The 56,845-nt window shown below is 59.7% G+C and carries 49 protein-coding genes (1 of these 49 cut by a window edge); 19 read left to right on the top strand and 30 right to left on the bottom strand.

The genetic code is table 11. From position 1 onward, the window contains the following. Positions 1 to 216: the 3' end of a sensor histidine kinase gene (locus ACYVAC_RS16510; protein WP_461098856.1), read on the top strand. It extends 1,869 nt beyond the left edge of the window; the window shows 216 of its 2,085 coding nt (coding positions 1,870–2,085); the start codon falls outside the window, past its left edge; it ends in the stop codon at positions 214 to 216. A gap of 42 nt (positions 217 to 258) precedes the next feature. Beyond that, on the top strand, positions 259 to 1,353 hold the full coding sequence (locus ACYVAC_RS16505) for a hybrid sensor histidine kinase/response regulator (RefSeq protein ID WP_461098855.1): 1,095 nt from the start codon (positions 259 to 261) through the stop codon (positions 1,351 to 1,353). Positions 1,354 to 1,409: 56 nt separating this feature from the next. On the opposite strand, the gene hslU is transcribed toward ACYVAC_RS16505, so the two are convergent. Further along, positions 1,410 to 2,789 (bottom strand): ATP-dependent protease ATPase subunit HslU, encoded by a 1,380-nt coding sequence (hslU, locus tag ACYVAC_RS16500; RefSeq protein ID WP_461098854.1) that lies wholly within the window; start codon positions 2,787 to 2,789, stop codon positions 1,410 to 1,412. 155 nt (positions 2,790 to 2,944) lie between these two features. Here hslU and ACYVAC_RS16495 point away from each other — a divergent pair, with 155 nt between their 5' ends. Continuing rightward, positions 2,945 to 4,834 carry a beta-N-acetylhexosaminidase gene (locus ACYVAC_RS16495; RefSeq protein ID WP_461098853.1) on the top strand — a complete coding sequence of 630 codons (1,890 nt, stop codon included), beginning with the start codon at positions 2,945 to 2,947 and terminating at the stop codon, positions 4,832 to 4,834. A gap of 61 nt (positions 4,835 to 4,895) precedes the next feature. Here the strand turns inward: ACYVAC_RS16495 and porQ are convergent, their stop codons facing one another. The 4 genes from porQ to ACYVAC_RS16475 form a co-directional block, all read right to left on the bottom strand. Next, positions 4,896 to 5,927, bottom strand: a complete 1,032-nt coding sequence (porQ, locus tag ACYVAC_RS16490) for a type IX secretion system protein PorQ (RefSeq protein WP_461098852.1) — start codon at positions 5,925 to 5,927, stop codon at positions 4,896 to 4,898. Positions 5,928 to 6,008: 81 nt separating this feature from the next. Continuing rightward, positions 6,009 to 6,713, bottom strand: a complete 705-nt coding sequence (locus tag ACYVAC_RS16485; protein WP_461098851.1) for a hypothetical protein — start codon at positions 6,711 to 6,713, stop codon at positions 6,009 to 6,011. Continuing rightward, the gene (locus ACYVAC_RS16480; RefSeq protein WP_461098850.1) at positions 6,710 to 7,441 is read right to left on the bottom strand and encodes an LVIVD repeat-containing protein; all 732 of its coding nucleotides are present in this window, start codon (positions 7,439 to 7,441) and stop codon (positions 6,710 to 6,712) included. The genes ACYVAC_RS16485 and ACYVAC_RS16480 overlap by 4 nt, the downstream gene beginning before the upstream one ends. Before the next feature lie 42 nt (positions 7,442 to 7,483). Next, positions 7,484 to 8,017, bottom strand: coding sequence for a hypothetical protein (locus ACYVAC_RS16475; protein WP_461098849.1), 534 nt, complete (start codon positions 8,015 to 8,017; stop codon positions 7,484 to 7,486). 104 nt (positions 8,018 to 8,121) lie between these two features. On the opposite strand from ACYVAC_RS16475, the gene ACYVAC_RS16470 reads away from it, so the two are divergent. The 3 genes from ACYVAC_RS16470 to ACYVAC_RS16460 all read left to right on the top strand — a co-directional run bounded on the left by ACYVAC_RS16470 (position 8,122) and on the right by ACYVAC_RS16460 (position 12,979). Continuing rightward, positions 8,122 to 9,708, top strand: coding sequence for an acyl-CoA carboxylase subunit beta (locus tag ACYVAC_RS16470; RefSeq protein WP_461098848.1), 1,587 nt, complete (start codon positions 8,122 to 8,124; stop codon positions 9,706 to 9,708). Between the two features lie 115 nt (positions 9,709 to 9,823). Further along, positions 9,824 to 11,269: a phytoene desaturase family protein gene (locus tag ACYVAC_RS16465; RefSeq protein WP_461098847.1), complete on the top strand. Its 1,446-nt coding sequence runs from the start codon at positions 9,824 to 9,826 to the stop codon at positions 11,267 to 11,269. Positions 11,270 to 11,578: 309 nt separating this feature from the next. Further along, on the top strand, positions 11,579 to 12,979 hold the full coding sequence (locus ACYVAC_RS16460; RefSeq protein ID WP_461098846.1) for a sigma-54-dependent transcriptional regulator: 1,401 nt from the start codon (positions 11,579 to 11,581) through the stop codon (positions 12,977 to 12,979). A 102-nt stretch (positions 12,980 to 13,081) separates the two neighbouring features. On the opposite strand, the gene ACYVAC_RS16455 is transcribed toward ACYVAC_RS16460, so the two are convergent. Further along, positions 13,082 to 15,646 (bottom strand): PAS domain-containing protein, encoded by a 2,565-nt coding sequence (locus ACYVAC_RS16455; RefSeq protein ID WP_461098845.1) that lies wholly within the window; start codon positions 15,644 to 15,646, stop codon positions 13,082 to 13,084. A gap of 676 nt (positions 15,647 to 16,322) precedes the next feature. On the opposite strand from ACYVAC_RS16455, the gene ACYVAC_RS16450 reads away from it, so the two are divergent. The 3 genes from ACYVAC_RS16450 to ACYVAC_RS16440 all read left to right on the top strand — a co-directional run bounded on the left by ACYVAC_RS16450 (position 16,323) and on the right by ACYVAC_RS16440 (position 18,498). Beyond that, the gene (locus tag ACYVAC_RS16450; RefSeq protein ID WP_461098844.1) at positions 16,323 to 16,649 is read left to right on the top strand and encodes an STAS domain-containing protein; all 327 of its coding nucleotides are present in this window, start codon (positions 16,323 to 16,325) and stop codon (positions 16,647 to 16,649) included. Between the two features lie 261 nt (positions 16,650 to 16,910). After that, on the top strand, positions 16,911 to 17,270 hold the full coding sequence (locus ACYVAC_RS16445; RefSeq protein ID WP_461098843.1) for an STAS domain-containing protein: 360 nt from the start codon (positions 16,911 to 16,913) through the stop codon (positions 17,268 to 17,270). Further along, complete coding sequence (locus ACYVAC_RS16440) at positions 17,239 to 18,498, top strand: oligosaccharide flippase family protein (protein ID WP_461098842.1); 1,260 nt, start codon at positions 17,239 to 17,241, stop codon at positions 18,496 to 18,498. Before ACYVAC_RS16445 ends, ACYVAC_RS16440 begins: the two co-directional genes overlap by 32 nt. Here ACYVAC_RS16440 and ACYVAC_RS16435 read toward each other — a convergent pair. From ACYVAC_RS16435 to ACYVAC_RS16420, 4 genes are read right to left on the bottom strand one after another with little or no spacing between them, the layout of a single operon-like run. Next, positions 18,380 to 19,618 carry a glycosyltransferase gene (locus ACYVAC_RS16435; protein ID WP_461098841.1) on the bottom strand — a complete coding sequence of 413 codons (1,239 nt, stop codon included), beginning with the start codon at positions 19,616 to 19,618 and terminating at the stop codon, positions 18,380 to 18,382. The two genes, ACYVAC_RS16440 and ACYVAC_RS16435, sit on opposite strands and share 119 nt — an antisense overlap. An 18-nt stretch (positions 19,619 to 19,636) precedes the next feature. Further along, complete coding sequence (locus ACYVAC_RS16430; RefSeq protein ID WP_461098840.1) at positions 19,637 to 21,208, bottom strand: cellulase family glycosylhydrolase; 1,572 nt, start codon at positions 21,206 to 21,208, stop codon at positions 19,637 to 19,639. 9 nt (positions 21,209 to 21,217) lie between these two features. After that, positions 21,218 to 22,426 carry a hypothetical protein gene (locus ACYVAC_RS16425; RefSeq protein WP_461098839.1) on the bottom strand — a complete coding sequence of 403 codons (1,209 nt, stop codon included), beginning with the start codon at positions 22,424 to 22,426 and terminating at the stop codon, positions 21,218 to 21,220. Next, the gene (locus ACYVAC_RS16420) at positions 22,423 to 25,521 is read right to left on the bottom strand and encodes a hypothetical protein (protein ID WP_461098838.1); all 3,099 of its coding nucleotides are present in this window, start codon (positions 25,519 to 25,521) and stop codon (positions 22,423 to 22,425) included. Before ACYVAC_RS16420 ends, ACYVAC_RS16425 begins: the two co-directional genes overlap by 4 nt. A 291-nt stretch (positions 25,522 to 25,812) precedes the next feature. On the opposite strand from ACYVAC_RS16420, the gene ACYVAC_RS16415 reads away from it, so the two are divergent. The 3 genes from ACYVAC_RS16415 (at position 25,813) to ACYVAC_RS16405 (ending at position 28,879) form a co-directional block, all read left to right on the top strand. Continuing rightward, positions 25,813 to 26,946: a sugar transferase gene (locus tag ACYVAC_RS16415; RefSeq protein WP_461098837.1), complete on the top strand. Its 1,134-nt coding sequence runs from the start codon at positions 25,813 to 25,815 to the stop codon at positions 26,944 to 26,946. A 34-nt stretch (positions 26,947 to 26,980) separates the two neighbouring features. Beyond that, on the top strand, positions 26,981 to 28,156 hold the full coding sequence (locus ACYVAC_RS16410) for a glycosyltransferase family 4 protein (RefSeq protein WP_461098836.1): 1,176 nt from the start codon (positions 26,981 to 26,983) through the stop codon (positions 28,154 to 28,156). A 72-nt stretch (positions 28,157 to 28,228) separates the two neighbouring features. Then, the gene (locus ACYVAC_RS16405) at positions 28,229 to 28,879 is read left to right on the top strand and encodes an acyltransferase (protein ID WP_461098835.1); all 651 of its coding nucleotides are present in this window, start codon (positions 28,229 to 28,231) and stop codon (positions 28,877 to 28,879) included. Here ACYVAC_RS16405 and ACYVAC_RS16400 read toward each other — a convergent pair. After that, the gene (locus tag ACYVAC_RS16400; protein ID WP_461098834.1) at positions 28,839 to 29,984 is read right to left on the bottom strand and encodes a glycosyltransferase; all 1,146 of its coding nucleotides are present in this window, start codon (positions 29,982 to 29,984) and stop codon (positions 28,839 to 28,841) included. The genes ACYVAC_RS16405 and ACYVAC_RS16400 overlap by 41 nt on opposite strands. Positions 29,985 to 30,139: 155 nt before the next feature. Further along, positions 30,140 to 30,568: a response regulator transcription factor gene (locus tag ACYVAC_RS16395; RefSeq protein ID WP_461098833.1), complete on the bottom strand. Its 429-nt coding sequence runs from the start codon at positions 30,566 to 30,568 to the stop codon at positions 30,140 to 30,142. Positions 30,569 to 31,286: 718 nt separating this feature from the next. On the opposite strand from ACYVAC_RS16395, the gene ACYVAC_RS16390 reads away from it, so the two are divergent. Further along, on the top strand, positions 31,287 to 31,592 hold the full coding sequence (locus ACYVAC_RS16390; RefSeq protein ID WP_461098832.1) for a hypothetical protein: 306 nt from the start codon (positions 31,287 to 31,289) through the stop codon (positions 31,590 to 31,592). Positions 31,593 to 31,674: 82 nt separating this feature from the next. On the opposite strand, the gene ACYVAC_RS16385 is transcribed toward ACYVAC_RS16390, so the two are convergent. Together ACYVAC_RS16385 and ACYVAC_RS16380 are read right to left on the bottom strand one after the other, a co-directional pair. After that, entirely contained in the window at positions 31,675 to 31,986 is a 312-nt protein-coding gene (locus ACYVAC_RS16385; RefSeq protein WP_461098831.1) for a hypothetical protein, read from the bottom strand. A gap of 28 nt (positions 31,987 to 32,014) precedes the next feature. Next, positions 32,015 to 32,386 (bottom strand): hypothetical protein, encoded by a 372-nt coding sequence (locus ACYVAC_RS16380; protein ID WP_461098830.1) that lies wholly within the window; start codon positions 32,384 to 32,386, stop codon positions 32,015 to 32,017. 349 nt (positions 32,387 to 32,735) lie between these two features. On the opposite strand from ACYVAC_RS16380, the gene ACYVAC_RS16375 reads away from it, so the two are divergent. After that, entirely contained in the window at positions 32,736 to 33,803 is a 1,068-nt protein-coding gene (locus ACYVAC_RS16375) for a LacI family DNA-binding transcriptional regulator (RefSeq protein ID WP_461098829.1), read from the top strand. A gap of 70 nt (positions 33,804 to 33,873) precedes the next feature. Here ACYVAC_RS16375 and ACYVAC_RS16370 read toward each other — a convergent pair whose 3' ends face one another. Beyond that, positions 33,874 to 34,986, bottom strand: a complete 1,113-nt coding sequence (locus ACYVAC_RS16370) for an alpha/beta hydrolase (RefSeq protein WP_461098828.1) — start codon at positions 34,984 to 34,986, stop codon at positions 33,874 to 33,876. Between the two features lie 186 nt (positions 34,987 to 35,172). On the opposite strand from ACYVAC_RS16370, the gene ACYVAC_RS16365 reads away from it, so the two are divergent. Then, the gene (locus ACYVAC_RS16365; RefSeq protein WP_461098866.1) at positions 35,173 to 36,804 is read left to right on the top strand and encodes a cryptochrome/deoxyribodipyrimidine photo-lyase family protein; all 1,632 of its coding nucleotides are present in this window, start codon (positions 35,173 to 35,175) and stop codon (positions 36,802 to 36,804) included. On the opposite strand, the gene ACYVAC_RS16360 is transcribed toward ACYVAC_RS16365, so the two are convergent. Genes ACYVAC_RS16360 through ACYVAC_RS16330 form a run of 7 tightly spaced genes read right to left on the bottom strand, consistent with a single transcriptional unit; the run spans position 36,798 to position 44,807 of the window. Continuing rightward, complete coding sequence (locus ACYVAC_RS16360; protein ID WP_461098827.1) at positions 36,798 to 37,889, bottom strand: acyl-CoA synthetase family protein; 1,092 nt, start codon at positions 37,887 to 37,889, stop codon at positions 36,798 to 36,800. The two genes, ACYVAC_RS16365 and ACYVAC_RS16360, sit on opposite strands and share 7 nt — an antisense overlap. 5 nt (positions 37,890 to 37,894) lie before the next feature. Continuing rightward, complete coding sequence (locus ACYVAC_RS16355; RefSeq protein WP_461098826.1) at positions 37,895 to 38,296, bottom strand: hypothetical protein; 402 nt, start codon at positions 38,294 to 38,296, stop codon at positions 37,895 to 37,897. After that, a complete protein-coding gene (locus ACYVAC_RS16350; RefSeq protein WP_461098825.1) occupies positions 38,293 to 38,691 on the bottom strand; it encodes a photoactive yellow protein in 399 nt (132 codons plus the stop codon). Before ACYVAC_RS16350 ends, ACYVAC_RS16355 begins: the two co-directional genes overlap by 4 nt. A gap of 28 nt (positions 38,692 to 38,719) precedes the next feature. Next, entirely contained in the window at positions 38,720 to 41,434 is a 2,715-nt protein-coding gene (locus ACYVAC_RS16345) for a PAS domain-containing protein (protein ID WP_461098824.1), read from the bottom strand. Between the two features lie 46 nt (positions 41,435 to 41,480). Beyond that, the gene (locus tag ACYVAC_RS16340) at positions 41,481 to 42,083 is read right to left on the bottom strand and encodes a biliverdin-producing heme oxygenase (protein ID WP_461098823.1); all 603 of its coding nucleotides are present in this window, start codon (positions 42,081 to 42,083) and stop codon (positions 41,481 to 41,483) included. Positions 42,084 to 42,112: 29 nt separating this feature from the next. Then, a complete protein-coding gene (locus ACYVAC_RS16335; RefSeq protein WP_461098822.1) occupies positions 42,113 to 42,541 on the bottom strand; it encodes a response regulator in 429 nt (142 codons plus the stop codon). Positions 42,542 to 42,548: 7 nt separating this feature from the next. Next, entirely contained in the window at positions 42,549 to 44,807 is a 2,259-nt protein-coding gene (locus ACYVAC_RS16330) for an ATP-binding protein (RefSeq protein ID WP_461098821.1), read from the bottom strand. A gap of 621 nt (positions 44,808 to 45,428) precedes the next feature. Between ACYVAC_RS16330 and ACYVAC_RS16325 the strand changes: the two genes are divergently transcribed. Next, positions 45,429 to 46,424, top strand: coding sequence for a YihY/virulence factor BrkB family protein (locus ACYVAC_RS16325; RefSeq protein WP_461098820.1), 996 nt, complete (start codon positions 45,429 to 45,431; stop codon positions 46,422 to 46,424). Positions 46,425 to 46,504: 80 nt separating this feature from the next. On the opposite strand, the gene ACYVAC_RS16320 is transcribed toward ACYVAC_RS16325, so the two are convergent. The 8 genes from ACYVAC_RS16320 to ACYVAC_RS16285 form a co-directional block, all read right to left on the bottom strand. Then, positions 46,505 to 47,293, bottom strand: coding sequence for an L-fucose dehydrogenase (locus tag ACYVAC_RS16320; protein WP_461098819.1), 789 nt, complete (start codon positions 47,291 to 47,293; stop codon positions 46,505 to 46,507). 158 nt (positions 47,294 to 47,451) lie between these two features. After that, positions 47,452 to 47,916: a hypothetical protein gene (locus ACYVAC_RS16315; protein ID WP_461098818.1), complete on the bottom strand. Its 465-nt coding sequence runs from the start codon at positions 47,914 to 47,916 to the stop codon at positions 47,452 to 47,454. A 35-nt stretch (positions 47,917 to 47,951) separates the two neighbouring features. Further along, complete coding sequence (locus ACYVAC_RS16310; protein ID WP_461098817.1) at positions 47,952 to 48,137, bottom strand: hypothetical protein; 186 nt, start codon at positions 48,135 to 48,137, stop codon at positions 47,952 to 47,954. 26 nt (positions 48,138 to 48,163) lie between these two features. Next, positions 48,164 to 48,355 carry a hypothetical protein gene (locus ACYVAC_RS16305; RefSeq protein WP_461098816.1) on the bottom strand — a complete coding sequence of 64 codons (192 nt, stop codon included), beginning with the start codon at positions 48,353 to 48,355 and terminating at the stop codon, positions 48,164 to 48,166. A 193-nt stretch (positions 48,356 to 48,548) separates the two neighbouring features. Next, entirely contained in the window at positions 48,549 to 49,427 is an 879-nt protein-coding gene (locus ACYVAC_RS16300) for a transglutaminase family protein (protein ID WP_461098815.1), read from the bottom strand. Positions 49,428 to 49,454: 27 nt separating this feature from the next. After that, positions 49,455 to 50,354, bottom strand: a complete 900-nt coding sequence (locus ACYVAC_RS16295) for an SAM-dependent methyltransferase (protein WP_461098814.1) — start codon at positions 50,352 to 50,354, stop codon at positions 49,455 to 49,457. A gap of 38 nt (positions 50,355 to 50,392) precedes the next feature. Further along, entirely contained in the window at positions 50,393 to 51,508 is a 1,116-nt protein-coding gene (locus tag ACYVAC_RS16290) for a fatty acid desaturase family protein (RefSeq protein WP_461098813.1), read from the bottom strand. Positions 51,509 to 51,517: 9 nt separating this feature from the next. After that, the gene (locus tag ACYVAC_RS16285; protein WP_461098812.1) at positions 51,518 to 51,955 is read right to left on the bottom strand and encodes a hypothetical protein; all 438 of its coding nucleotides are present in this window, start codon (positions 51,953 to 51,955) and stop codon (positions 51,518 to 51,520) included. A 247-nt stretch (positions 51,956 to 52,202) separates the two neighbouring features. Here ACYVAC_RS16285 and ACYVAC_RS16280 point away from each other — a divergent pair, with 247 nt between their 5' ends. From ACYVAC_RS16280 to ACYVAC_RS16270, 3 genes are all read left to right on the top strand, one after another. Then, a complete protein-coding gene (locus ACYVAC_RS16280) occupies positions 52,203 to 52,787 on the top strand; it encodes an O-methyltransferase (RefSeq protein WP_461098811.1) in 585 nt (194 codons plus the stop codon). 84 nt (positions 52,788 to 52,871) lie between these two features. Next, on the top strand, positions 52,872 to 55,553 hold the full coding sequence (locus ACYVAC_RS16275) for a bifunctional YncE family protein/alkaline phosphatase family protein (RefSeq protein ID WP_461098810.1): 2,682 nt from the start codon (positions 52,872 to 52,874) through the stop codon (positions 55,551 to 55,553). 287 nt (positions 55,554 to 55,840) lie between these two features. Continuing rightward, the gene (locus ACYVAC_RS16270; RefSeq protein ID WP_461098809.1) at positions 55,841 to 56,656 is read left to right on the top strand and encodes an SDR family oxidoreductase; all 816 of its coding nucleotides are present in this window, start codon (positions 55,841 to 55,843) and stop codon (positions 56,654 to 56,656) included. Positions 56,657 to 56,845: the final 189 nt, after the last annotated feature.

Here is a 56,845-nt window from a genome sequence, read left to right as displayed (position 1 = left end):
ACCGCCGACGTTATTGACCAGGGCATCGGAATTCCGGCCGATGATATGGCCCAGTTGTTCGAGTCCTTTTTCCGGGCACGCAACACCATTAACATACAGGGGTCGGGTTTAGGTCTGGTTATTGCCCGCGAATTTGTAATGTTACACGGGGGAGACTTACAGATCAGGAGTCAGGAGGGCGTTGGCACTACCTCCACCATTACGTTGCCCCTGTAGACGCAGGCTGTCCACCCAAACAGACGTTAACCTATTAAGACTATGGCTACACAATTATTAGTAATCGAAGATGATCTCCAGATCCAGGAGAATGTGGCAGAATTGCTGACCCTGAAGGGATACACGGTTGCCACGGCATCCAATGGTCACGAAGGGGTAATGCAGGCCCTGCTACACCGGCCCGACCTGATCCTGTGTGATGTGATGATGCCTAAAATGGATGGCTACCAGGTGCTGGGCATGATTCGTAACAACCGCGCCCTGGCCACGGTACCGTTTATTTTTCTGACGGCCAAGGCCGACCTGGTCGATTTACGGCAGGGCATGGTATTGGGCGCCGATGATTACCTGACCAAGCCGTTTACCAGCAGCGACCTGCTGAAGGCCATCGACACCCGGCTCGAGCAGGAAAAACGGCGGGCACTCGATATGCAGTCGCAGCTCGAAAAGCAGTGGTACCAGCTCGGTCGGCTGTCGGCCCACGAATACAATACGGCCCTGAGCGGTATTGTCGGGTTTGCCCAGCTGCTGCGCGATTTCCACCAGAGCTTCGCACAGGCCGAACTCCAGAATATGCTGAGTATGATTCTGGCCAGTAGCCTGCGGCTGAAACGGACGCTCGACAACAGTCGCCTGGCCAACGATCTGATGATGCCGTCGGCAACCGTAGCTGGGGGCAGTGCGCTACTGTCGGAAAAAACGGTCGGGTGCACGCTGGAAACTATTAAGCCTCGCTATGAAGAGGTTATCCAGACCAGCCTGGACATCCTGCCGGCGCAGCTGAACATCAATGCCGAAAACCTGGCCAAAATCCTCGAGGAGCTGCTCGACAACGCGGTCAAGTTCTCGCTGGAGCCGGCGCACATTGGCATCTCAGGGCGCCATGAGGATGCGGGCTACGCGTTGCGTATCAGCAACCAGGGCCGCTATTTTGCTCCCGAACACCTGACCGCCATTGCGCCCTACACGCAGTTCGACCGGGAGGTTTTCGAGCAGCAGGGGGCGGGGCTGGGGCTGTATATCGTCAAACGCCTGACCGAACTCTACGGCGGCCGGTTATTTATCGACGATCAGGGTACTGGCCAGACCACGGTTGGTGTGTGGTTGCCCCTGGCCACCGAAGCGGCCAGCAACTGACCCCGGTGGGGGACAGCCGGCTGGCCGCTTCGGCCCTTCGGGCTGACGGGGGGGCGTTACAGGATAAACTGACTCAGATCCCGATTCTGCACCAGTCCGTCCAGTTTTTGGCCCACCAGTTCTTTCGTTACCACAACCTGCGCATTGGCGCCGATCACGTCGGGGATATCGAACATAAAGTCGTTCATCAGGTGACTCAGCACCGTCTGGAGCCGGCGGGCGCCGATGTTCTCGACTTCGCTGTTGACGGCAAAGGCAATGCGGGCCAGTTCGCGCAACGAATCGTCGTTGAAGGTCAGCGATACGCCTTCGGCCTGCAGCATGGCTACATACTGCTTGGTCAGCGCGTTCTTCGGCTCTTTCAGAATCTGATAGAAATCATCCTCCGATAAACTCTGCAGCTCCACCCGAATCGGGAAACGGCCCTGTAATTCCGGAATCAGGTCGCTTGGTTTGGCCACGTGAAAGGCACCGGCGGCAATGAACAGGATGTGGTCGGTATGGATGATACCGTATTTGGTGTTGACGGCGCTACCTTCCACAATGGGCAGCAGATCGCGCTGAACGCCCTCACGGCTCACATCGGGGCCACCGCCGTTGCCGCTGCGGGCCGACGCCACTTTATCGATTTCGTCGATAAAAATGATCCCGGCGTCGGCCGCTTTCCGAATGGCCTCCTCTTTCACTTCATCCATGTCGATCAGCTTGGCGGCTTCTTCCTCGAGCAGGATGGTGCGCGCTTCGGCAATCGTTACTTTGCGTTTCCGGCCTTTCTTGGGCATCATGTTGCCGATCATGTCCTGAATGTTCATCATCGACATATCGTCGATACCGCCCCCCATAAAGCCGATGTTAGGCGTTTGCGCCTGCTGCACGTCGATATCGATTTTGCGATCGTCTAGCTCTCCGGAGCGGATTTTTTCGCGGAAGCGTTCGCGGGTCCGCTCGTTGAGTTCGCTGTCGGCCTGATTGTCGGGGTTGAAGCCCACCGCGCCCGGCGTCGACTTGACGGGTGGAATCAGAATATCGAGAATGGCATCTTCGACAAGCTGCTGGGCCTGCACCTTCACGGTTTCCTTCTTGGCCGACCGCACCATGTTGACCGCCTGTTCGACCAGGTCGCGCACCATGCTCTCCACATCGCGGCCCACGTAGCCTACTTCGGTAAATTTGGACGCTTCGACCTTGATAAAGGGCGCATCGGCGATTTTGGCCAGCCGCCGGGCAATCTCGGTTTTACCAACACCCGTGGCACCGATCATCAGAATATTGTTCGGGGTTATCTCGCGCTGCATGTCGGCCGGGCTGTTCATCCGACGCCACCGGTTCCGCAGGGCAATGGCTACGTTCCGCTTGGCGTCGTGCTGGCCAATAATGTACTGATCGAGTTCGGCAACGATCTGCCGGGGGGTAAGGTCTTTGAGTAACTGGGTCATTGACACAAATAGGAGCGTAGAAAAGCGCTCACCCCTGAGAAACGCAGGAAACCGAAAAATGTGCCACGGTGAAGGGGTAAATTTGGGTTTCAGCCGTTGATCGTTAAAGGACGCGCACCGCCTGCTTTAGTACTCAGTTATCAATTCTGCCCCGCATGTACCTAAGTCGATTCCTCGTTTTATGGCTGTGTATCACCACCGCCCGCGCCCAGTCTCCCGTTAGTCTGATTCCGCAACCCGTCAGCGTGCAGACCCGAACCGGCGCCTATACGCTCACAAAAAAGACCACCATTCAGTACAACAAACCCGACGGGCAGGCCGTGGCCAGCTGGCTGGGACAGCGACTAAGCAAGCCGACCAACTTTGCCCTGACGGCCAGTCCGGGCACGTCGGGAACCATTCAGCTCAACCTGACGGGCACGCCCGACGCGCAGCTGGGTGAGGAAGGCTATACGCTCAACAGCTCCCCGAAGGGTGTCGTCATAACGGCCAACAAACCCGCCGGTTTGTTCTACGGCATGCAGACCCTGCTGCAGCTGCTGCCCAAAGAAATCGAAAATCCCACGGCCGTACAGGCCCCCCGGACCTGGACACTACCCGCCGTTTCCATTGTCGATTACCCGCGCTTCGGCTGGCGGGGCGTGATGCTCGACGTGAGCCGCCACTTCTTTACCAAAGCAGCGGTGAAACAATACATCGACGAGCTGGCCCGGTTTAAGTTCAATACCTTTCACTGGCATCTGACCGATGACAACGGCTGGCGAATCGAAATCAAGTCGCTGCCCAGGCTCACCGAGGTGGGGGCGTGGCGGGTAGACCGGGCCGGTCACTTCGGCAACCGGGCCGACCCTAAACCCGGTGAAAAGGCTACTTACGGGGGCTTCTACACCCAGGATGATATTCGGGAGGTGGTGGCTTACGCGCAGGCCCGAAACGTAACCATCGTACCCGAAATCGACGTGCCCGGCCACAGCATGGCCGCGCTGGCGGCTTACCCCACCCTCAGCTGCACCAAAGCGCCCGTATCGGTCGATCCCGGTACGGAGTTCTCCGAGTGGTACGGCAACGGCACGTTTAAAATGAACGTCGAAAATACCCTCAACCCGTCGGATGAGCAGGTGTATGACTTTCTGGACAAGGTATTTACCGAAGTGGCCGCGCTCTTTCCCAACCCCTACATCCACGTGGGGGGCGACGAGTGCTACAAAGGCTACTGGGCGCAGGACCCGGGCTGTCAGGCGCTGATGAAAAAACTAAACATCCGGCACGTCGAAGACCTGCAGGGGTATTTCATGGGGCGGGTGGAGAAAATCCTGACGGCGAAGGGTAAGAAGCTACTGGGCTGGGATGAAATTCTGGAAGGCGGTATCTCGTCCGGGGCTACCGTGATGAGCTGGCGGGGTATCAAAGGAGGGATCGAAGCCGCTCAGCAGGGGCACAACGTGGTTATGACCCCCTCGACCTTCGCTTACCTGGATTACAACCAGGGCGACCCGTCCGTCGATCCGCCGATTTACGCGGCCCTGCGTACGCGCAAGAGTTACAGTTATGAGCCTGTGCCCGACGGCGTCGACGCAAAATATATTCTGGGCGGCCAGGGTAACCTCTGGACCGAGCAGGTGCCAACCCTACGCTACGCCCAGTATATGACCTACCCGCGGGCCTGGGCGCTATCGGAAGTGTACTGGTCGCCGAAAGAAACGAAAAACTGGCCGGGCTTCGTCAAACGCCTGGAAAACCAGTTCGACCGGGCCGATGTGGCGCAGATCAACTACTCGAAAGCGATTTACGACGCCATCGTCAAAACAACCCTGGTCGACGGCAAACTGCGGCTGGAACTGGAGAGCGAAGCGCCGGGGCTGGCTATTTATTACAGCACCGACGATACCATGCCCGATCAGTTTTCGACGCTCTATACCCAACCCGTCGAGTTGCCCGACGGACCTGTCACGCTGCGGGTAATTACGTACCGAAACGGCAAACCCATCGGGCATCTGATCACCCTGTCGCGCGATGAGCTGCAGAAACGGGCCGGGCGCTCCTAGCGTCGGACCAAGCCTGATCCTGTGAAGAAGCCCGACCTGCCTGGCAGGTCGGGCTTCCTGGTTAGTGCAGCAGCCGGTCCAGGTCGACGCGAAGGGAAAGCTGGCTGGTGCCCGCCGTCGGAATCGACGTGAACCGGCCGTAGGTGAGCTGAAACCCGCTGGCCTGTACCGATGCCCCGAAGCTAAAGCCTGCCCCCCCCGATGTCAGTCTGCCCTCGGCCCGTTTCTGGTGATTATACCCGAGCAGCAGGTTGACATGGCGGTGAAGCAGCAGTTCAACCCCAATACTCAGGTGCCGGGCCAGTTTCTCGGCCGTACTGATGGGCTGCGGAATTGGGTTGCCGCTCAGATCGTAGCGAACGTTTAGGGCGGGGTCGTTGTAGCTAATGTCGAACTGGTGGAGGTGGTGGGCCGTCAGGGTCAGCCGGAGGGGGGCATATTGTGGTTTGAGGGTAAAGCCAGCCTGCAGGTCGAAGGGCAGCTCGGCGTCGGCCGGGCCATAATTACGAAACAGGTAGCCTACGTTTTTGGCCGTCAGCCCCACCGTAAACTGGCGTTTGGGATGCCGCCAGATACCGCCCAGATCGGCCAGGAGCCCGAAGGCTGAGTAACTCTCAATGCTTGACCCTACCGCCTTGACCGTGGCTCCCAGCGTGAAGTTGCCTTCGGTGCGGGCGTGGGTCAGGCCCAGGGCGTAATCGTTGGCCGAAAATGTGCCGAGCGAATTGCCAGTCGGGTCGGTCAGGTCCAGCTGTCCGTAGGTCAGGTACTGCAGGCCCACGGCCCACCGGCCCCGGCTCTTTATGGGCAACCCGTACTGCAGCGTGTAGTATTTGGCTGCAGCCAGGTACGGCATCAGGCTGATGGCCAGCTGGTTGGTGGCCATCGAGTCGGCCAGGGCGGGGTTGTTCTGGTAGTAGGGAGCAGCCGGCTGGGTAGCCGTGGCTGTCTGCCCGCCGAGGGCCGCCACCCGGGCGTGGGTGGGCAGGTCGAGAAATGAAAAGATGCGTTGCCCGCCCAAGGGCTGGGCTACCCCGGTTGCTCCGCCGAGCAGGGAGCCAAGTAGAAAGCAGAAACAGACGCGGGCGTTCAACCGAAGAGCAGGGGTTAGTTGCTGCAAAGAAACGCTATTTCTCCATTCGTAGCGGCCAGGTCGGGGCCCGAACCGCTGTCGCTAGAGCCGGTAGCCGAGCTTTATGCCGAGGGCCAGACTCGGAATCGTTCCCTCGCGCTGGTTGAAGGTGCTGATCTCGAACAGCTTGTCGTTGGTGTAATAAATCGTGCCGGGGGGCGTGTCGCGCCGGATAAACCGGGTGCGGGCGCCGAGACCCACATACAGATCGCCCACGAGCCGCCCGTTGGCCGATAGGGAAAACTGCCGACCCACCTTGAGGTGACCGCCCCAGGTAAATTTCTGGGCGTGCTGGGTCGTGTACTGGTAATACTGACAGTTGCCCGTGGCGCAGCCCACGCCTACGGTCACAGCCTCCAGCCCGTCGATTTTCTTGTAAAATCCGTCCAGGGCCAGGTAGAGGCCCGATCCGGGGGCGGTGGGATGAACGTAGTAGCGGTACTCGGCCCGTCCGCGCCAGACATCGCGGGTCTGGTAGCGGTTTCCCTGCGTCTGCCCGGCCAGGTTGATACCCAGCCAGCCAAAACCCGCTTCGACCTGCACCGCGTGGTGGTCGCCCAGGAGCCGCTCGGCTCCGAGCGACACCGTGTTGTCGATATCGAGCAGGCTTAGAAACGGAAATTTCAATACCCAGCGCCGGTCGGGCTGGCGGGGTATGTCGGGGGGGGAGACCGCCGGCTGCGCCCCGGCAGTGGCGGCTGTCAGGAGCAGGCCTCCCAGCAGAAACCGGTAACGCGTGCGGCTCATGGCGTCAGGGAGATTTTGCTCAGCAGTTTCAGCTGGGTCGGGTCGGCATAACTGTATTGATACACCCCGTCGGGGCCAGTCACGATCAGTACGTTGCTCAGTGGGATCACATCGTAGCTTTTTACATCGGTAAGGTACTGCACGGTTTTGGCGTCGAGCGGATTGCTGATGTCCATGATCCGCAGCCCTTTGTCGCCTTCGCCCACAAACAGCGTCGTGCCATATACCCCCAGGCCATGCGGACTCGTCATGGGGTAGCTTTTGACTAGTTTGGGCTGCTCGATGGTGGAGATATCGATGATGTCGAGGCTGCTGGGCCCCTGGCTACGACAGGTGGTGCCACTGCGCAGCGTCACGTAGGCATAGGAACCCTGTACCACCACCGGGTCGCAGCTCAGCATGTGGCTGTAGTACCCAACCTGTTTGGGCGCACTTGGCTGGGCCAGACTAAGGATGAACATACCCGTGCGGGTGCCGACAAACAAGTGCTGGCCGTAGGGGAACAGGGTTTCGAGGCCCAGGCCAAGTTGTTGTTTAGGCCCCTGAACAGGGGTGCCCGTGCGCAGATCATAGGTCTGCAGGTACTGATCGCTCAGGGTGTAGAGCGTAGTGCCGGCCAGGGTAAAGCGGGCTGTTGAGCCGCCCACGCCGTTGCCGGGGGTGGGCGAATCACTCTTGCCGCAGCTCAGCAAACCCGTCAGCAGCAACAGGGTAACGAATCGGTTCATAGGATCAGGACGAATGGGAGCGGGGTAGCCACCGGTGAACACCTAGCGAAAACACTGGGGATTGTCGACCGGGGCTTTTTCCCAGCCAACCACGACGCCCTGACTGGGGTCGGGACAGGCAAAGCGGATGTTGGTCAGGTCCGGAAAGTTCTGTTGCTGAAAAACCGACGCGAGCCGATTCACCAGCCGGGGCTGGCGCGGATTGGTGAGGCTGATCGTAACCAGATCGGTTGTGTTGTCGGCGTAGAGCAACGAATCGCGCACGGCCATCTCCTGATTGCCGGGAATGCTGATGAACGACAGCTGAACCGGGTTGGCCGGGTCGCGGTTGTCGACCACGTGAATACCCGTGCCGATGTCGTTGATCAGCAGGTACTGGTCTTTAACGTAGATCTTGCCCACCTTGCGATAAGGCTGGGGACCCAGGGTCTGGATGGTACGGACGGTGGCGGCCGACGCGTAGATGGGGCGGTAGGTATCCGAATCCAGGGCGGGCGTCGGGGGATAAGGTTTCCAGCAACCGTCGAGGGTCAGCAGAGACAGAAACGCGAGGCTGTATCGGATTGGGCTGCGCATACGGTGTGGGTTTTGTCCAATGTCGATACAAAAACAATCCAACTGGTTGGAATCGGCAAGAAAAATTAACTTTGTCGACACGAGCAATTCCGCAACCCCACAATATGCTTACCGACTCATCAACGACTGTATCGTCTGCCGATCACCACAAACTATCGAAAACCGAAATTCTGGCCCAGAAAAACGCCGAAGCCGCGCTCGGTGGCGGCCAGAAACGCATTGATGCCCAGCACGCCAAGGGCAAGCTGACGGCCCGCGAACGCATCGCCCTGCTCGTAGACGAGGGCTCGTTTGAGGAGATTGGTAAATTCGTCATGCACCGCACCCGCGATTTTGGTCTCGACAAGGAACACTACCTGGGCGATGGCGTCGTGACGGGCTACGGTACCGTCGACGGCCGGCTGGTTTACGTGTTTGCGCAGGACTTTACCGTTTTTGGCGGAGCCCTGTCGGAAACGCACGCCGAAAAAATCTGCAAGCTCATGGACCTGGCCATGCAGAACGGGGCGCCCATCATCGGTCTCAACGATTCGGGCGGAGCCCGGATTCAGGAGGGGGTGCTATCGCTGGCCGGATACGCCGATATTTTCTACCGCAACACCAAAGCGTCGGGCGTTATCCCGCAGCTTTCGGCCATCATGGGTCCCTGCGCCGGGGGCGCCGTGTATAGCCCCGCCATCACCGACTTTATTTTCATGGTCGAAAACACGAGCTATATGTTCGTGACGGGGCCCAACGTAGTCAAAACGGTGACCCACGAAGAAGTAACGGCCGAAGAACTGGGAGGTGCCAGTACGCACAGCACCAAATCGGGCGTTACGCATTTTGCCTGCGCCAACGAACTGGCCTGTATTCAGCAGCTCAAGCAGCTGCTGAGCTACGTACCCCAGAACTGCGAAGACACCACGCCCCTGTTGCCCTACGAACCGGCCGATGAAACGCGGCCGGCGCTGAATACTATCATTCCCGATAACCCGAACCAGCCCTACGACATGCGCGAGGTAATCGACGAACTGGTCGATGCGGGTTCGTTCATGGAAGTGCATAAAAACTACGCCGAGAACATTGTCGTCGGCTTTGCCCGCATCGGTGGGCGCAGCATCGGGGTGGTGGGCAACCAGCCCGCCGTGCTGGCCGGCGTACTCGACTCCAATTCGAGCACCAAAGCGGCCCGTTTCGTACGCTTCTGCGACAGTTTCAACATTCCGCTGCTGGTGCTCGAAGACGTGCCCGGCTTTCTGCCGGGTACCGATCAGGAGTGGAATGGCATCATCAGCAACGGTGCCAAGCTGCTGTATGCCTTCTGCGAGGCCACCGTACCCCGCGTAACGGTGATTACCCGCAAAGCCTACGGCGGGGCTTACGACGTGATGAACTCCAAACACATCGGCGCCGATCTGAACTACGCCTGGCCTACGGCCGAAATTGCGGTGATGGGGGCCAGCGGAGCCGCCGAGATTATTTTCAAGCGAGAAATTGCCGAGGCCGAAGACCCGCAGGCCAAGCTGCAGGAAAAAGTGCTCGACTACACCGAGAAATTTGCCAACCCCTACCGGGCGGCACACCGCGGCTACATCGACGAAGTAATCATGCCCGACGAAACCCGGCGCAAGCTTATCCGCGCGTTCGGTATGCTCGAGAACAAGGTGGCTACCATGCCCCGCAAGAAACACGGTAATATTCCGCTCTAAATTCGTCGGCCGGCTTTTTTCAAACGGGCTCACCAATCAATTGACCTGATAATGGGTTGATGGATTGGTGAGCCTTTGCATAGCGAGGGGAGCCACTGACCTTACTTACCTACCTATGCGTTATGATGCCGTTGTTGTTGGGTCGGGGCCCAACGGGCTCAGTGCCGCCATCACGCTGCAGCGGGCGGGCCTGGCGGTGCTGGTGCTCGAAGCCAAAGACACTATCGGGGGCGGTACCCGGTCGGCCGAACTGACCCAGCCGGGTTTCGTGCACGACATCTGCTCGGCTATTCATCCGCTGGCCGTGGGATCGCCGTTTTTTCAGTCGCTGCCCCTGGCCGATTTTGGCCTGCAGTTCGTGGTGCCACCCGTGGCGGCCGCCCATCCGCTCGACGGGGGTGTGGCGGCTGCCCTGCAGGGGGACGTGGCCGACACGGCCCGCCACTTCGGGCCCGATGCCGAGGCTTACCGCGACCTGATGGAGCCGATCGTGGCCCGATGGCCCACGCTGGCGCCCGACGTGCTGGGGCCGCTGCGCTACCCCAGGCACCCGATCGATATGGCCCTGTTCGGGCTCAAAGCCCTGCCGCCCGTTACGGTGCTGGCGCGTCGTTTCAAAACCGAACAGGTCAGGGGGCTGTTTGCCGGCATGTCGGCCCACGCCATTCAACCCCTGACCAACCTGACTACGTCGGCCATTGCGCTGGTGCTCATGGCGGCCGGGCACCGGCACGGCTGGCCCGTTCCGATCGGCGGGTCGCAGGCCATTGCCAACGCGCTGGGCGGGTATTTTCAATCGCTGGGCGGTACGATTGAAACGGGGCGGCTGGTGCGGTCGATGGCCGATATACCCGAGGCCCGGGCGGTGCTGTTCGACCTGACCCCCAAACAGCTACTGGCCATTGCCGGCGACCGGCTGTCGGGGCTCTACCGCAGCCGGCTGAGCCGGTACCGTTACGGCTACGGCGTTTTCAAGATCGACTGGGCGCTCGATGGCCCCATTCCGTTTACGGCTCCGGTGGCGCGGCAGGCCGGCACGGTACATTTGGGGGGGACCCTGGCCGAGATCCGGGCCGCCGAGCAGGCCGTTGCCGACGGGCAACACCCCGACCGCCCCTATGTGCTGCTGGCACAGCAAAGTCAGTTCGACGCCAGCCGCGCCCCGGCCGGCAAGCACACGGCCTGGGCGTACTGCCACGTACCCAACGGCTCCACGCTGGATCAGACGGCGGTGATCGAGCAGCAGATCGAGCGGTTTGCGCCCGGTTTCCGCGATCGGATTCTGGCGCGGCATACCATGAATACCGTAGCGATGGAAGCCTATAATCCCAACTACGTAGGGGGCGATATCAACGGCGGCATTATCGACCTGGGGCAGCTCTTCACGCGGCCCATCGCGACCCTCTCGCCCTACGCTACCTCGGCGCCGGGTATCTATTTCTGTTCGTCGTCGACCCCGCCGGGTGGGGGCGTTCATGGGATGTGTGGCTACCACGCAGCCCGCAACGTGCTGGCCGATGTGTTCAGACGACCCATACCCATCCATTTATCAAACGGTTGAGCGAACGGATGGGGCGCTTGATGGCTGGTCAACTTACTGTGGATCAGTTGGTAGCGTATGGGTTGGGCTCACGGCTAAACCGCCTTTTTGCGCCAAAAAGCGGGTGTTTCCGGCCGCTCAGCCCGGGTTCCATACCATTTGTCGAAACAACCGTTACAATGGCCGAACGTACCGTCTAAAGGGTACAAAAGTCAGGCGGCTGAAGGGCTCTGATGCCTTGTTAACGCATTGATAATGGGTCATATAGGCCCTGCCCGGCCCGCCGAACCGACTTTGTGCCACTAACGCCAAACTACCCGATCCGAATCTATGAAAGCGTCTACAGCCTACCGTATCTACATTGTTGAAGATGACCTCTGGTATGGTGAATTACTGAGTTATCATTTGTCGATGAACCCGGATTATGAACTGCACCGGTTTTCGACGGCAAAAGACTGCCTGAAGGCAATTGCGACCAAACCCCCTCACCTGATCACACTCGATTACAGCCTGCCCGACGCCAATGGGGGCGAGCTGCTGCGCCGGATCCGCACCCAGTTGCCCGAGGTGCCGGTTATCGTAATCAGTGGCCAGAACGACGTTGAAACGGCAGTGCAGCTGTTGCGGTCGGGTGCCCAGGAGTATCTGGTGAAAGACGACCGGACCCGCGATCTGCTCTGGAAAGCCATACTGACCATCCGGGATCGGGGGCAGGCGCAACCGGTTGTGAGCCTGCCTCCGGCAGCCGTTCCCTCCAGCCCGGCATCGAAGGCGGGCGAACAGACGGGCCAGCGGGCCGTTCAGGCCCTTATCAAAGGCAGTAGCCCTGCCCTCGAGCCCGTGTTTTCGATGGTGGAAAAAGCCGTCCGGACGGCCATCAATGTGACTATCACCGGCGAAACCGGGACGGGCAAGGAGTTGGTGAGCCAGGCCATTCACCAGCTGTCGGATCGGAAACACAAACCCTTCGTGGCGGTGAACGTCGGCGCCATCCCGCGCGAGCTGGCCGAGAGCGAATTGTTCGGACACGAAAAGGGGGCCTTTACCGGGGCCCAAAACCGGAAGATCGGCCGCTTCGAAGAGGCCAATGGCGGTACCTTGTTTCTGGATGAGATTGCTGAGCTGGACCTGAATCTGCAAACCAAACTGTTGCGGGTGCTGCAGGAACGCGAACTGGTGCGGGTAGGGGGCAACGAGAAAGTCAGACTCGACATTCGGCTGGTGACGGCCTCCCACAAAAACCTGCTCGAGGAAGTGCGGCAGGGGCGTTTCCGCGAAGATCTGTACTACCGGCTGCTGGGGCTTCCCATTGCGCTGCCCCCCCTCCGCGACCGGAAAGGGGATATTCTGCTGCTGGCCACCCATTTCCAGACGGAGTTCTGCCGCGACAACAATCTGCCCGTCCGGCCCCTGTCGAAGGCGGCTGCCCAGCGGCTGCAGCAGTACCGCTTTCCGGGCAACGTTCGGGAGCTTAAAGCACTGATGCAGCTGGCGGCTGTGCTGGCCGAGGGCACCGAGATTCAGGCCGACGATCTGCTGTTCAGCCCCATTGCACCCACCCAGGAGCAGCCAGCCAGCGATCCACGCACCCTGCGCGACTACACGCTCGACATCATTGCCAGTCACATGCGTCAGTTCAACAACAACGTGGGACTGGTGGCCAGCAAGCTCGACATTGGCCGCTCGTCGATCTACAAGCTGATGCAACAAAACGAGCTGACCGGGGTATAACCCCCGGATCGGCGTCGATCAACCCCATAACCGGCTGCTGGACGGACTATCCAACTATACACGTGCCTCCGGCCAGCAGCCGGGGGCACGCTTTGTTTCGGACTACTGGTGTGTCGACACGGGAGGGGTAACGGGGTCTCGGAGCACGGGCTGCTGGCTGGGCAGCACCACGCCGAACAGACTGCCTTCGTTGACCTGCGACTCGGCGAATATGAGGCCGTTGTGGCCGTGGGCGATGCGTCGGCAGAGGGCCAGCCCAATGCCCGACCCGGCGTAGGAACTGCTGGGATTGAGCCGCTTGAACACGTCGAAAATCTGATCGGCGTAGTTGCTCAGAAAGCCAATCCCGTTATCGCGAACCGACAGGAGATAGTAAGTCGTATCCTGACGCAGCTGGGGATAATGGTTCAGTTCGACCGAAGCAAGCTCCCGGGCCTGCACCTCGATACGGGGCGGGCGGGCCAGCGGACTCTCGGCCGGGTGGGTGAATTTGAGGGCGTTGCCCAGCAGGTTGTACAGCAACTGCATCATCTGCAGCGGTACGGCCTCCAGGATGGGCAGTTCACCAATGACCAGTTCGGCTTTTTTCTCCTGGATCACCAGCTCCAGATCGGATACCACCCGATCCATAATACCCGACAGGTCGGTGGGCTGAAACCGTTGGGCGGGCTTCAGCAGCCGGGAGAATTCGAGCAGATCGCGAATAAGCAGCGACATCCGCTCGGCCGATTTGGTGATGCGTTCGATGGTGGTCGCATTATCGGGCGACAGCTGGGCCTGCGAGGCCAGCTTGCTCGAAAAAACCCGGATTTTACGGAGCGGCTCCTGGAGATCGTGCGAGGCTACGTAGGCGAACTGTTCCAGTTCCTGATTCGAATGCAGCAGCCGTTCGTTGGACTGGTGCAGTTCTTCGTTGGTCGTGAGCAGTTCTTCGTTGACCGCCTGCAGTTCCTCGGTGCGCAGCTGCACCTGTTGTTCGAGGGCCAGCTGTACCCGGCGCTGGGCCGTAATGTCGCGAACGGTACCCACAATTTTCAGGGCCAGCTGGTGCTCGTCGTAGTAGGTCTGCCCTTGTGCGTGCAGCATCCGGTCGATGCCGGTGTGCCGGTCGGGCACGACAAACTCGCAGGCGAAGCGGCCATCGGTGGGGTTGGCAGCGGCCGTACGAATGGCCGTTTCGAGCCGGTGGCGGTCGGTCGGGGCGATCGGCACCAGAAACCGCTGAATTGGCATCGAGTTAGTGTCGAAGCCCAGCCAGTAACCGATCCGATCGGAGAAGGTGATGGTGCCCGTCGGGATTGTATAGGTCCAGGTGCCCAGTTCCGCCAGTTCGATGGCGCCCTGCAGCTGTTTCTCCGTTTCCTGAAGATGGTTATACGTGCGGGTCTGCTCGGTAACGTCGTTGGCCAGAATCAGGATACCCGTCACCAGCTGGTTGGTTTCGCGGAGGGGAGTCAGCACGAAGTCGACATAGTGGTCGTCGGGCTGACCGCCGTGGTGAAGATGGAGCAGTACCCGGTCGAGCGACTGGGGCATGCCCGTGGCGTAGACCTGTTCGAGCAGGGGGTAAATGGTGGTGTGCAGCGCCGGGGGCAACACGGGGGCCAGCGGCTGACCCATGGTGCCGGGCTGGATAGCCAGCAGGTGCTGCATGCGATCGTTAGCCAGCTCGATGGTCATGTCGGTCCCCTTCACCAGCCCGATGGCCATGGGGGCCTGTTCGATCATGGCGCGCAGCCGCTGCTCACTGGCGAAGAGGGCCTGCTGGCTGGCCATTTCGGGACGCAGGTCGCGCATGATCGACCCCAGCGAGAGGGGTTGTTCACGGGCGGGGTCGTCGATACGGATCACCTGATTGGCAACCGGAATCAGCGCACCCGTCTGTAAATGCCGCACAGTGATGGTTCCTTTCCAGCTTCCTTCCGCCAGCACCTGGGGGCGAACCAGCCTGCGAATCGTATCGAAGTCGGCAGGTTCGTGCAGATCCTGAATGTGTACCGTGTTGATCGGCGTCTGCTCATCGAAACCCAGCAGCGTGCGCCCGGCCTGATTGATGTACGAGTGGGTGCCATCGGCTTCCAGAATGGCCATGCTGTGGCCGCTGGATTCCACGAGTCGGAGCAGTTTCCGGTTTATTTCCTCGCTTGCCAGCAGCGATTTGGCCGCCAGTCGGGTATCGAGTTCCCGGATCAGGAGCTGGCCGAAGCGCTGAAGCATGCTGCGCTGCTCCTCGGAAAACGACTGCGGAACCCGGTCGACAACGCACACGGAACCGATGCGATGGCCCTGTTGGGTGGTGATGGGGACGCCCGCGTAGAACCGAATGCCATTGTCCCGCCACACCAGCGGATTGTGCTGCAGGCTAGCTTCGGTGCGGGTGTCTTCAAAAACGGTAGGTTCTTCGTGCAGAATGGTCAGCGAACACAAACTTGTTTCGCGCGGCACCCGATCAACGCCAAAATCACCAACCTGCGATTTGTAAAAGACGGTGTCGGAATCGACGAGTGAGAAAAAAACCAGCGGGGTACCGAAAACCTGCGCCATCAGGGCCGTGATGGTATCGAACGACGCTTCGGCAGCTGTGTAGAGGATGTCATAAGCCTGCAGAGCGCTCAGGCGGTTCGCTTCATCGGGCGGAAGCAAATGGGGAGGAACCGGACGTTTCATGCTACGGTACGTTTCTGTTACGGGCAGAAGACCAGCCGAATCAACCAACGGAGGGGGCATCGGTTTTAAACTGGCCTCATCAGACAAAGCTACGGCCTGAATCCCAACTCAGGTAGTGCTGCCGAAACATTTAGCCAGACCGGCCGATGTCAAAAAACGGCTCGAATCGACTGAAAAGGGAGAAGAATGTGCCATTTATCGAAATAGCAGCCGGTGCAGCGGGGGCATAGCTAATTTTGAACCAATCGATCGGCGCGGAGATCAAAACCTGGTATCGGTGCCCGACCCGTAGTAAGTTTTACCAGTACCCACCGTACTTTTTCTTTGCCAAATCGGCAGTTCCTGATCGCCTTGATCTGGCCGGTCGATTTGACTAACAGTAAGTAAAAACACCGTAACTGTACACATAAGCGCCTGATTTCCTGTCCGGAATCAGGCGCTTTTTTTGTTTTCAATACGCTCCTGGTGGGCTAAAAACAGTGGGTAGGCCGCCAGAATATCGCTAAAGCGCCCTATATGTGTGCGGATTAATATTTACAATTAATGTTATATGGTATATAAATTGTTTAGTAAAAATACTAAGTATAAATAATTAGTTAAGTGAATTTTTATTTTACGAGTAATGAGTAGTACTCCTGCTTGCTTTTCGTCAATACTTAACCACCTCTCAATCCACATGGTCGAAACTACCATCAACCAAACCCGTTCTGTTCGGATCGTTACCTTCACTGGCAGCCTTGATGCCAGTCAGGCCGTGCGCCTGAAAACGTTGTTTACCAGCCAGACGCGGCCGGAGCTTTTCTGGGTCGACCTGACCGCCGTTACCCGAATCGACCTGGCCGCCATCAATGCCCTTGCTTTGGGGCACAAGCAGCACCGGCTTCATATTGTGCCGCCGGCCTGTCAGAAAGCCCGTAATGTTTTTCATCTGACCAAGTTCAACCGGATTCTTTCCCTGAAACCGGCCTTGCCTGTCTTTCACGAAACGACCTTCTATGCCTGATCCACTACTTCATTAGATCGACGTTGAGTCGTACAGAAACGGGCGGCAGGGCCTGGGCGGGAGCACCGCCCAAGCCCTGCCGCCCGTCTGTTTTGCCGTGCGGAACGTGTACCTATAGTCCTCTAAACTAGTCGATTAAGTTTACTTTTTTGTATAAACGGTAAATTATGCAGTTTGCCGTTCGTCTGAAGCCATTTATCGAAAATGGGTCTGGGGAGGCCTGTATGTCGTGCAATTTTGGGTCATAAACAAGCACCCACCATGCACGCGAACAACGCAGTAATCAGCAGTGAACTTCAGGTAAGTGGTCAGACAATCACGTACACGATCCGCGTAACGGGCATACTTTGCTCGGCTCAGGCCTGGCGGCTTCGGGAAATGTTTCAGGGTATGCAACATTCGGCGACAATTTTGCTGGATCTCAGTCAGGTATCCAAAATGGATATCCAGGCCGTTCAGGCACTGGCGACTGGACACAAACTGCACCGGCTGACGGTGGTTCAACCGCTGAGTGCCGAGGGGGGCAAAATGTTGCACCTGACCAAGTTTACGCAGGTGCTCAACCTGGTTCCGTCGCCTACTGCTACCTATGTTGATTCCTTCTCTGCGAAAATACCGTAGTCTACTGGGCGATGGTGCCCTGCTGATGGCCAGCGCCCTGTTGGTCAACCTGGGCAACTACGCCTTCAATCTGCTGGCCGGCCGGCTCGTCACCCCGGCTGTGTTCGGCGAGATCAGCCTGCTCGTTACGCTGCTGCTGGCGCTTTCGTTTGTGGCGATGGCTTTTCAGCTGACGGCCTCCCGCTACCCACATACCCGGGGGCGGCTGGTGCGGGTAGCCTGGCAGAGTGGGGCTGCCCTGGCCGTAGTTACGGTTGCGCTGTCGGAGCCGATCCGGCACTTCTTTCAACTAGCTGCGGTCTGGCCCATTGTGCTGCTGGCCCTTTCGATACCGGTCTATTTTGCCATGAGTGTGGCTCGGGGAACGCTCCAGGGCCAGCTCAACTACCGACGGCTGGCGGCCACCTACCAGATCGAAGTGTGGGTACGGCTCGGCCTTGGCCTGAGTCTGATTTACGCGGGCTGGGGTGGACTGGGCGTTTCGATCGGTCTGCTGGCGTCGTTGCTGGCGTGTTACGGGCTGAGCCGCCCCGCCCTGAGCCAGCCGGCCGGGGCGCCCGCTGAAGAAACGGGGCTGGTCTGGTCTTTTTTCGGCACCACGCTCTGCTACGAACTGAGCCAGGTTCTGATCAACAACAGCGACGTGATGCTGGTGAAACATTACCTGCCCGACCACGATGCCGGGCTGTACACGGCGCTCTCCATGATCGGGCGGGTCGTTTACTTTGCTACCTGGTCGGTGGTAATGGTCCTGTTTCCGAAGGTGGTCGAGCAGCAGCAGCAGGGGCTGCCTACGGGGCACCTGTTCTGGGGGAGTCTGGGTATTGTGGGGGCGATTTCGGGGGTCATTGTGGCCGGTTGCGCCCTCTTGCCCGACCTGATCGTACGCATACTGTTTGGCCCGCCTTATCTCGCCGTTGCGCCTTATTTGTGGCAGTATGCCCTGGCAACCAGCCTGTTTGCCCTGGCCAATGTGTTTGTTTATTACCACCTGTCGCTCGACCGCCGGCGCCCTGTCTGGCTATCGGGAATGGCCGGGCTGCTGCAAATCGGGCTGATAATGGTCTGGCACGGGTCGTTTCAGGCCATTATCGCCGATCAGCTGGTGGCTATGCTGGTATTTCTGCTGGTACTGGTCGTGTACCACGCAACAACCGGCGCTGCTCCTTCAGCAACTGCAGAAAATGCAGATAGTACCAGTCAACAATATCGGCCATCGGCAACGTAACGGAGGCCAGATAATTGGTCAACGCCAGTTCGCGCCGGTACTCGTCGTTTTCCAGCACCGACTGCAGGGCGTCGGCAAGGCTGCCCACCTGCTCGGGCTCGAAAAAAGCACCCGCGTAGCCTTCTTCCTGAATCAGGTGGGCCAGGTCGCCGATGTTGGGCAGAATGGCCGCCCGGCCATAGCTGCCGGCCTGGTGTAGCACGCCCGAACTGCCGGTTGTGCTTGAATAGGGAAAGACTACCACGGCGCTCTCCCTGAATACGCGCGGCACATCGGCTTCGTCGACGTAGCCGGTAAACTCGAGCATGGGTACCTCGGCATACTGCGCCCGAATGCTCGCCAGATACCCTGCTTTGTTCGGACTGTCGGTGCCGGCAATCACCAGCCGAATGGGCAGCTGGGTTCGGCGCCGAACCAGCACCACAGCTTCGATCAGCACTTCGACCCGCTTGTATGTACCAAACTTGCCAAAGGTCATGACCGTAAACGGTCCCGGCGGGAGCGAGAAGTCGGGCATGGCCGGCAGCTCGAAACTGCCGTGCGGAATAAGCGCCACGTTGGTGGCCTGGTACTTGTTCTCCAGCACCTCGACGTATTTGGCAATCGTAACGGTAACCAGATCCGACGACAGAATGACGCGGGTCAGCAAACTGCCGATTTTCTGAAAGGCCAGCGCAATGGCTTTGTGCTGGGCAAAGCCAGCCGAACGCAGGTCGACTTCCTCCATAATGTTGTGCAGCAGGGCAACTGTCGGAAAACCTGCCATTTTGACCAGCAGGGGCGTGTGTAACCCTAAGGCCGCCGGTATTTTCTGATCGCCGAACGACAGAAACTGCATGTTGAAAAGCACCACGTCGGGTTTATGGCGTCGAACGGCCCGCAGAATAGACATGGGGTTGAGCCAGCGGTTAAATGCCCATACCGTTTCGATGCGCACGGGGCAGCCCGGCCCGTCGAGCTGGTAGCTGAGCCCGTCGGGCAGTTCATCCACAATCAGAATGACCTCGGCGATGGATGCGTTCTGCCGAAAGTGCTGGACCAGGTAATACCCGTATTCGTTGAGGGTGCCTTTGCCGGGTGGGTGGGTTGTTACGATGGCAATACGTAATTGATCTGACATAGGCGGGAGGGATCCGGTTTATGGTGTGAGTGCACCGGCAACAGGTTTGGGCGTGCCGTCTGTATGCAGAATACCGAAGTGTTTCTGGGGTTGAACCTGCCACGGCTTTTTGCCCACGACCTCCGCCGGGACCTGGTCAAAGTCATACAATGTCCATACCAATTGAGGAATATTGCCGTGCTTATTTAGGATGGTTCGTACGCTTCTGACGTACGTCAGCTGGTCGGCTTCGGTATGGCCAAACGGCGCCCACAACCCCCGGTAGCTGGGCAGGCCATATTCTTCGAGCAGCAGCAGCTTGTTCGGAACGGCCTTGCGCAGCAGGGCGATATCCTGATCGAGCTGGGGCAGCGACCGGTACGAGTGAAACGACACGAAGTCGACGTAGCGGGCCAGGTAGCTGGCGCTTTCGGGGTAGGCCCAGCCAATGGTGATCAGGTGGTTGGGATCGTAGCGCCGGGCGCGGGTCAGTATCCAGTTGAGCCAGTCATTGACGTCGTCGGGATCGTGGTGCTTATAGTCGATGTCGGGCTCGTTTTTCAGGTCCCAGGCCAGCAGCGCCGGGTGCCGATTAAACCGCGACAGCAGCGTTTCGAGCTGCCGGTCGGTGGCCGTCAGGTTCAGCAGGCGGTAGTCGCCCATAAAGTCGAACAGCGTAACCAGCACCCGAAGCCCATGCCGACTGGCCAGGTCAAGCAGGTTCTGCAGTTCGGCTACCCGTTCGGGCAGTACGTTGCCCCGGCCAAAGTCGTGAAAATTGACAAATACACGGACGGTGTTCAGACCAAGCGCCCGCACCCGGGCAAAGTCGCGGTCGACAATTTTGGCATCATACTGTTTCCAGAACGACGACCAGGGTGTTTTCTGGGGGTAGTAATTGACGCCGTTGGGCACAAAGGGCCGGCCGTTGATGACAAACTGGTTGCGCACCATCCGTACCAGCTGCGTGCAGTCGCGCGGGGTGGGTTCGTGAAGATCGATAGCCGTGGCCGGCTGCCGCACAAGGTGTTTGATGCGCCAGTACCCGTCGTCGAGCAGCATCACCACCTGGTAATCGACCGTCGACTGGTCATCGGCGATTTTTTCGCCTGGTTCGAGCCGGTAGAGCCGCTGTTTAAGGGTCATCCGGTGATCGGTGAAGGATACGATCTGCCCATCGGCCGAATAGAAGTGCAGCTGCAGGTGGTGCTCCACATCGGTCTGGTGCAGGCGGTGCCCCCGGGCCGTTATGTCGAAAACGGCCGCGGTGGCTTTGGGCAGCGCGTCAGGCGTGAAGTATTCGGTCATGCCGACCGGTCTGCCGGCCAGGTAGCTCAGCTGCCACTGGTACCACGCCCGGATGTAGTCGCCCATCAGCTCCTCGCGCGTGGAATTTTCCATGGGGCGGCCGGTCTCGGGGTCGTCGGGCAGCCACGTAACGCGGGGCGTATGCACATCGAGCATGGCCGTAGTCAGGTTGAGGGCCTCTTCGCGCCGGGCTCCGCTATGGAAGAATACCCAGAGCTGACTGACCAGGGCCACCAGCACGGCAATGCCCACCAGGCCGATGGCGGCAATCAGAACACGGGAATAGGGTCGACTCGTTGTCAAGGCTATAAACTACTTAAGCGTGATAGTAAGATCGGTGGCCATGCCCTGGGCTTCGATCAGCAGCCGGTGCTGACCGGGCGCCAGCCCCGACAGATCGACCCGGGCCATACCCCCGGTTAGCTCGAGGGCGAGGGCGGGTCGGTAGTCGATGTAAACCCGTATGGGCAGGCCATTGGGCGCCAGCTGTCCGAGCGTTTCGGTAATGGGTCCGATCTGCACCACCCGACTGGCAGCATCGATCCAGACCGGCAGGCCGTTGATGCTGGTGGGAAAATCGAGCACCAGCTGGTTGCTGCGGGCACTGCCAAAGACCGATGCACTCAGACGAAGCCGCCCACTCCAGCCCGGGTTTTCGAGCGCCACTTCGGCCACCCCGCGCAGGGTGTAGCCCGATACCTGGCGAAGGGTACCGTCGGGGTCTTCGCACCGGAATTTCACCAGCGTACCGTCCGATACAACGTTTCGGTTCCGGTCGGTCAGTACCGAGGTGCGCACCCGAAAAACCTGCCGCTGGTCGGCAATAGGGGTGAAAGCGGCCGTCTGAATAGTAAAGTCGAGGGGGAAGTCGGGCACTTCGAGCAGTTCTTTCTCCTTGCCCGCAACGCCCTCAACGGTTATGCCAACCATGGTTTTGCCGGCTTTGGTCTGGGCCGTAATGCGCTGATAGGCGACCAGGTGTCGGGTTTCGGTACTGATCCGCTGGCGCGAATCGTTGGGTCGAAGCATATCGATCAGCACGGGGGTGTGATCGGCTACCGGATTGAGCAGCCGGTCGGCCGGGATGGCCGTCAGCATCGACCAGTAGCGGGGCGAGGCCACGATGGCTTTGGAACCCAGGTACAGATCGAGGGGCGGGGCGGTGGGCAGGGGCACGAGCCGGATGGCGTGGCTGGCCAGCAGCCGGCCCTGGTGCCAGATGCGCAGCGAAGCCACCCCCGATCGCTGGGTCCAGGCCGCCGGCAGCCTGAGCCATTGCCCGGCGGGGCTGGCAATGGTGGGTTCGAGCAGGCGGGGGCCCCAGGCCGTTTGCCAGACCAGGCTCAGCGGTCGGCCGGGCGTGAGGTGATCGGCGCGTAGCCAGATGCGGAGTGGCTGCCCCACCACCAGCGAGTCGGGGGCCGTCAGGCTTACCCGAACGCCCGTATCGCGCCGGGAAGGGGCTGAGCAGGTGGCCAGCAGCGTCAGCACCAGCAGGCAGTAGCAGCTGAGTCGCATCATTCCCCAAGGTAACTGTTCACAACCAGCCACACAAAGCCCCCCGGCATGGCCACGAGGTCGGGGCGACTGGTGTTGGTGTAGGGTGGACGAAACGTTTCCTGGGGCAGGCCATTGACAAAAAACTGGGCCGATGTACCGGCCTGTACGGTCTGGATCTGACGCTGATCGGGCAGCGGAACGGCAAAGTTCAGTTTGTGCTGAGGCCGGATACCTTCGGGCATGAAGGCGTGGTCGACCCAGACCAGGCGCTGCTGCGCATTGTAGGTAGCCGTAATGATTTGTGGGACACTTACTTCGGACGTGCCCTGGTTGATGATCTGCCCCTTTACCTGGTGTATATTCGGGATCGAAATGGCCTGAATAGACGCGTCGCGGTACAGATCGTGATCGGCCACGACCGCCCGGCCAAAGACCTTAAACGTAACCGGGCGTTGTTCGAACCGGAAGGCAGTGAACTCGTTGGGGTTGAATTTGTCGGGGCTTTTATCGTCTTCCCGAACCCAGGCCGTTTCTTCGAAATCGATCCGAAAGGGTACAATCTCCTTGGGCATCACCTTGTGGGGGGTGGTGTACTTGGCATTATAGCTGACCAGCTTGCGCTTGAACCGGTCGAACAGCTGGGCCTCCAGGGTAACGTGGGCGGGCACGTAATCGATGTTCTGCACCTCGCCCACCACCGAGTAGCGTCCTTTGTACCGCACCAGACTGGCCGACAGAATATACAGTTCGGGCCGATCCATAACGTCTTCGTGCAGGGTCGTGGCGGTGGTAATGGTGCGTTTGCCCTGGTTGCGGGTGCCCGTAATGCCTTTGATCAGATACTGATCGGGGCTGGTAGCGGCCGAGGGCGGGGTCGGCAGAATCCACCACCGGTTGTCGTGCCGAATTAGTTCGTGGCGCGTTTCGACCCGGTAATCGTCGAGGGGGGTAACGTAGTGCTGGGTGACGAGGGTTTTGACCCGATCGGCCCCGATGCGCTCCAGAATTTTTACCTCCAGCGAATCGAGTTTGCTGTACGAAGCCACCAGGCCATCCCGCACCGACAGCTGCAGAATATACTCGTCGAAACTGATGATGGGTTCGTAAAGGCTGTGGGCTTCGCGGAAGTATTTGAAGTCGAGGGCATTGTAGTAGGCGCGCAGGGTCGACTCGGGCGTTTTCTGGGGGTAGAGCGTCGTATTCTTGAACCAGACAAAAAGCAGCAGCCCCAGCATGGCCACAATCCAGACGATCCAGGCGGTCATTTTGCTGGGCAGCAGCCGGGCCAGCCGCCGGATGTGCGGGTGTACCTGGCGGACGGGTTCCTGTAGCCGCCGAATACGCTCGGCGGTTTGCTGGGCAACAAAGTCGGGCGCCGGAAAAATCGACAGCCGGCACCAGAACGTGGTATACACCCAGGTCAGAATCATCACCACCAGGGCCGAAACGGGCAGAATACCCCACATCAGTTTCTGGTAGCGGGGCATGTCTTTGCTGGGCAGAAACGAAGGCAGCGGGGGTACATCGTGTTTCTGCCAGACATTGATCCCGTTTTCGAGCCGGCCAACCCGTTCCCAGCCGGCGAAATAAAGCATGGGATCGTAAAATTTGTCGTTCGAAAAGATAAACTTCAGGTGGTACTTTTCGGGAATGGTCAGGAACTGCTGGAGCGAGCCGATGCCCTGTATGCCCTTGAATTTGGCGTTTTCGAGCCGTTCGATGGGCGTAACCGTCAACTCGATCACGCGCCGGGCCGAGTGGTAATTGCCGTCGATGGAGAGGGCCGATGTCTGGGCCGACAGCCACGCCATCTGATCGCCGAAACCGAGGGTCAGAAACCGCCACCGGCTGTGCATGTCGCGGTCCAGAAAATTCAGAATGGGCGTTACGGCCACGGTGGTGGGCTGCAGGGGTCTTATTCGGCCCAGGTTAACGATCAGGACGGTGACGAGGCCCACCATGCCGATAAGCGAGCCCGTCAGCAGCCAGTAGCGCAGTCGATGCCCCCTGGCCAGCAGCGTCTGCTTCCAGTCGCCGGCCAGCAGCCGCTGAAACAGTTCGCCCACAAATGGAATGGCCAGCACCGACGCCCAGAAGGTGAACCGGTCGAGCGTCAGGATATCGAACGCATTGTTGCCCAGCAGCTTACGCGGAATGGGTGTGGTGCCGCCCGTGCCCAGCAGCAGCAGCAGCGAAAACGACAGCGCCAGAAAAATGGTGCGCCTGACAAACAGCCGCCGAAATACGTAGGGCAGCAGAAAGAGGGTGGTGCCGAGCGGAATCAGAAAGAACATCAGACCCGACGAGGGCACGTTGATAAACGAATCGCGTGAGCCGTGGGGGATGGGTACCTGCGTGATGGGATCGGTTTTCGACCAGTACCAGTAGGGGAAAATAATGGTGATCATCAGCACCCCCACGCCACCGCCCACCAGCACCAGGTACTTGAGCCGTTTGAACACCACGCCGATCAGCCGCACCAGCACCGCCAGCAGATTCCCTTTGGTTCCCACCTCATCGAGCAGGGCAATGCCCATCACGGGCGCAATGAAGAACACCATGCCGAAGAGGGTGGTGACGTGGTGCGAGGCCACCGTTACGCCCAGCAGCGACAGGGCGCGGGCCAGGCGGGGCCACTGCAGGGTGCGCACGAAATAATAAATTTCGGGCAGCACATTGGTCAGGCAGGCAATGCCGCAGAGCGTTGGCAGCTGTCCATAGATATGAATCGTTTGCACAATGCTCGACGCAAATACGGCAAACAAACTGGCGAAGCCCGCAGCCTGCTCCGACACCCACAGCCGTGAAAACCGGTAAATACCCGTAACGAAGCCGCAAACGGCCGTCATGGCCACCATGGCAAACCCGAATTTGAGCCCCCCGATCAGCGACCAGAGCGCAATAAGCTGATGGGCCAGGGGCGGGTAGCTCGTCAGCGGGAAGCCGGTGTACCAGCGGTATTCCCAGGGTTCAAACCACGACCGTACGTAGTGATCGGCGAAGAAAATATGCACGAAGGCGTCATACGTCCCGTCCAGCGTGGCAAACAACGCCGAACCGTGGAAGCAGAGCACCAGCAGCAAAGCAATTGTCAGTAACGTTCGGGAATTCGCCATTCAGGGGATCGTACCAGTCGCAGGAGTTAGTGGCCAGCTGGGGTATGCACAAAAATAGTGCTACGTCGGGCCCGGCACACGCCCACCCGCCCAAAATCTGCAGCCCGGCGACATACCAAAGCCGTCCGCTCACATACCGGACCCGGGCCAAAAGCGTCGGATGGCAGGATAATTGCCATCCGAGTGGATCAGGGGGGGCATTGCGCCGGCATACGGATGAGCGCCCGCCCCGCCTGAATGACCACCACACACACCTGTCCCTATATAAAAACGGCCTCAATGTTTACCATCATGCTACTGGAAGCTGACCCGGCCCGCGCCCACCTGTTTCGGGAGCGGTTTTCTGCGCTGGGGCAGATCCGGACCTATACACGGCTGGCCTACGCAACCAACCGACTCCGCCAGGGCGAAGCCATCGATCTGATCGTGGTGCGTCAGGAGCCGGGTCTGGCGGCATTTCTGGCCGAGACCCTGACCGAACGATCGGCCCGGCAGACGGCTACCATTGTGCTACAGCCCATCGAAAACCCTGAACTGAACCGACAGGGGCGGGGCGAACCCATTATCGACTGGCTGCCCAACAATTACGACCACGAGTTACTGCTGAAGCGCATCGATTATTTCCGGCAGAAACGGGCTTACGCGCCCCCGGAGCCCGAATCGCGCGATAAGCAGTCGTTTCGCATACCGGTCTGGAAACGGGCGTTCGATATTGCGTTTTCGGTGCTGCTGCTGCTGCTGACAGCGCCCGTGCTGTTGCTGACGGCCCTGCTGATCTGGCTCGACTCCCGCGGTCCCATATTCTACCGCTCCAAACGGGTGGGTATGGGCTACCGGGTTTTCGACATGTACAAGTTCAGAACCATGCGGGTGGGGGCCGACCGGCTGATCAAAACCATGGCTACCGAGAACAATATGTATGGCTCGACCGAGCCCGTTCCGCCCATGGACTCGATCTGCGAAACCTGCGAACTGTTGGGTACCCCCTGTCAGCGCCCCCTGTTTCAGGATGGGATGCAGGTCTGTGAACTGCGCATTCAGAAAGCCCGCAGCGGCCAGGCGCGGTTTGTGAAAATTCAGGAAGACCCCCGCGTAACGAGACTGGGCCACTGGCTCCGCAACCTGAGCATCGACGAGCTGCCCCAGCTGTTCAATATCCTGATCGGCGATATGTCGGTGGTGGGCAACCGGCCGCTACCGCTCTACGAAGCCGAGAAGCTGACCATGGCCAATGCGGTGCAGCGATTTGCGGCACCGGGTGGGCTTACGGGCCTCTGGCAGGTGAGCAAACGGGGGCATGCCGATGTGGCCGATGCCGAACGCATCGAGCTCGATGTGCGGTATGCCCAGACCTTTTCGCTTAAAACAGATCTGAAAATCCTGCTCCGAACCTTCGGCGCGCTTATCCAGAAGGCCAACGTGTAGGCAGGCCGCTCATCAGCCAACAGGTACGAAACTTATGCGCATTGGAATAGAAGCACAACGGCTCTTCAGAACCCACAAACACGGAATGGATGTGGTGGCGCTGGAGCTCATCCGGGCCCTGCAGCAACTCGATACCGTCAACGACTATTTTGTGTTCGTACGGCCCGATGTCGACTCGGCCTGTCTGCAGCTCGGCGCCAATTTCACGCTGGTGCCCATCACTGGCCTGAACTACATTCACTGGGAGCAGGTGGCTCTGCCGCGCTGCATTCGCCAGTACCAACTCGATGTGCTGCACTGTACGGCCAGTACGGCGCCCTGGTTCACAACGGTTCCGCTGGTGCTGACTTTACACGATGTGCTGTTTCTGAACCGGCATACGGGTATCAACACCGCTACCCTCTACCAGCGGCTGGGCAACCGCTACCGCTCGTGGCTGGTGCCCCGGCTGGCCGAACGCTGTGGCCGGGTGCTAACCGTGTCGGCCTATGCCGGGCGGGAGATTCGGCGCGAACTCAGACGGCCCGAACTGCCCCTGGAAGTGCTTCATAACGGGGTCAGCAAGCGGTTCCAGCCCAGCACCGACCCCGACACCCGGGCGCGCATCCGGCAGCGCTACGCCCTGCCCGCCCGGTACCTTTTCTTTCTGGGCAGTGCCGACCCGCGAAAAAACCTGCGTGGGGTGCTGAAAGCCTTTGCCGCTTACGCCCAGACCGATCCGGACTGTCAGCTGATTGTCAGTGGCGAGGTGCCGCCCATGCTGGCCCAGCTGGTTACGCCGGCCGAACGGGCGGTCCTCGACCGGCGCTGCCGGTTCGTGGGCTACATTGCCGATGCCGATCTGCCGGGAGTGTATTCGCTGGCCGAAACGTTTCTGTTTCCGTCGATCAGCGAAGGGTTTGGCCTGCCGGTGCTCGAAGCCATGGGCTGTGGTACGCCCGTGATCACGAGTGCCGCCACTGCGATGCCCGAAGTAGCCGGTAATGCAGCCCTGCTGGTCGATCCCCTCGATCAGGCGTCGATCGTGGCCGCACTCCAGCGCCTGCGGCTCGATGCCGACCTGCGGCAGCAGCTGATCGGGCGCGGGTTCGACCGGGCCCGGCAGTTTACGTGGGAGCGGGCCGCCCGGCAGCTGCTGGCGGTGTATGGCGCCTACGATACGCAAACCCGCACGCCATCGGATCTGGATCCCATACCGGCGTCATTCTGAGGGCGGTACCCATCGGCTGGGGTGCAGTCTGGCACCCGATTTGCACCTGGCTGGCTATGCCCTCATCCGACCATGCACTTACGTACACGCCTGTCTGAACACGCGCGCTGGAAAAAACTGGCGCATTACCTGCTCATACCCAAAGGCCTGGCCCGACCCCGGCGCTGGGTTAGCTGGTTTGTCAATCCACTCGTGCATAAACGCGGGGCCCGCACCCGGATCGGGCGCTCGGTGCGGCTCGATGTGCTGCCGTTCAGGCAGTTTGCGCTCGGCGCCGGCTCATCGATCGAAGATTTCAGCGTGGTCAACAATGGGGTGGGTGATGTGCTTATCGGCACGCAGACACGCGTAGGCATCGGCAACGTACTGATCGGACCGTTGCGGATCGGTAATCAGGTAATTACGGCCCAGCACGTTGTTATGTCGGGCCTCAACCACGGCTACGAAGATATCCATACTCCGATCGATGATCAGCCCGTATCGAAACGCCTGATCGTGATCGACGACGAGTGCTGGATTGGGGCCAATGTGGTGGTGACGGCGGGTGTACATATTGGCCGGCATGCCGTGGTGGCGGCCGGTAGCGTGGTCACCAAAAACGTACCGCCCTATTCGGTGGTAGCTGGTAACCCCGCCCGGGTAATCAAACAATATAGCCACCGCCTGCAGCGCTGGGAGCGCGTCAGGCCGGTTTCGCCCGTACCTGCTCGATTAGTTGAGTGAGCTGCCGGATGTGGTCAGGGCGTCGGCCGGCTTCCGCTACCTGGCGTCGGCTGTCGCCCAGGGTAGGATCTGTTTCGGCCAGTGCTTCCTCGATTGCCCGGCAGAACGCTGCGGGCGAATCGCCGGGGTAAGCCAGTCCCGTCGGCAGGTACGTGTCAACACCGGGTGTGCAGACCACCGGCAGACCGACCGACAGATAGGGGTAGAGCTGCTCGGGAAAAGGCAGTGCCGCCGGATCGGTTTCGAGCAGCGGCACCAGCCCCGCCTGCAGTTTCTGCAGGAGTCGGGGCAGATGGGCCTGGGGCTGATCGCCGGCAATGCACACGTTGGGCAGTGTACGCAGGCTGTGCAGCCGCCACTGGTCGGCAATGGGGCCAATCAGCACAAACACTACGTGGGGCAGCTGGCGGGCGCAGTAGACCAGTAGGTCGTAATCGAGCCGCCGATCAATCGCCCCCAGGTAGCCCACGGTTGGCGTCGACGGGTCGGTTGCTGAACGTCGTAGATGCACGTCCGGCCAGCCCGCCAGAAAGTCCCGGCTCAGGCCTGGTCTGGTCAATATAGTCTGAGGTTGCCAGGTCTGCGCAAACCTGAGCCAGGCCACCGTAGGTACGACCACGGCGCGGGCCCGTGTCAGTAGCCGGGCCATTGGCTCCGAAGGGGCAGGGGGTACGGCCCCCGCCACTGTATCGACCCAGTACAGCAGGGCCATATCGGGCCATCGCTCCAACAGGGGCAGTACCCGATCGGGTTGGGCATTCGTGAGCACGATCGGCCGATCGAAGCCCAGTTGCCGGCATGCCCGGTCGATGGCGCGCTGTTGGCGGTGCCGAACCCAGCGCTGTAGCCATCCGCTGCCGGTGCCAACCATGGACGGGATCACCAGGTGATGGATTTCCGCCCCCGAAGCGGTCTGCCGGGTACGCAGGCCTGGCTGCCCCGCAGCCGACGACTGCCAAAGCCGATCGGCCCAGCCAACGAGCGGGTCTACATACAGGATGCGGTACTGAAGAGCCAGTTCAGCGAGCAGCGGACTAAGCGACGTAGCCTGTTCGGTATCCCAGCTGGTCTGGCCCAGGCAAACAATATCAGGACGCGGGTTCATGCGGTGTATGCTGGTTGCCGATGGGGCCGGCAACCAGCCGACTGGCGCCGGAAGCCGACGCGCAGTTTGAAGGGCTGGCCCGCACCGCCGGACTTGTCTAACTGGTAATCAGTTGGATAAGCAATAAGTTTAGGCGACTGTGTAACCGGTTGGGATTAGCGTTCCGACCGATGGGGTACGGGCGGGATCATATACGACCGACGCTCTTCGACCCAGCGCAGCAGTGCGTTGAGTTTGGCAATCACTTCGAGCGGGTTGAAGGGCTTGATGATAAAATCGTCGGCCCCCATGTTGATGCAGTCGATTTTGGTAAACGTATCATCCTGACCCGACAAAACCACGATAGGCACGTGCCGGTAGTGGGCACTCAGCCGGATCATGCTGATAAAGTCCTTCCCATCCATGCCGGGCATATTCAGGTCGGTCAGAATAATATCGGGTTCGTTACCGGCTTCGAGCCAAGCCATCGCTTCAACACCATCGATACAGCCGGTGATGTCGAAATTCGCTTTCAGCGTATGATGGATAATCTTGCGGATGTACAGATCGTCGTCAACGTGCAAAATGTGGTGGCGCTGGTTCATTTCAGAACGTTGTTATATGTAATCAATGGTAGCGTAGAACTTACAGGTATGTAAGGATTGGTAACCTTTGTGCAAAAAGCGTGCATAACTTCTGCCAGCCTTTACAAATGTGCGACAGCAGTGACCCATGCGGCCCCTTAACCGGCACGAATCAGCCAGAAAAGAGGTGTTCTCGATCTGTTTTTGCCGTTTTCTGACCTGTTCCGCCACGACAATTTTTCCCATCCTGACTCGCCAGCTGGTCTGGAGTCCGTCTATTTTCTGGAGAAAATGCATCGATCGTAGACGCACATACGTCAGCCGATTAGCTCATAAATTTCTGATTAACAGCTGATCAGGTCGTGTTTTTGCTATATGAACAAGCGTGATCGTTTCGCACTGCGTGCTATGAGGGTCCTGCCAACCGGCCAGACTGATGTGTGCTGGCCCGCCTGTTTTGCGGATATCAGAACCCTGTACAACAAAACCGCTGACCAGGCCTGAAAAAAAGCACACGACGGTAGAAATTATGCCTTTGACTAGAAAATCAAATAAATTATTTATTTACTAAATCGTTTATTTGTTAACTATTCATAAATTTGGTTCTACACCAGTTTCGGCAGGGTTTTTGGTAGTAAAAAACCGGTTGGCTGATTCCCCTGTACGTTGATCTGAACTTTTCAGAAAAACATTTGGGAACCACCGCCAGCCAGCCGAATCGCCTAAAACACTACATGCCATGATCTGGAAACTATACAAAATCGTCACAACACTGTTTTTCCGCAATCTTGTTTCGATACTCCTGCACGGAACCGAGTCGCAGGAGTCCCTGCTGTTGCAAACCAAGATGGTTCGGCTACGTCATATCATCGAAACCATTCGCGCGTACTCGAACCTGCATCCGGTTTTCGCCCGTACCACGTTTGGCACTCTGAATGATTACCTGGAGCAGCGTTTGTCGGCCCAGGAGCTGACATTGCTTACCGAACATGTACCCTTGTTGCCCAACGGGGTCAATGCGCGTGTCAACCATTCGCTCTCGTAATCGAACGATACTACTCCTTTTTTCAACGGCGGTTCCAGTAAGTGGAACCGCCGTTTTTGGTTGGGGCAGCGGGTGGGGCAGGTCAGGCAAAAAGGCTTGGTCGCCGGAAACCACTGGTAGGGTGCCAGCTGGCATCGCGCCGGCGCAGCGCCTGAACAATCAGAATGGTTTGTTCGGCCAGTCGGCCCTGCTCTTCGATCGAAGCCTGTTCGTAGTCGGCCTGACGGCCGGGCTCCCATTCGATGAGTTCGGTTTTGGCGTCGTAGATGCCGACCGGTGTGCGGTAGGGGTTGGCCGCCAGCGTCTGCAAAACGGTTTGGGCCTCGGCGTGGGTGCTGCAGCCCAGGTGATAGTACTGGTCGCGAAGCAGGTAGAGAACAGAAAATCGGTTCATATAACAGGAGCTGGTCGTAACCGGCTGTTTAGTTGGTCGTTGTGTCTTGCGTATGGAATCGGTGGATACCGATGGGCGGCTGCGGAGCGTGTGGGGTAGTAGCGTCGGTGGCGCGCTGCACGTCGTGTTGCAGGGTGCGCACCTGCTCGTTGAGCCGGCCAATCAGCTGCTGCAGGCTGTCGAGTTGAGCCTGTACCTGCGCCAGCGATTCGCCGGTGGCTGCTGCTACCTGTGTCTGCGTAGTCGATACGGGGGGGAGCCAGTTGCCGCCGAAAGGCGTGCTCAGCCGGGTAAGGGCTTCAAAAATGCTCGTCCGTTTGGAAACGAAAGTGATCAGGTCCGCCGAAACCCCAGGGGCCGGGCGGTTTGCTGTATGACTTAGTTGATTCGTCGTTTTCATGGTTTGTTCATTAATCGGAAGTCGCCCGATAGCGAGCGGCTGTTCCGGTCTGACCCCGCCAACCGATGGGTTTTTACCATCGATTGCAGGCCTGCTGCGAGGTCCCAATCAGTGCAGGTATCTGATAATCAAACACTCCTGAAAAATCGAAAGTTTAATCGTTTAAACCCAATCGGCCTGAAATGGGCTATTTTCTACGGATGCTCCCGTATTGTTCCTTGAATAGTACCAATAAAATACTATATTTAGAATTTTTCTGAGAGTTTTTGGCTAGATCAGGGTGCTTTTGAAACAAAATTCTGTTTAAACGTTTAAATAAACAGTTGTGTTTTTCTAGGTTTGTGCCCGCATGATGAAGAAGACATCCCTCAAGGATATTGCGCAGGTAGTGGGGGTATCGACGGCGCTGGTGTCGTACGTACTGAACAACCAGAAAGAAGGCCGGATCGGTAAGGAAGTGGCCCGCCGGATTCGGGCGGTTGCGCAGGAACTGAACTACCGGCCCAATCAGATTGCCCGAAGCCTGAAAACAAGCAAGACCTTTACGCTGGGCCTGATCGTGGCCGATATTGCCAACCCCTTCTCGTCGGCCTTAGCCCGCTACGTAGAAGATGCCGCCGACCGCGACCAGTATACCGTTATTCTGGGTAGTTCCGACGAAAATCCGCAGCGGAGTGCCAAACTCATTACGACGCTGCTCAACCGGCAGGTCGATGGGCTGCTGATTGTACCCACTGAGGGTATGGAAGCCCAGCTGGCCGAGCTGCAGCGGCAACAGGTGCCGTTTGTGCTGATCGACCGCTATTTTCCCGAACTGCCCACCAGCTACGTGGCGCTCGATAACTACCAGGCACTTTATCAGGCCGTCGAACACCTGAAGGAGGCCGGATACAACCGCATCGGTCTGGTCACGCTGGAGTCGGCGCTGATGCCCATTCGGGAGCGGAGCCGGGGTTACCAGGCGGCCCTCTCGGCCTACGGTCTGCCCATGCGCCGAAGCTGGTTAAAAACGGTTCGGCGGGCCTCGCTCGATGCCGATGTCGCCAAAGCGGTGCAGGCGCTGACTGGCGGACGTTATCCGGTCGATGCGCTGATTTTTACAACCAATACGCTTACCCTGGCGGGCTTGCGGGCCATCAAAGCCCGGGGCATCATGGTGCCTTCTGAGCTGGGCGTGGTGGGTTTCGACGAAACCGACGCTTACGATTTGTTTTATGCTCCGCCCACCTACATCCGGCAGCCTATTGCGGCCATGGGCCAACTGGCTACCCGACTGCTGCTCGACGCCCTGAACGCCGGTCGGCCGGTCGCTCAGATCAACCTTCAGGCCTCGCTCGTTATACAGGCGTCGACGCCCGGGCGTCGACCGCTCGCTGATCAGAACACTACCCCGGCCGCTGGAACTGTAAAGGCCTGACGCACCCGCCCCCGCGACTCCGTCGGATGGGCGGAACCGCGGGGGCGGGTGAAACGGGTTGCCGGCTAGGCTACTGAAAGGCCAGCTTCAGGCGGGCAGCCGCCAGGTTCTGGGCCTGAGCGGCTTCGGGTACGATGGCGTACATCCCGAAAAATTCGTGCGTTACCCCCGTATATAACTGGTAGGTTACCGGCACCCCGGAGGCCTGTAGTTTGTCGGCCAGCTGTTTGCCCTCCGATTGCAGCGGATCGATTTCAGCCCCGATAATGGTCACCGGCGGTAATCCCGACAGATTGGCTACGTCGACGAGCGAGATCAGGGGTGAGTCGCCGTCGGCCATAGTCCGGAAATAGTTACTCACAAAGTACTCTACCAGCGGCTTGTTGAGGGGCATCGCGTTGGCATACTGAACGTAGGAGGGCGTAGTCAGATCGTTGTTGGCCACCGGAAACACCGACAGGATGTGCACGGGCAGCGCCAGTCCCCGGTCGCGGGCCAGCATACTTACCGCCACAGCCATGTTGCCACCGGCACTTTCGCCCGCCACCGCCACCTTGGCGGGATTTCCCCCGATACTGGCCGCGTTTTGTTTTACCCAGGCATAAGCCGCGTAGGCATCTTCGTGGGCCGTCGGAAACTTGTTCTCGGGGGCCAGCCGATAATCAACAGACACCACAATGGCTCCCGTATTCTGGGCCAGGGCCAGGGTTGAATATTCATACACATCCGGACTGGCAATGACCCAGCCGCCACCGTGGTAATACACAATGACGGGCGCCGACGCCGACACCGCGTTTGGCTTGTAGATAACGGCCCGGATGGGCGTGCCGCCCGCGCCCGGTATTAGCTGCTCGGTTTTGGTAACTTCGAATTTGGGCGGGGGTACCTGGTAGCGGTCGAGCAAAGCATTCACGGCGTCTTTAAACGAGGGATGCTGCCGGGCCTGCTGCGGGCTCAGCGTGTTGAGCGGCACTGGGTTCTGCCGACCCAGTTCTTCGATAACCGCCAGCATCTGGGGGGTAATGGTTGGCGCGTAGGCGGGACGGGGGCTCGTCGACTGAATTTGTTGCCCGGCCTGTGGGATCCGGTGATCCTGACAGGCCCCGGCGAGAAACAGGGTGCCCAGGAGGGTGGCTGCCAGCCAGGGACCGGGCCGTTTGGTGGCTGTACGTACGTGTTGCATGGTTGTTGAGTATCTGATATACCCTATAAGCCAACTAGATAATTATGGGTTGTGGAAAGTGAGGCCACGCACCTACTTACGAGCCAATGGGCCCGGATTGACCGTTCCCTCAGGTCCTGGTCGGCGGGTGGGCCCAAACACCGGGGGGGCACAAACGGTAGTATGTGTTCTGACCTGACTTCCATGATGACTGAGCGGCCCCCGCTGTCGATACTCTGGTTCAAGCGCGATCTGCGCCTGCGCGACCATGCCCCCCTGACGGCGGCCGTGGCGGCCTGCCGCGCCGGTACCCCGTTGCTGCTGCTCTACTGCTTCGAACCCGAGCTGGTGGCAAACCCCAATTACGACGAGCGGCACTGGCGTTTCGTGGTCGAGTCGCTGGCTGATCTGAATGAGCAGCTCGGCGGTTTTGTGCTACCGGCGTCCGATGCCCGCCCGCCCCGCCCTGAACCCGAGTGGCTGCCCTTTACGTTCGACGACGACGAACCGGTTCAGCCGGGGGCCCCGCAGCCCATGGGGCCGCAGCAGGTATGGGTGTTTCATCGGGAGGTGGTGGCGGTGCTCACAGCCCTGCAGGCCAGCTATACGATCCGGACAATCTACAGCCACGAAGAAACCGGCCTTCGCATCACCTACGATCGCGACCGGGCGGTGGCCCGCTTCTGCCGGACGCAGGGGATTGCGTGGCGGGAATTTCAGAACAACGGCGTGATTCGGGGCCTTGCCGACCGCGACGACTGGGTAAACCGCTGGCAACAGACCATGCGTGCGCCCCAGCAACACCCCGATTGGGCCGACTGGCACCCGGCCCCCCTCGACACCGACTGGTTTGCGCAGGAGCTGGGCGCGGCCCTGCCGGTTGCCTGGCAGCAGCCCGATGCGCAAAAGCAGCCGGGGGGCGAGGAGAAAGCACACCGCTACCTGGCTTCGTTCCTGAACGACCGCGTGGCCCACTACAGCAGCAGTATATCCAAACCGCTGGCCAGTCGGCGGGGATGCAGCCGGCTGTCGCCTTATCTGGCGTGGGGTTGTCTGAGTATCCGGCAGGTGTTCCAGGCTCAACTGGCACAGCGTGAGCTGGGCTACCACCGGGGCGCTCTGGCTGCGTTTGCCTCCCGGCTGCGGTGGCACTGTCACTTCATCCAGAAATTCGAAATGGAAGACCGGATGGAGTTCGAGAACGTGAACCGGGCCTTCGATAGCCTGCCCAAACGCAGCAGTCCCGAATCCTACAACGCCTGGGCAACGGGGCAAACGGGCTTTCCGCTGGTCGATGCCTGCATGCGGTGCCTGATCCAGACGGGCTATATCAACTTCAGAATGCGGGCCATGCTCACGTCCTTTCTGACGCACCACCTGTTTCAGGACTGGCGGGCGGGTGGTCTTCACCTGGCCCGGCTTTTCACTGATTTCGAGCCGGGCATTCACTACGCCCAGATTCAGATGCAGGCCGGCATGACCGGTACCAATACCATTCGCGTCTATAATCCGGTGAAGCAGTCGCAGGAGCACGACCCCGACGGTTTGTTTATCCGGCAATGGGTGCCTGAGCTGGCTGCCTGCCCGCTGGCGTACCTGCACGAGCCCTGGCGAATGCCGCAGCTGGAGCAGCTGATGACTGGCTTTCGGGTGGGTGAGACGTATCCGATGCCCATTGTCGATCTGGCCGAAACCAGCCGACTGGCCCATCGGCTCCTGCGCGAGCCCCGGCAAACCGAACTGGGGCAGGCCGAGCAGGCCCGTATCCTGAATCAGCACACCATTCCGATGCCCCGCCGACCCCGCCAGTCAGGCCCGCGCCGAAAAGCCGGTCAGTAGAAATAAAGCTGGGTGGGTATTTCGGCATCGCTGAGCCGGTCGCGGAGCCACCGCCGGGCGGCCGCTTCGTTGGGGGCATTCAGCTGCCGCAGCCGGATGGCACCAAAGAGCTGGACCCGGCCGTCGATGGCTTTGGCAAAAATGTCGCAGTCGTCGACCAGGGGGCAGGCACTGATTACCGACCGGATGTGCGCCGGATACACGTTGATCCCTGCAATGGAAACCGCCTGGTCGAGCCGCCCCAGCACCCGAAACTGTCGGGGCGAAAGCCGTTCGATCCGGTCGGGAAGGAGTACGTCAGTTCCGTTGCGGCTAACGGCCGGGGCGTCGCCCGGGCCCAGATCGAGGTAGGGGAAAAGCGTGAACGGAGCCGTGGGCTGCTGCCGGTAGGCCAGTCCACCCGTATCCGATGAGCCGTAAATTTCGGTCAGCGTAAGGCCCGATTGCTGCAACTGCGTAAAAAGCGCGGCTGGCAGGGGGGCCGTTGAGCAAACACCGGCGCAGGCCACCGGTTGCCGCTGCAGCACCGATCGGTACAGGTACTCCCACGTGAAGGGGGTACCAACGATGAGCGTGTCGCTGGTGATACCCGCCGGGCCCAGCTCGGTCAGCTGCCGAACCGGACAAGCCCAGTGGGCGGGCAGCAGTACGGTAAACAAAAAGCCGTAGATATGATTCGCCGGCACGGTCGTCAGCACCTGCGCCGGGCGCGGCAGCAGAGTAGCCAGAAAAGAAACTTCGGTTTCGAGGTCGGCCAGTTTATGCCGGATGGGCCGCGACTGGCCGGTGCTGCCCGAGGTTCGGAATGTCAGATACGTATTGTCCTGGGCGCGGGCGCGCCGGATGCAGTCGATCCAGTGGTCGAGGTCGGGGCTGGCAAGCAGGTAGTTGGCCGCGTCGGTATGAAAAATTCCGAAAAATTCGTTCAGCTGTGCCGCCAGCTCCATCCGCTGAATAGACGTCAGGCCCAGGTCGAGTCCCAGATCGAGACGGCCGGGGGGAATAGGGCTGGCCGGAGGGGATTGCCCGAGCCGGCCGGCCATATCCAGCATGATCCGCCTGATGCTATCGCTTGTCCAGACCATGGGGTTCACCGCATTCGGTCGGCTTTGACCAGAAAATCCGTAACATCTTCAAAAAAAATCAACAGCGTTTCCGCCGTGTTTTTCTCGATCGTCAGCTTGAACTGCCGTTCGATCGTATCGGCTCCGCTTGTAAACTGGAGCTGATAGGGCTCCTGATCGATAATCAGGCCGGTGGGCAGGGTGAAGGTCTCGATGGCGGTACCAATACTGGGCAGGTAGGCGGTCAGTATCGTCAGCAAATTGTCGGGCGGGAGGTTCTTGTCCATCGCCATCGGCATAATGAGCTGAATGCACCGCGGGTTGACCTGCGTCATATGCCCCGTGAGCGTCGTAACCGTCATAGCCAGCGGGGCATGGTGGATCAGCGGCAGGAGCTTGGCGAGTGACGAATCGGGGGATGAGGTCATGCGGTATAGGCTTTTCGATCTACCAAAAAATACTGATACTGGCTCTGGGGCGATTTGAGCAGGCGGAGCCGTACCCGAACCGGTTCGCAAACGTGCGTCAGGATATAGTCGAGTTCTTCGTCCAGATCCGGCAGGCCATACCGGGCCGCCACCATCATGTTGTTGGCGCAGGGAGCAATCTGGGTAAAGTAATACTTGTTGAGGGCGTATTCCTGGGCAATGCCGGTCAGGTGCGATTCTGATTTGCAGTAGGCTACGACCACGCCGTTGCGGCTCATACGCACGACACCGAATGGAACATCATCCAGCTGTTCGTTGCTCAACTGTTCCAGCCAGTTCAGGAGATCAGGGTCTGAGAAATTGGTTGTGGTTGGTGAAACGGATTGGTTTTCCATTGACTAGTACGGTTTATAGGGATACAAATTAGTGGGCCTGCACGGGCAGATAAACAGTGAAGGTAGCGCCCCGGCCGGGTGTACTGCTGCCTGTAATGGCACCCATATGGTTGGTCGCTACCTGCCGGCACACCGCCAGCCCCGTACCCGATCCGGGGTACGAACGCTTGTGATGCAGCCGCTGGAAGATCTGAAAAATCTGCTCTGAGAACGTATCGTCAAATCCAATGCCATTGTCGCTGATGCTGATCAGGTGGTACATGACTGCGCGGTGCGCGGCTATCACCGGCAGGGCCATGACCGTTGCGGGCAACTCGTGGGCGTGGACCTGCCGGGCCGATAGCTGAATCTTGGGTGTGGCGCCGGTGCGGTGAAATTTGATGGCGTTGGCCAGCAACTGCTGGAACAGGTGCCGCAGCTGTTTCCGGTCGCCGTAGATGGTTGGCAACGGCTGGCAGTCGATAATGGCACCCGAGGCCTGAATGCCTGCCGAGAGCGTATCGAGAATATCGAGCAGCAGTTCGTTGAGGGGCACCGGCTCCTGTCTGGTGGGGGGCGTGGCTACGGCGGCATACTGTAGCAGATCGCGAACCAGGCCCGCCAGCCGACCCGCCGACTGGCGCACGCGACCAACGATCTCCTGGCTTACCGGGTTGAGGAACAGCGGCTCCGGCGCGTCGGCGTTTTCGCCAAACGCCTGAATTTTGCGGAGGGGTTCCTGCAGCTCGGTAACGGCCAGGTTGGCAAACTGAAGCAGCGGGTCGGGCGCGGTGGTGAGCTCGACCGGATTGAGTTCGGGCAGGGGCTCATCGGTTTCGGTGCAGGTGAGCAGCACATTTTTGCCGCTGGGCACCAGCAGCGCCTGAAACCAGCGGGTAGTGCCATCGCGAACAACTTTATCGACCCACTGCACAGACTGCCCCGTTTCCTGAACCAGCAGCGCCTGCTCCAGCAGGATGGTAGAGCCGCCCTGGTTGAGATCCCGTTCGAGTCGTTTGCCCACCTGCAGGCGGCTGGGATCATCCCAGAATCGCCGGGCCGACTGGTTGATCAGCAGCACCGAGAAATCCCGCACCGCCAGCGGACTATCGTCGGCGGCCGCGTAGCGCAGGGGTTCGAACAGGACAATGCCCGACTGCTGGGCGTTGATGACGGTGTTGAGCAGGTCGGCCTGCTGCTGGTGAACGAGCTGGGTCCGGCGCGCTTCGGTGATATCCATAAAGGTCATCAGCACACCATCGCCCACCCGTATCAGCTGGGCATCATACCAGCTGTCGGGCCGTTCGGTATAATAGGTGAAGTTCAGGCGCTGGGTCCGCCCGGTTTCCACCGTTTTGCGCAGGGCCAGCTCCAGTTCGGTATTCCGGAACCGCGGGAAGAGGGTAAGCAGGTTATGGCCGATGAGCGCTTCGGGCGGATAACCCGTCACAAAGCTGTTCATCAGATTGGTCATGCGGTAGCGAAAATCGATCAGGTTGCGGTCGGGCGATTTGTCGCGTACGGCCTCCCACAGCACCAGCCCCGCCGGCGTATTGTCGCTGATCGACTGCAGCAGCTCGGCCTGGAAATGGTGGGCCAGCTGCGACTGTTTGATCTGAGTGATGTTGGTAGTGGCCAGCACCAGCTGCTCACCATTGGGGGTTATCGACACGCGGTACCAGCCCGAATCGGTGGGTGTGCCGAACGGCATTTCAAACTCCTGGCTTTCGGCCAGTTCGAGACAGGCTACACAGCGACTCAACAACCCCGAGGTACCGGCATTGTCGAAAACAACCGTCAGCAGGTGATCGATCAGGCCGGTAGTGGGCCGGCCAAGCACCCGGGCCAGCTCGGTGTTGACCATGGCGATCCGGAAATCGCTCAGGCTGTGGCTGAATTCGTCGCGGTTGCGAACGGCGTTGAGGACCATAACCCCCATTGGCACGTTTTCGAGTACATCGTTCAGCAGCAGGGCATTCTGGCCGGCGGCTTCCTCGGATTTATGACGGGCCGTGCTGTCGGTATAGCTCAGCATGATACCCCGCGGTACCGGATTGATCGACCGTTCGCGCCAGATGTCGTCGCCGGGGTAGTACTGTTCATCGTTGACCGGCTGCTGGGTGGCGTAGACCTGGCAGTAGAGGGTAAAGGATCCGTTGACGAAAGCGGCTGGTGAGGTCTCCCAAAGCGTGCGGCCCTCCACGTCATCGCGGTGCTGTTTCATCATCCGCAGGGCGGCATTATTGACGATCACCAGCCGGAAATCAGTAACGTGGCCGCCCTCGTCTTCGATGGCCTCGAAAACCAGGATGCCGGTGGCCGATTGCGCAAAGGCCTGCTGGTAGATCGAATGGTGCCAGTCGTTGGTCGGTTGGTCTGCCCGGTCAGCCAGGCAATCGTACGAGAGCACCAGACTATCGTCGATGCAGACGACCGTTACGTTGGTCCAGTACCGGTTGGGTTGGTGGGGCAGGGGGCTGATCGTTTCAAAATAAGCCGACTGGCCGGTTTCAACCACGTTCATGATGGCGGCCATCTGCGGGGAGTTTGCCAAGGTGGGCAGCACCACCCGAAACGACTCGTTGATAAGGTCGACAGCCGGGCGGCCCAGGTCTGTTTCGGCAATCGGGTTGATCAGGGTAAGCCGCAGATCAGCTGATTTTTCGATTGGACTCGGAATAATCCGGAAAACCAGCATGCCTCCCGGTGCCGCATCAACAGCACTTTGCAGGAGATTGGTAGGCGTCGGACTGCTCGAATACATAGTCACGGAAGCTGTTGACAGGGGGTGAACAAACGGTGATAAACGTTCAGGCAACAGAAATTGGGCCAACACGCTGGCGGGCCAGTTGCTGGAAGTAGGCAAACGTGCGTTTGGCCGCGTCGATGATCCGGGTATGGTCCGTATCGGCCCGTTGGAGCAGGAAAGCGCCGAAGGCTTTCCAGCGGGCGCCGGTCTGCTCGCCGTAGCCATTAAAAAACTGCCCGCGAACGGCTTCATCCTGCAGTTCCGGCATTCGGCGCAGACTTTTGGCGATATAGCGCCCGCCCAGGGTCGACCCTTCCGACACGTAGAGTGCACCAAGCAGCTCATAGCCCGACCAGCCGGCAAACAGGCCCGGTACGGGGGGCGGCAGGGGGCACTGGAGCCGGTCGAGGTCGGCCGTCAGCCAGGGTGTTTTCCGGCGCTCCTGCCAGTCGTAGCCCGCCAGAAAATCGGCGTGGTGGGCCAGAGCGGTTTCGAGGGCCTGGTGAAACTGGTAGTGAATGCGTAGCAGATCGCCGTACTGATCGGGGGTGAGCGTACCCGCCATCAGCTCGGGCGTAAACAGCATGGCTTCCGTTTCGGTATGTTGCTGACTGGTTTCATCTTTCAGTCGCTGCAGCAGATTCGGGGTGGGAGATGGCGTCATGGCTGATCGGGTCGTTCGGTTGTCTGGGGTTAGAGTGGGCGAAACTGCGACTGGGTGAGCCAGAAATCGACGGCTCCCTGCATCATTTCGCTTACTTTATGGTAACTGCCGGGCTTGACCAGGTAAGCGTTGACTCCCAGGTCGAAGGCCCGGCGCATATCGCGCGGATTGTCGGATGTACTGTACACAACAAGGGGCAGGTAGCGGGTTTTGTTATTGGCCCGTATCTGCTGAATCACTTCGAAGCCGCTGTGACCGGGCAGGTTCAGGTCGATCAGTACCAGCCGGGGCATGGCTGGATTTTGCCCCTGGTATGTGCCCTGCTGCAACAGGTAATCGACTGCTTCCAGTCCGCTGGTCAGAATCGTAAAGATTGGTTGCGGGCTGAGCCGATTCATCACGCGTCGGAAAATATCGGCTTCGTCTTCGTTGTCTTCAATATAAAGAATATCAAGCATAGTTCATTCAGGCTGGTAGGGTGACAGTAGGAAAGGAAACGTAAAAGGTAGTCGATCGTTGTGGTATGCTTTCGAACCAGATTTTGCCCTTGTGGCGACTCATAATTCGTTTTACAATGGCCAGACCAACGCCGTAGCCGTCGAACCGGGTGGCCGAGTCGAGCCGCTGAAATAGCTCGAACACCTTGCCCGCCTGTTTCATGTCGATGCCGATTCCGTTGTCGGTCACCGAGTAGATAACTTCATTTCGGTCCAGTCGACCCTGCACCGTCACCAGGGCCTGGGGAGTGTCCCGCGTATACTTAACGGCGTTCGACAGCAGATTGCTGAACACCTGCGTAACCATAGTCAGGTCGCCCTCCAGGTCGGGGGTTTCGCCCACCACGATGTCGATGTGCCGGTCGCTGGTTTCCACACTCAGTACTTCGTCGCGCAGCTGCGCCAGCAGCGGGCCCATCGACAGGGGCGCCAGCGTCAGGTCGGAGCGGCCGGTGCGCGAGTAGTCCATGATATTCTGGATCAGGGCGCTCATGCGGTTGGTGGCCCGAACCACCTTCGACAGGGTCCGGCGGGCCGGCTCGTCCATCTGGCTGGCGTAGTCTTCCAGGTAAATTTCGGTATAACTCCGGATCGACGACAGGGGTGTGCGCAAATCATGCGAGACCGTATAACTGAATGCTTCGAGTTCTTCGTAGGCCTGCCGGAGCTGCTCGCTCAGCACCCGAATCTGGTTGGCTTTCTGCGAAACCAGCTGCAGCAGGTCTTCGCGCAGCTTCAGCACGGCCGCTACTTCGACCTGACGCCAGGGCTGGGCCTTGAACCGTACTTCTTCGGTCCATTTCTCGAAGCTTTTACGCGGACTAAGCCGCATGGCGCCCGTTTCCGACTGGGTAATGGCCTTTTCGGGGTTGCCCCCCCAGGTCACCGATTTGATCTGCTCGGCCTTAAACCAGAGCAGATATTCGTTCATTTCGCGGGACAGCATAACCATAAGCAGCCCCGAGGCTGTGTCTGAGAAGCGTTCGGCAGCCGGGTAGAGCAGGGGCAGCTGGTTGGTCTGAAAAAACTTCTCGGTAGTCGTATGCCGCAGCCAGTCGATCAGGCTGTGGATGTCGGCTGCGGGCGGGGTCTGGCCAATCAGCGACAGTTGCCCCTCGAAGAGCAGGGCTGCGCCGGTTGCCGAGTTCAGGTCGAGCACCGTAACCTGGTGTTTGGTCAGGCCCTGCACCACGTCCCAGTCGGCCTGCATCTGCTTATACACCAGCTCTTCGTGCTGAAAAAGCTGTTCGCCGTAAGCCTTGTCTTCGTCGCTTTGCCGGAGTTCGATCGTTGTCGACAGTAGCTGACTGATCAGTTTGAGCGATTCGCGGGTTTTGAAATCGACGAAGCGGGGGGCGCTGTAGTGGTGGCAGGCAATCAGGCCCCACAGTTCGCCCCGGCTCAGCAGGGAGATGCTCATGCTCGAGCGCACGCCCATATTCTGCAGGTATTCGATGTGGAGGGGCGACACGGCCCGCAGGTTGGCATAGGTGAGATCGAGGGGGCGGTTGTGCCGGGCGTGGTTAACCGGCAGTATGGCAACCCGGCTCGCCTGCACATCAACGATGCCCCGCACGAGGTTTATTTTGTATAGCTGGCGGGCCTGCCGCGGAATATCGGACGCGGGGTAGTGCATGCCCAGCCAGGATTCCAGTCGTTCGCTCCGGGCTTCGGATACCACTTCGCCACTCCAGTCGTCGGCAAAGCGGTAAATCATAATCCGGTCGAAACCGGTCAGCTGCTTTACCCGCTCCACAATCCGGTCGAGCAGCTGCTGCAGGCTTTCGCTTCGCTGAATATCACTCATGGTTTGATGCAGCAGCGTATCCTGCGGTACCGACAGGCCGGCAGCAGCCGTAACCATCGGTTCCCATTCCAGAATAAGGGCCTCATCGTGCTGGTGCAGCAGTAGGTAACCTTTTTGCCCGTTGATAAGGATGGGATACGGGGCAAAGGTGTCGAGCCGATCGGCCTGCATCATCACGCCCAGAAGTTCGGCCAGGCGGGTGCCGGGCAGGTCGCCCAGCTGGAGGGTGCCCACATGACGACCGAGCAGGGCCTCGAGCGGCTCCTGCGTGAGCTGCAGTATATTTTCGCTGACCTGCTGAACCACTAGCGTAGTGGGCTCGAGCACCAGCAGATAGCCGTACGACTGAATAAAGCCCGGCCACTGAATGGGCTCCTGATCGCAATCGGTAAGCGTGGGTGGGGGTAGTGGGGTCGTCATAAGGGCAGTCAGGGATAGCAACTGAAAAACGCGGGCGGCCAGCCGTCGGTCGTGGTTTATAATAGGGAAATTGGTCTAAAAACTGGACAGGGCCTGGAGCCGGCGAAAGACCAGCCTCGGCAGCCTGTCTGGCTCATGTACTGGTATGTTGCTGTTTGGGTCTGTTTTGGGCTCTAAAAAGGCGATTAGTAAGCTGTTTAGTCTACGCCAGTGGTCGAAATGTGACTTCTTCACTCGCGACCGCGGGGAAATCGACCTTCGTATGGCCACCCAGCCCAACTCTGGCGCTTTCACGCTTCGATCCAGCTAGATCAAGTCGAAATTTCCGTGCCAAACTTTACGCCGAAGCCGCTGAACAACCGTAAGTCGATGAAATGTCAGGCCACCACCGGCGTTACCGAAAGGCCCGGCAAGAAGCCGATTTTAGTTAAAAAAGTAACCCGATTGTAGGTTTATTGGCGTATAGTCTTTCACTTAACCAAGAAACACGGCTACGCATCCGGTCTGACCGGCTGGCGGTCAAACCACGGGCCGGGTCTGATAGTTGTGTTGGGTAGACCCGGTCCGTATCAGGTACCGGGGGGTGCCCGCTACGCTCCCGGCGGGCTAAACAACGCAACTATGACGACCAACCCTGCTAAAACGCTGGCCTCGAGTGCCTGGATCGTGCTGCGCGATTCGTTCAATGGCTTTATCGACGACCGGTGTCTGAAACTGAGTGCGGCCCTTGCCTATTACACGATTTTTTCGCTGGCTCCGCTGCTGGTGCTGCTGATTTCGCTGATCAGTATTTTTCTGGGTGAGGAGGCTATTCAGGGCCATCTGTTTACGCAGATCAACGGGCTGGTGGGCAACGAAGCCGCTGGTCAGATACAGGCCATGATCAAAAGCGTGCAGCTCTCGGGTAAAACCAACACGGCGCTGGCCGTCGGTATCGTCACGCTGCTGGTAGGCGCCACAACCATTTTCGTCGAGATCCAGGATTCGGTCAATATGATCTGGCGGGTAAAAGCCAAGCCCAAACGGGGCTGGCTCAAACTGCTCAAAGACCGTCTGCTCTCGTTCTCGCTGATTGCCAGCCTGGGGTTTCTGCTGCTGGTATCGCTGGTCATCAATGGCCTGATACTGGCGCTGAGCGATTTCATGACGCGCTACATACCGGCACTGGGGGTATGGCTCATCAACGGCATTAACTTCGTTGTCAGCACGGCCGTCATTACCATTCTGTTCGGTATTATTCTGAAGGTACTGCCCGACGCCAAAATAGCCTGGAAAGATGTCCGGCTGGGGGCTTTCCTGACCGCGTTGCTGTTCATGCTGGGGCGGTACGTAATTGGCCTCTACATCGAAACAACTGCCTCGAGTTCGACCTATGGGGCCGCCGGATCGCTGATTGTCATCCTGCTCTGGATCTACTACACAGCTGCCATCCTTTATTTCGGGGCTGAGCTGACCCAGGCTTACGCCAACCACTACGGCATAAAGATCGAACCGGCCAACTATGCCGTTTATGTCGAACAAACGGAACGGGAGCGCGACGTGTCCGTCATTCCGACCGAGAAAAAAGTGGCCGATGCCAACAAGCCGGGCAGTGCCAGCACGGCGGCACCGGTTTAGGGGCCGAAACAAATAGCGGACACAGACACCGCCCGTTGGGTTGCCGGCACGCCGGAAGCCCGGCGGGCGGTGTCTGTCTGTCAGGCGTTGGCCAGCGCCCGGTCGAGGTGTACGTAGCCACCATCTACGTAAATCAGCTGACCAGTGGTGTGACTCGACCGGTCGGAGAGCAGAAACACCGTGGTGTTGGCAATTTCTTCGGCTGTGGTCATGCGGTTCTCGAGTGGAATATGCGCCGTGATCGACGCCAGCTTGGCCTGCGGGTCGGGCAGCGTCTCGATCCAGCGCGCGTAGAGGGGAGTCCAGCACTCGGCCACCACAACCGCGTTGACCCGGATACCGTGTTTCAGCAGTTCAACGGCCCATTCGCGGGTCAGGGCGTTGCGTCCGCCGTTGGCTGCGGCATAGCCCGACGTGTTGCCCTGGCCCGTGTCGGCCGTTTTAGACGTGATGTTGACGATAGCGCCTTTCGAGGCTTTGAGGGCGGGCAGGGCGTGGTGTGCCATCAGGTAATAGTGAACCACGTTTTTGTGCAGCGATGCGATGAAGCCCTCGTAATCGCCCGATTCAAGGCCAATGCCGTCGTTGACGCCGGCGTTGTTGACCAGCCCGTCGATCTGGCCAAACTGATCGAGCACGGCCTGCACCGCCTGCTGGCAGGCAGCCGGGTCGGTGAGTTCGGCCACTACCTGAAAGCCCCGCTGACCGCGGTCGAGCAGCGTTTGCAGAGCCGCCTGGTTATCGGCTTCACTGCGGCCTACAATAACTGGTATTGCGCCTTCGGCGGCCAGCACCTGTACGATGCCCTCGCCAATGCCTTTGGCTCCGCCCGTAACAATAATGATTTTGTCGGTTAGGTGTAAATCCATGGGAATAGTAAATCAGGGAAAAGCCGAAAGGTACGGCTGAAACCGGGAATCCCGATGTCAGGCCAGCCGTCGGCTCGAGTTGGTCCAAAAGCAGAAAGGCGGGGGCATGCCGTGGCATACCCCCGCCTTCGCGTGATACTATAACAACCTCGATCGGCTCAGCGGACCAGTGCCAGTCGGGCTTCGGCCTGCTCGACCGCCAGCCGGAGCTGATTGTCAAGGTAAACGCGCTGATCATCCAGGAAAAAAGCCACGTCGCCCGGAAATTCGCTGGCGAAAAATGAGCCGTTGGCGAAATAGCCGTTGCCTTCGTTCTGATACCGGTTCAGTCGGGTCAGCAGGGCAGGCGACAGGGCCAGCGCCCCGCCTGGGTTCAGCTGCGTTCGAAACCAGCTCACCAGAGAGGTAATGTCCTGAAGTTTGCCGCGTACACCTACTCCTTTGTAGAAATCGATGCGTTGCCCCGCCCGGTCGGCTTCGTCGAGCAGGTCGCTGGTCAGCAGGATCAGTTCGGCGAAAAGGGCCGGCCAGTCAGATGGGTTCCCCTCGGCCCGAAAAGCAGGCGCGTTGAGGAGAGTGTGCAGGCGGGCGCGGGGGCCCGTTGTGGGGGGGAGACTGGTCATGGATCGGGGGTACGGAGGGTGCAGAAAAGCCTGGGCTAAGGCCGGTCGAACTGGCCGGGCACGCGGAAAGCGGGCAGCGGGCGGGCCGCATGGCGCCCATCGTTCAACGTATTGGGCATAATCACCGGCCGGAAAATCCGGTCGGGCAGGTGGTTCCAGCTGACAACCTGAATCAGGATAGTCCTGATGCGGGCGCGCAACGTGCGAAAGGAATGGATCATGCGGAACGTAAATAAGAAAGGTGAAATTAGCTGTCGAGACCCAGCGGCTGCCGGATAAACTGCGGAATCAGATCGATGCGTTTGGCGGCCTGTTCGGGCGTCAGATAGAGCACCGTGCGGGGCATGTCGCGCACGAGGTACGGTTTCTTGGTGGCTTCGACGAGTTCACGGGCTGCCTGCTGGCGTTCTTTGGCGGTAAGTTTGGTGTTGTCGCGCATTGGTTTGTTGTCGATTTTAAAATCAGTTTGTTATCAGGGAGTTAACGCCGGTAAGCTGGTCGGCAGCAAACGGCTGTACGTGGCTGGCTCCCGTAGTTCGCTCAACCCTAAACACCGCAGTGAGGTAACAGAGTATGAACACGGGAAACCATAAATCGCTTATTAAAAAGGTGAAAAAGCAGGGTTGCAGGAGCTAGCTCAGTCGGGTTACGGTGCTTTGGTAAGTCAGCGTGGTATTGCTCAGGCCAGCGGTGCCCGAAATCGGGGCGGCCCCGCCCGGTTCGGTGGTGCAGGCCAGCGGCAAATGCCCTTCGGCCGTCAGCAGCCCCGACGTCGGGTCGAGCCCGATCCAGCCCGCACCGGGTACATACACTTCTGCCCAGGCGTGGAGCGACAGGGTATCGGTCGCCGGGCCGTCGGTATTGCCATCAGGCCCTGGCGTAGCGGCCAGCTGTACCAGATAGCCCGATACGAAACGGGCGGCCAGACCCAGGCAGCGCAGGACCTGCACCAGCAGCCAGGCCGAGTCGCGGCAGGAGCCCAGCGCCAGCGTCAGCGTTTCGTCGGGCGTCTGCACACCCGGTTCGAGCCGCGTCGTATAGGCCACATCCGCAAACACCTGCCGGTTGAGGGTCGTCAGAAAATCGGTGGTTGGCTGGGAACGGCGGTCAATCCGGTCGAGCCAACCGGCCAGCACCGGACTGGGTGGAGTGGCGTCGAGGTAAGGCGACAGGGCATGGGCCAGGGTCGGCTCGTAGGTAAACGGAAAGGCCTGTGCCTCGCTGTTGAGGTAAAAGTCGAACGGGTTTACGGGCGTCAGCGTCACGGTCATCTCGACCCGAACGGAGAGGTGGGTCAGCGTACCCGTAAAATCGACCCGGGCCAGAAAGTTTCCGAAGGGGTCCTGCTGCCAGTGGGTTACCTGACTGGCGGGTTCTATGGCAAGCGCGTAGGTATCGAGGCTGACGCGGCTGTGGGCCGCCGGCCGTAATCGAACCAGGTGGGGTGACAGATAAACAGGCCGGTCGTACTGGTAATCGGTCTGGTGAAGCAGCGCAAGTCGGGTCGGCATACGGTAGTGAATGCGGTGAAGCCGGGATTACAGTTTTTCGAATACCAGCCGGAAATGGTCCATGGTCTCCTGTTCAAAGCAAACCCGGTTAGGGCTCACCCGAAACACGGCGATCATATCTTTAAACGCTTTATTGGTCAGTATTTTAGGCAGCAGCGAGGCATAGAGCGCGTATTTGCGCAGGCCGAAAGCACGGAAACGTCTACGCCACTGCCCGATGGTCTGGATATAATCGAGCCGGCCACTGCTCTGCGATACCAGCCGGAAGCCGTGGGCGTTGCGGATCACCTGTTCGGCACCGTAGGGCAGCCAGGAGCCCGGAAACTGGGCAATCATCAGCGCCAGGGCGTACGACGGCGAATCGCGCGGAGCCTCGAGACTGATCTGCTCAAACGGAATCATGTTTTTGCCAAACACCATGGTTTGCATGTAGAACCGCCGACCCACGGGCAGCAGCGCCCGCAGCCGGTCGAAAAAATCGGCATAGACCGTATCCTGCTGGCCGGCCTGGTACTGCGCCACCGAGCAGAAATGCTCCATGCCGCCAATGCAGCTCACGGCGTCGAAGGTGCCATAATCGGCAGGGGTAAGGAGCCGGCAGTCGTTTACGTCGACCGTCAGCCCGTTCTGCCGGCAGGCCTCCGCCTGACCGGTCGATAGCGTAACCCCGCGGGCCACGGCCCCCCGTTCGCCCAGATACCGCAGAAACGGCCCCCAGCCGCACCCCATGTCGAGCACGGTCGAGCCCGCCTGCACCCCCAGACTGTCGGCAATGAACTGGTGTTTCTGCCGTTGGGCCGCTTCCAGGCTAAGCGAGAAATCCCCGTTGTACATCGCCCCGCTATAGTCGCCGGTCTGCCCCATGCTGAGCCGGAAAATCCGGTCGATGGTGGTATAGGTAAACTCGAGATCCTGTTGTGAGGCCATGGAAAGTCAAAAAGCGGTTAACCGGAATAAAGGCGGTATCAGGCCGGCACCAGCCGACGCGCGGCTGGCGCCGGAGCGGGCTGGCCCATCTTCTTCAGAATGCGGTAGTGCGACTGCAGCGCCGTGCCGAAATTTTTGTTTTCGAGGTACGGCAGGTCATACTCGAGGGCGGTCTGCCGTACGATGTCGGCAATGTCGGGATAGTGAATATGGCATATTTTCGGAAACAGGTGGTGTTCGATCTGGCGGTTCAGGCCCCCGCAGAAAAAAGCGGCCACAGCCGAGCGGGGGGCAAAATTGGCGGTGGTCTGCAGCTGGTGCACCGCCCAGGCATTCTGCATGTCGCCCGTGTCGGCGGGTACCGGAAAACTCGTGCCTTCAACCACGTGGGCCAGCTGAAACACCAGGCCCAGCACCAGCCCTTCGGCCAGGTGCATCAGCAGGAAGCCCACCAGCACCTGCCACCAGGCCAGATCGAGCACCAGCAAAGGAACGGCCAGAAAGAAGACGTAGTAGAGCGCCTTGGACGCAAACAGCCGGACATATTCACGCCGGGGGTGACCCGTGTTGGCATGGCTGCCAATGTGTGTCTGGAAAAATTTGACGTAATCTTTCCGGAAGACCCACGATAGCGACGCGAGTGAATAGAGCGGGAAGGTGTACAGCTGCTGGAAGCGGTGCCAGGGTTTGAGGGGCTCTTCGGGATCGAGCCGAACCAGCCCCGGCGCAACCTCGATATCCTCGTCGTGGCCCGGAATGTTGGTGTAGGTATGATGGACTACGTTGTGGCTGATTTTCCAGACGTAAGGATTGGCACCGAGCAGATAAAAGCTGTTTTCGAGGAGCCGATTGACCCAGCCGTGGGCCGAAAACGACCCGTGCATGGCATCGTGCGAGATGTTGAACCCGATACAGGCGGCAAAAACACCCAGCGCAAGGGCCATCAGCAGCATGGGAACCAGCGTAAACTGATTAGACAGGATAAGGCCGTAGAGGAGGCCGTAACCGCCCAGGAAAAAAATGGTTTTGAGCCACATGGCCGTGTTGGCATGGGGCGTTATGGCCTGTTCGGCGAAATAAGCGTCGACCCGTTTTCGAACGGTGACGAAGAATGTGGATCGGCTGGTATTGGTGAATTTAAGTTTGGTTGTCATGAACGTCGATTAGTTGAGTAACTGGCCAATGGGTTCGATTGGCCGCAGGCGGGGCCGCATACGTGCCCCTTTTTCGGTCAGGGCAAAGGCGGGTCGGGCGGATAGCCCGGCCAGGCAAGTCCGACGGGCTGGTGTATCGGTGCGGCCCGGGGTAGTGGGCTGGCTGCCGGGGATTGGCTGGGCCGGTCGCTGCATCGAAGCCGTAAACGGCTGGCTTTCGAACAGGGCGAAGGGTTGACTGGTGAGGAAATGAGATAAAAGCTCGTTCGGAGCGGTGATGCACAGGCAGGTTGGGTAGTACCGAACCGAATCAGGGGCAACCCCAAGCCGAACCCAGTGGTGAAGCAGACGACTGACGAGCAGGAGGCCGTTCCGGTCGTCGGTAGACAGGGTAACGCGACCAGATGCAGCAGCGGGGCGATGCGTGTGATGAAGATGTAAACGCATCGGGTTCGGCAGTTGCCGAAACGAGGGGTGAAATTAGGCTGAAAACCAGGCTATCTGGACAGCGATCTTGGGCAAGTTCCGAAAATTTGGCCAGCAATCAAAGCTTTTTCTGCTTTCCCTTCTGGAAGCCTGTGCCCCGGCGGCACGGGAGAATGCCCGGGGAGGACGTAATCGGTGCGGCTGTTGACAGGCCAATGGTAATCCGGTGGTTTTGCCGTATTTGCAGATCATATCCCCCCAACGGCTCATGCTTCAGACCGACACCCAGTCTAAACCCGCTGCTTACGACGCCATCTGGCGCGACACCCTGGCCCAGCAATTCGGTATGCCGTCCGACGTGCCCACCGGCTCGCTGCTGCGCACCCTGGCCGCGCTGAAACCGGGCGGCCTGTTGCTCGAACTGGGTACCGGCACGGGTATGGCGACCAGCTGGCTACTCGACGGTATGGACGCCGACGCCCGGCTCATCACAGTCGACAACGACCCGCTGCCACTTTCAGTCGCGCAGGCACATCTGGGCCATGACCCCCGGCTCACGATCCAACTGGCGCCCGGCGAAACGGTGATCGACAGCCTGCCGCCCGGTACCGTCGACCTGATCTTTGCCGATGCCTGGCCCGGTAAGTACAACCACCTCGACGAAGCCCTGGCCCTGCTCAAACCGGGTGGCCTGTTCATTATCGACGATATGCTGCCCCAGCCCAACTGGCCCGCCGGCCACGACCGCAAGGCCGACGCCCTCGTGACCCGGCTGGAGGCAATGCCGGGCCTGCAGCTAACCAAACTGAACTGGTCGACGGGATTGATTCTGGCCGTAAAACGGGCTGGATAAGCCCTGCTGAACGGGCTTTTCCGGGGTGGGGCCTGTCGGGTTGAAAACCGGGCTGTATCTTGCAGCAAAATTTTCCTGCTATTCATGTCACTCGTACGCACTGGCCTAACCAGCCTGGCTATTCTGCTGAGCCTGTCGGCTCCGGCGCAGAAACGCGCCTACCGGCACCCGTCCGATACCCGCACCCTCGACGCGACCGACCCGATTATCATGCCGTACAACCGGCTGGCCAAATCGGCCGGTACGGTACTGACCTACGGTGACCCCCGGCGCGAAAACCACGCCCTCGACGTGGCACTGCTGCCCGGCAATACGCACGTGGTGGTGGAAGATCGCTACGGCATCGCCGTTGTCGACCGGGCCGCGCAACGCATCGTTCACCGCTGGGCGTTTGCCGATGTGCCCGACCTGCGGGCGCTGATGAGCACCTACTCCGGCATCGAATCGTTTGTATACCAAGGGCAGACGTATGTTGTCTGGAGCGCCGGCGACACCAAAGGCCGGTCGGGCGTGATGATTGCCCGGTGGGCGAAAGGGCAGATCAGCGACGTGGAATTGCTGCCGTTTGCACCCGTTGCTCCGTCGCCCCTGGCGCTGCCCAACGACGTGGCCGTTCGGCAGGAAGGCGGTGAGCTGTTTCTTTACGTAGCCCTGAACGGCAACAATGAGCTGGCCAAAGTGCGGTTCCGCGACCGATCGGTGGTCTGGACAAAGCCCACTGGCGTAGCGCCCTTTGGCCTGGCTATCCGTGACAACAAACTGTATGTGAGCAACTGGGGCGGGCCTATGCCGGCCCCGGGCGATCCGCGCGAAACGGCCGGCGTACCCTACGGCAGCGCCTACACCAATCCGCGGACGGGCGCTATTGCCGCCGGCACGGTCTCGGTGTTCGATGCGGAATCGGGACAACGGCTGCGCGAGATACCGGTGGGGCTGCACCCCAACGCGCTGCTGCTGGCCCCCGGCGGCCGGCGCCTGTTTGTTGCCAATGGCAACAGCGATACCGTGTCGATGATCGACACCGACAGCGATACGGTGGTGGGTTCGATTGGCGTGGGGCTTTTTGGCAGCGAACCCACGCAGTCGGGTAAACCGCTGGTGGGCAGTACGCCCAACGGGCTGGCTATCGATGCCACCGGTCAGACGCTGTACGTTTCCAACGGACTCGATCACGCCGTGGCGGTAGTGGCCCTGACGGGCAACCCGGTGGTGTCGGGCTACATCCCGACCGAAGCGTATCCGTCGGGCCTGTTGTGGGTCGACAATGGGCTGGTGGTGTGCAACCTCGAAGCGCGCGGTTCCCGGGTGCCCAACCAGACCCCCGAGCTTCGGAAGCGGTTTCCGAAACTGCCCGCATCGAACCAGGGCGTCTTCAATGCTCACGAAGAACTGGCGTCGGTATCGCTCATACCGGTGCCCGGCCCGGCGCAGCTGGCCGTATTCACCACGCAGGTGCGGGCCCAGAATCTGGTGTTCCGGCAGGCGCTGGCCGACCGCCTGCCCCGGCCCAACGTGGCACCCCGCCCCGTGCCCGAGCGCACGGGTGAGCCCTCGGTCTTCAAACACGTTATCTACATCATCAAAGAAAATCGCACCTACGACCAGGTCTACGGCGATCTGAAGCAGGGGCGGGGCATGCCGTCGCTCTGTATTTTCGGCGACAGTGTAACCCCGAATCAGCACCGGCTGGCGCTCGATTATTCACTGCTCGACAACTACCACGCATCGGGCAAATCGTCGGCCGAGGGGCATCAGTGGACCGATGCCGGTATGGTTACCGACTACATCGAGAAAAACGTGCGGGCCTGGTTTCGCAGCTATCCGCACCGGCAGTACGATGCGCTGGTCTACGGCGAACATGGCTTTATCTGGAACCACGCCCTCGACAACGGCAAAACGGTACGCATTTTCGGGGAAGCCTGTTTTACCGAGTTCGATGAATCGAAAAGCTGGTCGGATATCTACCGGCAGTACCGGGCGGGCGAGCCGTTTGTGTTTAAAAACACAAGTACCATTGCGCGGGTGCGCCCGATACTGTCGCAGGCATACCCCGGCTACGACGACCCTAAAATCAACGATCAGCTGCGGGCCGACGCGTTCATTCGGGAGCTGCAGCGCTACGAAGCCATGCCCGGCGACAGTTTGCCCGAGTTGCTGATTGTGGCCCTGCCCAACGATCACACGGCCGGCACCAGCCCCGGCTTTCCCACGCCCCGTGCCCAGGTAGCCGATAACGATCTGGCGCTGGGCCGCATGATGGAAGCTCTGACCCGCAGTCGGTTCTGGCAAAACACGGTGGTGTTTGTCACCGAAGATGATTCGCAGAACGGCTGGGATCATATCTCGTCGTACCGGACGGGGGCCCTGGTGCTGAGTCCTTACTCGAAGCTCGAAAAGACCATTCACACCAACTACAACCAAACCTCGATGCTTCGGACCATCGAACTGATTCTGGGGCTGTCGCCCATGAACCCTATCGATGCAACGGCGCTGCCCATGTTCGACTGTTTTACGAGCAAGCCTACGCTGGTTCCCTACACGCACCTGGCCAACCGCATTCCGCTCGATGAGCTGAACCGGCCCCTCAGCGCCCTGTCGGGAGCCGCCCTGCGCTTTGCCAAACTGTCGATTCGGAACACCCGCGCCGGTGTTGACCGGGGCAACGACGATCAGATGAACCGGATTCTGTGGTTCGCGGCCAAAGGCCACATCCCGTATCCCCGCGCCTACGTCAGCGCCGTCAAAGACGAGGATGACGACGATTGAGCAACGCCGATCGTAACCAGGCACCCGGCCCGCCCGTCATTAGCGACGAAGCGGGCCGGGTGCGTTTGTAGGTAAGGGCGGGCCGGAGACCCCCAGGCCCAGGCATAGGCCCTGAAGCGGTACAAGCCCGGCACTACTATACGCAGCATGGGTCTGTCTCCGCGATTGGGCAGTGCGTAGCGGAGGGGCAAACAAGCCGGTGGTCGATGCCGTTGTGGCTGCGTAAGGTGGGAGTAAAAGCCCCCGTTTAACGGACCAAACCGGCGTACCGACGCCCGATTCTAACCATGGCACAAACTATTTTTATCACCGGCGCATCGTCGGGCATCGGCAAAGCCACCGCCCTGCGCTTTGCCCGCGAAGGCTGGCAGGTGGCCGCCACCATGCGCAACCCCCATGGGCATGCCGACCTGGAGCAGGCCGGCATCCGGCTCTACGCGCTCGACGTGACCGAGCCGGAGGCCGTAAAAGAAGCCGTGGCGCAGGCGCTGTCGGATGCCGGCCGGATCGATGTGCTGCTCAACAATGCCGGTTACGGCCTCTTCGGCCCCCTCGAAACGGCCACCGAAGACAAGATCATGACCCAGTTCCAGACCAACCTGTTCGGGGCCATGCGCACCATACAGGCACTGCTGCCCCATTTTCGGGCGTCGGGGGGCGGCACCATCATTAACGTCACCTCGATCGGCGGGCTGGTTGGTCTGCCCTTCAATGCCATTTACCACGCTACCAAGTTTGGGCTCGATGGCCTGTCGGAGTCGCTCAACTATGAGCTGCGCCCCTTCAACATCCGGGTGAAGGTGGTGGCTCCGGGGGGCGTAACTACCGATTTTGCCGGGCGTTCGCTGCAGCGCACCGTCGAGGCACCCAGCCCCTACGATGCGTCGATTCAGCAGGTCATGGCGGCCTTCGGCCAACGGGGGGGCAACTACTCAACGCCCGGGCAGATTGCCGACGTAATTTTTCAGGCGGCCACCGACCAGACCGATCAGCTCCGCTACGTGGCCGGCACCGATGCGCAGGCACTCTATGCGCAGTGGAAAGCGGTCAGCAACGAAGCATTTTTCGAGACCATCCAGCAGGCCTATGGTCTGAACGAATAGCGGCCACGCGAGCCAATGGGCGTGCGTTCGGTACGGCCGGTCTGATTAGGGAATGCGACCGGGCGGCTTTTGTGCGCAGCCGGGTGCTGTGCGTCGTAAAGTTGGGTACTGAACTAAGCGTCACCAAGTTTGGGATCAGTTCGTTGAAAAACAGTCAAGGTTTCGATACGCTGAGCCAATAATGTGTGG

This window comes from Spirosoma luteolum (assembly GCF_054778875.1).
Note: the sequence above shows the minus strand (reverse complement) of the source record. Positions and strands in the feature narration are given on the sequence as shown.

What these genes read in the sequence shown, in the direction of transcription:
- ACYVAC_RS16505 (WP_461098855.1), top strand. Translation starts at nt 259, where the DNA reads ATGGCTACACAATTATTAGTAATCGAAGATGATCTCCAGATCCAGGAG.
- hslU (WP_461098854.1), bottom strand. Translation starts at nt 2,789, where the DNA reads ATGACCCAGTTACTCAAAGACCTTACCCCCCGGCAGATCGTTGCCGAA.
- ACYVAC_RS16495 (WP_461098853.1), top strand. Translation starts at nt 2,945, where the DNA reads ATGTACCTAAGTCGATTCCTCGTTTTATGGCTGTGTATCACCACCGCC.
- ACYVAC_RS16485 (WP_461098851.1), bottom strand. Translation starts at nt 6,713, where the DNA reads ATGAGCCGCACGCGTTACCGGTTTCTGCTGGGAGGCCTGCTCCTGACA.
- ACYVAC_RS16480 (WP_461098850.1), bottom strand. Translation starts at nt 7,441, where the DNA reads ATGAACCGATTCGTTACCCTGTTGCTGCTGACGGGTTTGCTGAGCTGC.
- ACYVAC_RS16475 (WP_461098849.1), bottom strand. Translation starts at nt 8,017, where the DNA reads ATGCGCAGCCCAATCCGATACAGCCTCGCGTTTCTGTCTCTGCTGACC.
- ACYVAC_RS16470 (WP_461098848.1), top strand. Translation starts at nt 8,122, where the DNA reads ATGCTTACCGACTCATCAACGACTGTATCGTCTGCCGATCACCACAAA.
- ACYVAC_RS16465 (WP_461098847.1), top strand. Translation starts at nt 9,824, where the DNA reads ATGCGTTATGATGCCGTTGTTGTTGGGTCGGGGCCCAACGGGCTCAGT.
- ACYVAC_RS16460 (WP_461098846.1), top strand. Translation starts at nt 11,579, where the DNA reads ATGAAAGCGTCTACAGCCTACCGTATCTACATTGTTGAAGATGACCTC.
- ACYVAC_RS16455 (WP_461098845.1), bottom strand. Translation starts at nt 15,646, where the DNA reads ATGAAACGTCCGGTTCCTCCCCATTTGCTTCCGCCCGATGAAGCGAAC.
- ACYVAC_RS16450 (WP_461098844.1), top strand. Translation starts at nt 16,323, where the DNA reads ATGGTCGAAACTACCATCAACCAAACCCGTTCTGTTCGGATCGTTACC.
- ACYVAC_RS16445 (WP_461098843.1), top strand. Translation starts at nt 16,911, where the DNA reads ATGCACGCGAACAACGCAGTAATCAGCAGTGAACTTCAGGTAAGTGGT.
- ACYVAC_RS16440 (WP_461098842.1), top strand. Translation starts at nt 17,239, where the DNA reads ATGTTGATTCCTTCTCTGCGAAAATACCGTAGTCTACTGGGCGATGGT.
- ACYVAC_RS16435 (WP_461098841.1), bottom strand. Translation starts at nt 19,618, where the DNA reads ATGTCAGATCAATTACGTATTGCCATCGTAACAACCCACCCACCCGGC.
- ACYVAC_RS16425 (WP_461098839.1), bottom strand. Translation starts at nt 22,426, where the DNA reads ATGATGCGACTCAGCTGCTACTGCCTGCTGGTGCTGACGCTGCTGGCC.
- ACYVAC_RS16420 (WP_461098838.1), bottom strand. Translation starts at nt 25,521, where the DNA reads ATGGCGAATTCCCGAACGTTACTGACAATTGCTTTGCTGCTGGTGCTC.
- ACYVAC_RS16415 (WP_461098837.1), top strand. Translation starts at nt 25,813, where the DNA reads ATGCTACTGGAAGCTGACCCGGCCCGCGCCCACCTGTTTCGGGAGCGG.
- ACYVAC_RS16410 (WP_461098836.1), top strand. Translation starts at nt 26,981, where the DNA reads ATGCGCATTGGAATAGAAGCACAACGGCTCTTCAGAACCCACAAACAC.
- ACYVAC_RS16405 (WP_461098835.1), top strand. Translation starts at nt 28,229, where the DNA reads ATGCACTTACGTACACGCCTGTCTGAACACGCGCGCTGGAAAAAACTG.
- ACYVAC_RS16400 (WP_461098834.1), bottom strand. Translation starts at nt 29,984, where the DNA reads ATGAACCCGCGTCCTGATATTGTTTGCCTGGGCCAGACCAGCTGGGAT.
- ACYVAC_RS16395 (WP_461098833.1), bottom strand. Translation starts at nt 30,568, where the DNA reads ATGAACCAGCGCCACCACATTTTGCACGTTGACGACGATCTGTACATC.
- ACYVAC_RS16390 (WP_461098832.1), top strand. Translation starts at nt 31,287, where the DNA reads ATGATCTGGAAACTATACAAAATCGTCACAACACTGTTTTTCCGCAAT.
- ACYVAC_RS16385 (WP_461098831.1), bottom strand. Translation starts at nt 31,986, where the DNA reads ATGAACCGATTTTCTGTTCTCTACCTGCTTCGCGACCAGTACTATCAC.
- ACYVAC_RS16380 (WP_461098830.1), bottom strand. Translation starts at nt 32,386, where the DNA reads ATGAAAACGACGAATCAACTAAGTCATACAGCAAACCGCCCGGCCCCT.
- ACYVAC_RS16375 (WP_461098829.1), top strand. Translation starts at nt 32,736, where the DNA reads ATGATGAAGAAGACATCCCTCAAGGATATTGCGCAGGTAGTGGGGGTA.
- ACYVAC_RS16370 (WP_461098828.1), bottom strand. Translation starts at nt 34,986, where the DNA reads ATGCAACACGTACGTACAGCCACCAAACGGCCCGGTCCCTGGCTGGCA.
- ACYVAC_RS16365 (WP_461098866.1), top strand. Translation starts at nt 35,173, where the DNA reads ATGACTGAGCGGCCCCCGCTGTCGATACTCTGGTTCAAGCGCGATCTG.
- ACYVAC_RS16360 (WP_461098827.1), bottom strand. Translation starts at nt 37,889, where the DNA reads ATGGTCTGGACAAGCGATAGCATCAGGCGGATCATGCTGGATATGGCC.
- ACYVAC_RS16355 (WP_461098826.1), bottom strand. Translation starts at nt 38,296, where the DNA reads ATGACCTCATCCCCCGATTCGTCACTCGCCAAGCTCCTGCCGCTGATC.
- ACYVAC_RS16350 (WP_461098825.1), bottom strand. Translation starts at nt 38,691, where the DNA reads ATGGAAAACCAATCCGTTTCACCAACCACAACCAATTTCTCAGACCCT.
- ACYVAC_RS16345 (WP_461098824.1), bottom strand. Translation starts at nt 41,434, where the DNA reads ATGTATTCGAGCAGTCCGACGCCTACCAATCTCCTGCAAAGTGCTGTT.
- ACYVAC_RS16340 (WP_461098823.1), bottom strand. Translation starts at nt 42,083, where the DNA reads ATGACGCCATCTCCCACCCCGAATCTGCTGCAGCGACTGAAAGATGAA.
- ACYVAC_RS16335 (WP_461098822.1), bottom strand. Translation starts at nt 42,541, where the DNA reads ATGCTTGATATTCTTTATATTGAAGACAACGAAGACGAAGCCGATATT.
- ACYVAC_RS16330 (WP_461098821.1), bottom strand. Translation starts at nt 44,807, where the DNA reads ATGACGACCCCACTACCCCCACCCACGCTTACCGATTGCGATCAGGAG.
- ACYVAC_RS16325 (WP_461098820.1), top strand. Translation starts at nt 45,429, where the DNA reads ATGACGACCAACCCTGCTAAAACGCTGGCCTCGAGTGCCTGGATCGTG.
- ACYVAC_RS16320 (WP_461098819.1), bottom strand. Translation starts at nt 47,293, where the DNA reads ATGGATTTACACCTAACCGACAAAATCATTATTGTTACGGGCGGAGCC.
- ACYVAC_RS16315 (WP_461098818.1), bottom strand. Translation starts at nt 47,916, where the DNA reads ATGACCAGTCTCCCCCCCACAACGGGCCCCCGCGCCCGCCTGCACACT.
- ACYVAC_RS16310 (WP_461098817.1), bottom strand. Translation starts at nt 48,137, where the DNA reads ATGATCCATTCCTTTCGCACGTTGCGCGCCCGCATCAGGACTATCCTG.
- ACYVAC_RS16305 (WP_461098816.1), bottom strand. Translation starts at nt 48,355, where the DNA reads ATGCGCGACAACACCAAACTTACCGCCAAAGAACGCCAGCAGGCAGCC.
- ACYVAC_RS16300 (WP_461098815.1), bottom strand. Translation starts at nt 49,427, where the DNA reads ATGCCGACCCGACTTGCGCTGCTTCACCAGACCGATTACCAGTACGAC.
- ACYVAC_RS16295 (WP_461098814.1), bottom strand. Translation starts at nt 50,354, where the DNA reads ATGGCCTCACAACAGGATCTCGAGTTTACCTATACCACCATCGACCGG.
- ACYVAC_RS16290 (WP_461098813.1), bottom strand. Translation starts at nt 51,508, where the DNA reads ATGACAACCAAACTTAAATTCACCAATACCAGCCGATCCACATTCTTC.
- ACYVAC_RS16285 (WP_461098812.1), bottom strand. Translation starts at nt 51,955, where the DNA reads ATGCGTTTACATCTTCATCACACGCATCGCCCCGCTGCTGCATCTGGT.
- ACYVAC_RS16280 (WP_461098811.1), top strand. Translation starts at nt 52,203, where the DNA reads ATGCTTCAGACCGACACCCAGTCTAAACCCGCTGCTTACGACGCCATC.
- ACYVAC_RS16275 (WP_461098810.1), top strand. Translation starts at nt 52,872, where the DNA reads ATGTCACTCGTACGCACTGGCCTAACCAGCCTGGCTATTCTGCTGAGC.
- ACYVAC_RS16270 (WP_461098809.1), top strand. Translation starts at nt 55,841, where the DNA reads ATGGCACAAACTATTTTTATCACCGGCGCATCGTCGGGCATCGGCAAA.